The organism is Cloacibacterium caeni (assembly GCF_907163125.1).
GTDB lineage: Bacteria > Bacteroidota > Bacteroidia > Flavobacteriales > Weeksellaceae > Cloacibacterium > Cloacibacterium caeni_B.
The window spans coordinates 1,326,446-1,384,116 of sequence record NZ_OU015319.1 but is presented as its reverse complement, the minus strand read 5'-3'; the positions used below and the strand labels follow the sequence as shown (position 1 = coordinate 1,384,116).

Genomic DNA, 57,671 nt, shown 5'->3' with positions numbered 1-57,671 from the left:
CCCATACAATCTGCGCAAGGCAATGTTGCCGTGTACATTCCTGTAGAAAAATCATTATTTTGCTGTGCCTCTGTTTTTGTCTGTTCTTTATTGCCAGTGTCAACGGTTGATTTACTATCGCTGCAAGAAACAAAAATGGTGGTTATTGCTGCTAAGGTTAAAAATTTAAAAGTGTTCATTATATTTTTTTTATTGAGTTTAATTTAAAATGTTTGATTACTTAATTATTGATTCTAAAATACCGATTAAAACCCTGAGAAGTGCTGAAATAGAGGGATTTGAACTAATTTTTTTTGAAATAAGATTAAAATTTCCATCGAAAAACTGCTATTATCGTTACAGTTGATTTCCCATATTGCAAAAAATAAAAAACTAAACTTTTGGTCGCTTAACTACTCGCACAGCTTTGTAAAGATCAATTAAATAATTTGCAAATCACTTACAAAAAAGAGACCATTCTAGAGGTCTCTTCAGTATTTTTAAAAATTTTTTACAATAAATCCATAATGCACAAAAAGCTCCCGTTCAACAGGAGTTATATTGTCAGTCTTTCCGCACTTCTACGCAGCAATAAGATTTAACCCAAATTCCGCAATAGAAAAAAAAGAGTATTTTAGTATTCTAATATCCAACTGCGTAGCAGTAGAAAAAAATAAGCGATGAAATTCGAGCTATCCTTTACCAATAAAGAGATTACGCCTTGGGGAGGCATGGTGTTTTTAAAGCAAATGTTGGACAAAATCGGCTTTAGAGAGCAAATTGAAAAATGCGAATCTTTACCTGTGTCACTTTCCAATAATTCTTATAAAAAAGAAGTTTTGCTTGAATCTTTTATTACGAGTATTTGGTGTGGCGCCAATCGTTTTTTGCACACAGAAATTACCCGTGCAGATAAGGCTCTTGGGGAAATATTTGACTGGCGAAAGACCCCTGCTCAGGACGCATATAAACGCTATTTTGGCAAGTTTACACAACACATCAACCAGCAAGTTGGGCATTATTTTTTCAGTTGGTTTTTTCAGAATTTGAACCTCAATTATTTTACGTTAGACATTGATTCATCTGTAATTACTCGATACGGAGAGCAAGAAGGAGCAAAAAAAGGCTACAATCCTAAGAAAAAAGGAAGAAACAGCCATCATCCTATCATTGCATTTGTGAACGATGTAAAGATGGTTGCTAATTTTTGGCTCAGGAGCGGTGATGCTTCTTCGGCAAATAATTTTGTAGGATTTTTAGAAGAAACACTCTTAAATTTTGGGGATAAAAAAGTAGGATTAGTTCGTTTGGATAGTGGTTTTTTCCAGAAAGACATTATGGATTATCTTGAATTAAAAACACTCCAATACATCATCGCTGCAAAATTTACTCACCCCATTCAACACTTGATAGACCAGCAAGATTTTTGGATAAAAGTTGATGAGGGCATCGAAATTTGCGACAAATATTATCAAGCAAAAAACTGGGAAAAGCCAAGAAGGATAGTTATTGTAAGGCAAAAAATAGCACAACGGCCGAATGCGGCAGGCCGAATATTAAGCCTGTTTCCGGAAGATGAAATCCATAGAAATTATCGCTATTCAGCCTATATTACCAACCAAGAACAATCGGCAACAGATGTTTGGAGAACGTACCGAAACAGAGGCGATGCAGAGAATCGAATCAAGGAATTAAAGGCAGATTTTGGAGCCGAAAGTTTTAACCTTAAAGGCTTTTTCCCTACAGAAGCTGCACTTATATTTTCGATGATTGCTTATAATCTGATGTCAATTTTCAGACTGTTTGTTCTTCAGGAAAAAACGCAGAAAACATTATCTACACTACGATATAGAACCTTTGCTATTGGAGCTTATTTTGAAAAAGTAGGTGACACACTCAAACTGAAGATTGCACTCACCAAAAAACGCAGAAAATGGTTCGTCGGAATTTGGGATTACCCCATAGACTTATCTCAAAAAATTTCAACTGCGTGATTTGGGTTTAAAGAAAAAACAAGAACTTTTAAAAACTATTCCGGGCATTGCAGAAGTGGGATCGCTTTACCTTCTTTTGGCAACGAAAGGTTTTACACGATTTAAAAACTGGCGAAAATTTGCCTGCTATTGTGGCATTGGTTCATTTGAATACAGTTCCGGAACCAGCATAAAAGGCAGAAATAGGGTAAATCCTTTGGCAGACAAAAAGATGAAATCTTTGCTTCATCTTCTAGCCCTTACTTCCATACGGCACGATCCTGAACTGAAATTATTCTAAGAACGAAAAAAAGAAGAAGGAAAACACAGTTTATTAGCCTTAAACAACGTAAAATGCAAACTGGTAAGCCGCATTTTTGCAGTCATCAAACGAGAAAAGCCCTATGTAAAAACTCATCAATTTGCCAATTGAAAATATTTAAAATTTTTCTTGTTTTTTGACATAGAATATGTTAGCTGCAGGTTTTTTTATTTGAACTTAAATTTTTTTTCTAAGCAATTTATATAAATAACTAAACATTCTATACATTGGTCTTTTTCAAAATCTGAATATGTGAATTGTACAATATAATTATCTGAAAAAAATAATTTAGACAAACCGTATATACCATCCACATGAGTGGAGAGGATTATTGTTCGATTTTTTGAATCAATAACGGGTTTTAAATTATACGAAGATTTTCTATTATCAATCGAAAAATTACCTTCAATATAATCTGTTCCAAATTCTTTTTTCATTTTTTCAAATGAATTTTTATTTGCTTTTCCCGTAGTAATCTTTATTAAGGGCGTATACAATTGAGAGAAATCCTCATTGTTTTTATATGATATTAAGAAATCAAAATCTTTATAAACGATTTTATTTTCTAAGGAAATCTTTTTTTCATTAGTCTTAAAATTTTCGATTAATTTTTGACTTGGAATTCCCCATATCTCACTTGGTAATTCAAATGAAAAGATTTCATTTTCATATTTGATATATTTAATTTCACTTTTTTGCGAAAGAAATAGTTGAAAAAATAAAATCGAAAAAAAAATAAATAATTTATTCATAATAATTTGGTGTTTACTTTACTCTTGACCATGTTTTCGTTTCTCCTTTATATATCTTACTTTGGTCAATATGTAGTAAGTTATAAGCATTTTTACTTTTACCGTCTAACCACATTCTATCAATGTAAGGTGTTTGTTCTTTGGTTTCGGCATCTTCAATTACATAATATAAAGTTAAAACTTCATCTTTGCAGGTTGTACATTCTTTTATAGTTGATTTTTCTATTTTTTCAACAATACATTCAATTTTGTAAATTGTACCAAATTCTTCATATAGTATATTCATACTATCTTTTTCCAAATTTAAGGTAGCATCAATATTCTTTCGTAATTGCATATTAATTTTCCCTTTCCAATTGCCTACATAGTCAGAAGGAATTTCTTTTATTTCAGTAGGTTTTTCACAACCAATGAAAATCAGATTTATTGTAAAAAAAAGTAAAAATATTTTATTCATAATTTTCTTAATGGTATTTTTTTATAAACTTGCAGATAACGTTTTGGGGCTTGGCGCAAGTGGCTGAAATTGAAGGACTTAACTTTTAAATCATCGCCCAAAGTAGCCGAAGCCATTTTTTATTTGCTAATATATCAAAAAAGCAAATAAAAATGGCGTAGGCGGAATAGAATTACTAGAACTTCAACTTAGCACTTCTCCCGCCATTGCGCCAAACCCTTGTAGCTGTTGCACAACTCCTTTTTTTAGAAAATAGTTTTCAAAAACATAAAATTTTGACCTCTTTAGAAGCAATTTTAGAGAGGTTTATTTTTTAATTAAGATTCAAAATCATAAAATTTGGGGTGCTTAAAATTGAGTTATTGATGCTTGGGAAGACTGATTTTATAAAAGCAAAGTTCTTCCCTTGTTTTAGAGATAGAACTTGGGCTAAAACACTCGGTTTTTTGGTGATAAAGCGTAAGTATTTTTTCAAGTTGTAGGTTAAACTTGCCATTAATACGTGTTTGTTTGCGTTTTTGATGCCTCGTGTATTGACTCTCTTCATGTTCGTAAAGTTGACCAACGTTCCTATCACGGGTTCTACTGTTTTACTTCGCACTTTTACCATTTTCTTGGCATATTTCTCGTTTTGGGTGAGTTTTTGGTGCATGCGGTCGTAATGTTCTTTGTGGATGCTGTCGTCTAATTTTTTGAACTTGGTGCTTTTGCCACAGCATTGTTCTCTTAGTGGACAGTTTTTGCAATCTGTTTCGCTACTTCGGTACGTTCGTTTGGTGTAGCCTTTACTATCCCTTTTTTCGCCTTTGAAAAGCAGTTTCGCTTGGTTGCCTTCGGGTTTTGTGCATTGGTAATAATTTTCTTCTTTGTTGAAGGTAAAACCTTCTCGCTCGGGTTTGTATTGTCCGAAGTTTGGGATGTAAGCGTTGATGTTTTTTTCATGTAAATACGCCAATGCTTCACCACTGCTGTAACCACCATCGGCTAAGAGTTCTTCGAGTTCGATTCCGTTTTCTTTTAAGTTTTCTTCGGTAAGTTCTACAATTTGTTCTAAACATTGACTGTCGCGTTTATCAGCAAAATCAGAACACGCTCCTGTAATGACATGGTGCGCATCGTCTACTGCGATTTGTCCAAAATAATTTAATTGTCTCGCTTTGCCAGGTTTTACGCTTACTCTGGCATCTGTATCTGTGGGAGAATAATGGGTGTGATTAGACAAGTATTTGGGACGGATGAGATTGCCGTTTTCGTCGGTTTGATTGCTGTTGCTATTTGCTGGCATTCCTTTATACGCTTCTGCTTTCCAATCGTGGTGGCGTTCTACCAGTTTCTTGCGGGTGGAAGTTACTTTGTATTCGCTGTTTTCTTCTAATTCGTTTACAAAAGCACTGGCATCTTCCAAAACTTCCTTCTCTACCAAACTATCCATACTGGCGTTGGCTTTGATGAAAACGCTGTCCACCGCTTGTCGTTTACCACGAACCATGCCTTTAGAAACGCACATTCTCAAGACTTCTTTAAACAAGTTTAAAAACACTTCTTCGCCATATAAATTGCGAGTTCGGCTAATGGTACTGTGCCAAGGAAGCTGCTCATGTACATCATAACCTAAAAACAATCGTATCGACAAGCTATCACTACAAAAAGCAATTAATTGTCGATCACTATTGATGTTATTCAAATATCCCACCAACAATATCTTAAAGAAAACTACAGGATCTATACTCTCTTGGCCTTCTTTGCCATAATACTTTTGAGTAGCTTTGTAAATGAAATGTAAATTGAGTTCGGTTTGCAATTTTCTGTAAAAATTATCCTCTGGAACCAAATCCAACAAATTAACCGAAACAAATAATTGGGGCGTAAAACTCTTCTTTCCTTGCATATTTAAATTTACGAAATATCCAATTTTTATACAAATTTTTGTATATTTGAGTTGTGCAACAAGCACCCTTGTTGCCTGCTGGTGTTGCTATTTTATTATAATTTCAGCTTCAAATTTGATTCTCATTTTATATTTTTAGGAAAAGTATTGACGTTTTTTATAACAAAAAAATTGAAACATTAGATATTTTAGAAAATAGTTGTGAAATTTTAATTTGAACAAGTTCTAAAAAGTAAGACGATTAAGTTAATGACAACAACCCAAATAACCAATTGAACGATACCGTTTACACAACCATTTGCAGCGGCTTTTGTTACACCTTTAAAATCTCTAATGGTTTGTTTGGCTAATTCTACGGATTGCCTTTTAGCATTAGCCATCCATTTTTCAAGCAAATCATCTTCAACTTTAAAATCTGAATATTCATATTGACGATTAGATTGCTTCTCTTCTTGATGTTTATGCTGACTTTCTGATTTTGCTTTTTCGTTTTCAGTTGTGTTTTTTTGCTGTCTTGCTTGATGTTGTTTGAATTTATTGTATTCGATGTCGTATCGTGTTCTTGCTTCTTTGTCTTTTAGAATTAAATACGCTTCATTGATTTCTTGCATACGCAAAGTAGTGTCAATTCCTTGATTTCTGTCAGGATGCCACTTTATTGCTTGTTCTCTAAATGCTTTTTTAATTTCTTCATCAGTCGCATTTTGAGATATTTCAAGAATTTTATAATAATCTTTAAACATTAAGATTTGTCGAGTTGGTTATTATCGTTGTTTTCTTTTGTTTCTTCGGGTTTATATTTCCATACTGCGAAAATGATACCTAATCCAATTAGATTTGCTACAATAATAGGAACACCCGCTTCTTTAGCAATAACTATGATTACTAAAGCAACGAAAATAACTGCGATTTTAATCGTCCATAAAACTCCTTTACTCATTTTTTTTTATGTTTTTAGTTTAGTGCTTACTCTGGTCGGTTTTCAGCTTTCCCGTTGGTTGCTCTGCAGTGTTTTGGTATACACTTGCAGGCAACGGTTCGGCGGATTTGCGAAGTCCCGAGAAGGAATTTAGTTCCTTTCTTGGGATTTAGCAAATTCACAGATGTGCGAAGTTCGCGTGGCGAAAAAGCACATCATTCAAAGATAACAAAATTTTAAAAAATACATAATAAAATAGGTAGCCATAACTTTTCTATTCTTATAAGGTAGAGTTTTTAATAAAGAATATGAAAAGGGGCTTTATTCTTCTAAATCGAGTTTTTTATAAAAGAAAATCGAAGGGTTTATTCTGAACCTTTTCGGAGGAACTTTTTTAAGAACGATTTCTAATAGTAGCTACATTTTTGTTCATAATATTTCTTACAAACTTTTGAAAAATAAATTTTTTGAAAAAACTCATTTGTTGTTGATGTTTTGCATAAAAATCGTCGGGAGTATCAAAAATTCCAAAGTCCTGATTAATGCCTTTGTCTTGAATGTAAGTATGGTTAAGATTCCACTCTATAGGTGGGTTTTTTAAATCATCTGTATAAGCTCCATAACCGCAAAATGAAGTTGTACAATCTTGATTTTTTTGTTGGAGCTGGGTTAAATAAGCCTTGTCTAGAATAACACCTTCCATAGAGTACCATTTCTCCTCAACAAAGACTTCTACCCAACTGTGCAAAATATTTTTGGGAGAAAGTAAATACCAGACACCAGTGATAGCACCTTTTTGTAGAGCTTTGTCTATGGTGAACCCATGAATGCGATTAGGAATACCCACTGCCCGCAAAAGCGCCATAAGTAAAGTAGCCTTGGTGTTGCATTGTCCATATCCATCTTGTAATACTTGCGTGGCAGAGATGCCATCAGATATATTGTAACCAAACTGTATGTCATCTCTTACAAAGTTATAAATTGTTCTTACCCTTTCTACAGGAGGTAAAGCCAACCAATTTTTACTTTTGATGAATGATTGAATTGAAGGTGAGGAATAATTTAGAATAGAAGTTTCTTTTAAATAAGCGTTCATAATAAGAGGTGTTTAAGAGATTTAATCATTTGAATATTTTCCCATGTAATCATTTACACTGCAAAATTCAGAATCCTCAAAGTCTTAAAATTGTATAAACTGGCTATTTATTAGAAACAAAAAATTTAGGTGAAAAGCCAAAGGTTTCTTTGAAAGTTCTGGTATAATGGGAACTGTCTGTAAAACCAAACGCATGAGCTGTATGGGTGATAGAATGGTGAGTCAAAAATGGTAAAGATTTGATGGTCTTATTCCACAGTTGATATCTTCTAAAATTAAGTTGAGTTTTTTCTTTGAATAAATGTAGAAAACGAGGAGGAGAGAGATGACAAAACGCTGCTGCCGCTTCCAAACTTAGTATTTCATCAAAGTGATGTTCCAGTAAAGAAAGCGTTTTTATGATTCTATCATCTTGAACATGGTTTTCATTTTCGCAAAGACAGGAGTATTCTCGGAGAATATCTGAAATAGATTGTGCTATTTCTTCTTGAGGAAGATCGGTAGTGTACTGTTTTAATAAATTTTGAAAGAGAAGCGTAATGGGATCTGGCAAAATAGAAAATTCTGATGTATCAAGAATCAAAAATAATTGGTGTCCAATACTGCTGAGAGGATTTATCAGTAAAGTTATTTGTAGACCTTCACATTGCAATTGGTGCTCTACTTTTGAATTGATGAGAAAAGCCTGACCCAAAATTTCATCCTTTCCTTTTACTTGTAGTCGCAATGAAGAATGAAAAGAAACACTCACCTGCAATGCATAATGCTTGTGAGTGATATTTTCTTGTAATGAACCAATAAAAAATCCAAAATTTTGACCAAAGTAAAACATAAAGACTTGGAGAAAAAGTTAATATCTCATTCATTAACAGTAAACAAAGCGTTTTTCTTCTTAATGAAATCAAAATTATTGTGAAATAAAATCCAAAGAAACAAAATTTATTCTACATGAAAAAGATAGTGTATCCTTAAGCTTCATTATGCTGTACAATACCATGATGAGGTTATTTTAATTTTTTCCCGAGTTGTTCTATCTTTTCAAGCCATTTTTTTCGAACGTTAAAATCTGAAGTTTTTACAATTCCTAAGTAAGTAACCTTTACTGGAGATATTCCACAGAATTCTAAAGTAGATTTTTTTAATTGATTCACACTGGGTCTACCATAAACCAAACGATAGTACCAACTAGGTTGATCCAAGGTTGTGATAATATGAGCCGTTTTGCCTTTCAGTAATTTGTCCCACTGGATAGAATTTTCTCGATATTGAAAAGCCATACCTGGCAAAAATAGACGGTCTATAAATCCTTTCATAATGGCAGGTAAACCACCCCACCATACTGGATGAACCCAAACCAGATGTTCTGCCCATTGTATGGATTCCCAAGCTGCGATAAGATCTGGTTCTAATGGCGTTCTTTTTTGATAACCAAATTCTAAATTTGGATTAAATTTTAATTCTGAAACTACAAGATGTTTTACCTCAGCCCCAACCGAACGTGCCCCATTTTCATAAGCATTGGCAACTCCGAAATTAAATGAACCTTCATTAGGATGCCCATTAATAATCAATACTTTTTTACCCATTTTTTGCTTGATATAAATTGAAAGGCAAAATTAAGAGTACGGCGATTACTTTTGTAGGACATTTGTCTAAAAAGTAATTTCTTTTCTAATTCTGCTTAAATGTCTTTGGGTAATGCCTAAATATGATGCCAAGTATTGCAATGGAATTTGCTGAATATATTCGGGATGATTGGTAAGTAAATCCATATATTTTTCTTTAGCACTTGTTTTTTGGAGTTGAAAAATTCTTTTTTCAAGTGCGATATATTGCTCTTCTGCAATCGTTTTTAGGAATTTGGTCCAATGATGACTTTGGGCTTCTAATTCCAAAATAAGATTCTTAGGAAAAACCAAAAGTTCTACAGGAGTAATCGCTTGTATGTTTTCTTGAGTTGCTTCTCCAGTAATAAAGGAAGAATAAGCAGTGATAACATGCTGAGGAAAATGAATGCAATACGTAACTTCTTCTCCACTGGGAGTGGTGTAAAAAGAACGCAAGGAACCACTGACGATAAATCCTACTTCTTTACAAATTTCATTTTCTTTCATGAAAAAATCCAATTTGTTTAAACTCCTTTTGACTGAAAGCTCTTCAATTTGGTTAATTTCTTCTTCATTAAATAGATGATATGAATTAAAATAAGTTCGGATCATGAGATTCTGGTTTATAATGGAAAAGCAAAAATATTCTTAAAAAATATTTTACAAAACGAAATGAATAAAAAATTGCTTTCTAAAATTTTTTAATTTTCTAAACATAAAATAAATTTTCATTAATTCTATAAAACAATCCATAACTCATAACTCATAACCCATAACTCATAACCCATAACTCATAACCCATAACTCATAATTCATAACTCATAATTCATAACTCATAACTCATAACTCATAACCCATAACCCATAACTTCATCACCTCCACAAAAAAAAATTGATAAAATCTATCTACTTTAGTTCGTTTAGTTCCGAACTAATTGGTAAATTAGCGCCTCAATTCATTTCTAAATGAAAAATAGTTTACAAATAGAACCACAAGTATATCAAGAATTAGTAGATTTCTATGGTCAACTCTTTGATATGCCACCACTTTCTGCAAAAATTTACGCTTACCTTGCTTTCGACTTTGAAAGAAAGGGTTTATGCTTTGATGAATTGGTAGAAACTTTCTGTGCGAGCAAAAGTTCAATCTCTTCTAGCATTAATTTTTTGCTCAATGCAGAACTCATCAAATCACTCAATAAAATCGATGAAAGAAAGCGGTATTTCCTCATTAATGAAGGATTTATCAACATCAGATTCGAAGAAATTGTAACGCGAATGAAACGAGAGATAAAAATTTTAGACCAATTAAGTGTGTTTAGAAAAACTCGCATAGACAATACCGAGTATGACAAACGTTATATATTGTACAAATCACTGTTAGAAAAAAACATTGCCAATATTCAGGAAACATTAGACAAATTATAAATCATGAAAAAATTGAATCATATGAAAAATATTTTTTTGCTCCTCATCTTATCACTACTGTCAGTCATTTCTTGTAAAAAACAAGAAGAGAAAAAAGACGGACCAAAACCTTATCCCGTAATCAGTGTAGAAACCAGAAACGTAACAGGATATGATGTCTATCCTGCTGCAATAAAAGGAGTAGTAAATAATGATGTTCGTGCAAAAATTCAAGGATATATTACTCAGGTTTTAGTAGATGAAGGCCAATATGTAACCGCTGGTCAACCGCTCTTTAGACTAGAAACCAACATGCTAAGTGAAAATGCAGATGCTGCAAAATCTGGAATTACTGCGGCACAAGCCAATGTTTCTGCGGCGAGAGCAGCTGTAAATGCAGCGCAAGTAGAAGTAAATAAATTAAAACCTCTCGTTGAAAAAAATATCATCAGCAACGTACAATTGCAGACGGCTTTAGCAAATTTAGCAAGAGCACAAGCACAATTGTCACAAGCAATCGCATCACAGCAACAAGCATCTGCCAATTATAAATCAGTACAGGCGAATATCAATTATTCCATCATCAGAGCACCTATTTCAGGAATTGTAGGAAAACTGCCATTGAAAGTTGGAAGTTTAGTTGGCCCTTCGGATGCTACACCATTGACTACCATTTCAGATACCCGTTCTGTATATGCATATTTCTCAATGAATGAAAAAGAATATTTAGATTTCTTAGAAAAATCTTACGGAGCTACTGTTCCTGAGAAAATCAAAAATCTACCCAACGTAGAACTGGAATTAGCTAACGGAAGTCTGTATCCAGAAAAAGGAAGAATAGAAGTGGTAACAGGTCAGATTGACCCAGCTACAGGAACCATTCAGTTCAGAGTAGGGTTTCCTAATCCTTCTAAATTGTTGACCAACGGAAATAGTGGAGCCATCAGATTTCCTAAATTCTATGACAATACTTTAGTGGTTCCAGAAAGTGCTACCTATGAGCAACAAGGTATGGTATACCTATTCAAAGTAGAAAAAGATACCGCTAAAAATACAGTGATTGAAGTGCAAGACAGAATTAATAACATGGTCATCATTAAATCTGGTGTAAACAAAGGTGACAAAGTAGTAGCTGCAGGAATTGGCGGACTAAAACCAGGAACGGCAATTATTCCAAAACCTGCAAAATTTGATAGCATTGTACAATCTATAAAAACGCTTTTCTAATGATAAAGAATTTCATCAACAGACCGGTTTTATCAACCGTAATTTCTATTCTCATCGTTATTTTAGGGGTGCTGGGATTGATGGCTTTACCCGTAACTCAATATCCAGATATCGCACCGCCTACAGTAAGCGTATCGGCAAATTATACAGGAGCCAATGCAGAAACGGTGATGAAAAGTGTAGTAGTGCCGTTAGAAGAACAAATCAACGGGGTAGAAGGAATGAGCTATATCACTTCTTCTGCGGGAAATGATGGTTCGGCGAACATTCAGATATTTTTTAAACAAGGAGTAAACCCAGATATTGCTGCGGTAAACGTGCAGAATAGAGTAGCCAGAGCTACACCGCTTTTACCAAGTGAAGTAACGCGTTCTGGAGTGGTAACACAAAAACAACAAACCAGTGCGCTGATGTACCTCTCTTTTTACTCAGAAAATAAAAAAATAGATGATGTTTATCTTCAAAATTATTTGAATATCAATGTTATTCCAAACATCAAAAGGATTAATGGAGTAGGAGATGCCAACGTAATGGGTGGAAAAAATTATTCCATGAGAATTTGGCTAGACCCCAATAAACTAGCTGCTTATGGACTGAATCCTACAGATGTTACCGCAGCGATAAACGAACAGAGTAGAGAAGCGGCAGCAGGTTCTATCGGTCAAAACAGTGGAAGTTCTTTTGAATACATCATCAAATACGTTGGGAAATACAACAGCAAAGAACAGTATGATAATATCATCATTAAGTCTTTAGGAAACGGACAAAACCTCATGCTGAAAGATGTGGCCAAAGTAGAATTGGCAGCGCAATCTTATACAGGAAGAGGGGAAAACGGAAATTCTCCAGCCATCAGTATGGGGATTTTCCAAACGCCGGGTTCTAATGCACAAGATATCATCAATGACATCAAAGCTTACCTAAAAACAGCCGAAAGCGACTTCCCAGAAGGGATTCATTATACGGTGAATTTTGACACCAATGAATTTCTGGATGCCTCTATCGAAAAAGTAGTCCATACCTTAATTGAAGCGTTTATCTTGGTATTCATCGTAGTATTTATTTTCTTGCAAGATTTCCGTTCTACATTGATTCCGGCAATTGCAGTTCCCGTATCGATTATTGGAGCGTTTTTCTTTTTGAATCTTCTGGGATATTCCTTGAATTTATTGACGCTTTTTGCCTTAGTTTTAGCGATTGGTATTGTGGTAGATGACGCCATCGTAGTAGTAGAAGCAGTACACGCCAAAATGGAACACGGCATCAGCGATGCCAAAAAAGCAACCATAGAAGCCATGCACGAAATTACAGGAGCAATTATCTCGATTACTTTGGTAATGGCTGCCGTTTTCATTCCCGTAACTTTTATTGAAGGACCTACAGGTGTGTTCTATAAACAGTTCGGGATTACCTTAATCGTGGCGATTTTAATCTCAGCAATCAATGCATTAACATTGAGTCCAGTGTTGTGTTCTTTATTTTTGAAACCTCAACATCACGATAAAGAATACGAAGAAAAAACCACCATGGGAAAATTCTTCCACAGATTTAATGCAGGCTTCAAAGCATCTACAGACCGTTATGGAAGAGCTTTTGTATATCTCATCAGACACAAGAAAGTAACCGTTATTATTTTTGCCATTACCATGGGAATTTTATGGTGGGCAAATGCTTCCATGAAAAAAGGTTTCGTTCCGAATGAAGACCGTGGAATCATCTTTACAGATGTTCAACTTCCTGCAGGAGCTTCCATGGAAAGAACGTATAACGCTTTGAAGGCAATTCAACAAAAAGCCTTACAAATTCCGGGAGTGAAAAACGTAACCATTTCTACAGGAAGAGGTTTCTTATCAGGAAACGGTAGTAATAATGGTTTGGCGTTCATCAGACTAAAACCTTTTGAAGAAAGAACCAGTGACGACGAAAAAATAGAAAACATCACCAAAAAACTCTTCGGAATGGCAGCTACCGTTCCAGATGCGAAAGTAGTGTTTTTCCAACCGCCTTCTGTTCCAGGTTTTGGAAGCAGTGCTGGTTTTGAAGCGGTTTTACTGGATAAATCGGGTGGTGATTATGCGGATTTAGACAAAGTAACGCAAGAATTCATCGGAAAATTAATAGAAAGACCTGAAATAGAATTTGCGCAGACTTCTTTTAATACCAAGTATCCTCAATATCAAATGTCGATTAATGTTCCCGTTGCAGAGCAATCTGGCGTTTCGGTAACCGATATTTTAAATACCATGCAAGGCTATATCGGTGGAATTTATGCAGCAGATTTTACCAAATATGGAAAACAGTTTAGAGTGATGGTGCAAGCCTTACCAGATGCGAGAAAATCTCCTGAAAGTTTAAATGCCTTATACGTAAAAACCAAATCTGGAGTAATGGCACCAATTTCTCAGTTTGTAACCTTAGAAAAAACCTATGGTCCACAATCAGTAAGCCGTTACAACTTATTCACTTCCGTGAAAATTACTGGGTCTAATGCACCGGGTTACAGTACCGGAGACGCAATTAGAGCAGTACAGGAAGTAGCAGATGGTGCACTCAACCAAAACTATGAAGTAGAATTTACAGGTTTGTCAAGAGAAGAATTAGCTTCTGGCTCTCAAACACTGTTGATATTCCTCTTGAGTTTGGTATTTGTATATTTCATTTTAGCAGCGCAATATGAAAGTTATATCTTACCGCTAATTGTGATTATTTCCCTTCCATTAGGAGTAATGGGAGCGTTTTTAGGTCAAAAATTAGCAGGCTTAGAAAACAATATTTACTTCCAGATTGCCTTAATCATGTTGGTAGGTTTATTGGCGAAAAATGCCATTCTAATTGTAGAATTTGCAGTGCAAAGACGTCATCACGGTGAAACCTTAGTCATGTCTGCTATCAATGCAGCTAAAGCTAGATTAAGACCGATTTTAATGACTTCTTTTGCGTTTATTTTTGGTTTATTGCCTCTGATTTTCGCAACAGGAATTGGAGCGGTAGGAAACCGTTCGATTGCAACAGGTGCAGCTGTAGGTTTATTGATAGGTACATTTTTAGGATTGGTGGTAATTCCTGTATTATTCGTGATTTTCCAATATTTACAGGAAAAAATCACGCCGCCTAAAAAACTAGAAATTAATCTGTCTGAATAATTTAAAAACTAAGTTTATGAAAGTAACAATCAATAAAATCATTCTTATATTTTTCGTAAGTTTTTTGGTGGTTTCTTGTCACACCAGACAGAATTAACAAAGAGCTAACGATGTGGTAGACGAAAAGCTTTTCAGAACAGATGCCTTGCCAAAAGACAGTTTAAGCATGGCAAATCTCTCTTGGAAAGAAATTTTTACCGATGCTGTTTTGCAAAAAAACATTGCCAAAGCTTTAGAAAATAATTTAGACATCAGAATCGCTTTGCAAAATATTGCGAGTGCAGAAGCCTATCTGAAACAGTCAAAAGCAGCGTATCAACCTACCATTTCTGTGGGACCTGATTATTCTTTTAATACCTCGTCGCTGAACACTCAGTTCGGACAAATTGTAGGAGAAAGAAGATACATCAATCAATTTGATATTACTGCAAATCTTGGTTGGGAACTCGACCTTTGGGGAAAACTAAAAGGGCAAGAAAAAGCGCAATATGCAGCATATCTGAGTTCTGTTGCAGCGCATCAAAATGTAAAAAGCAATTTGGTGGCTTCTATTGCGACAGCGTATTATCAACTCTTAGCTTTTGATGAACAGAAGAAAATTTTCAGCAATACCATAGAAATTCGCAAAAAGAATTTAGAAACCACCAAAGCTTTAAAAGAAGCAGGAATTGTTTCGGAAGTAGCGGTTCAACAAAGCGAAGCATTGGTGTATAACGCCGAAGCTTCTTTAGTGACTTTAGACGTTCAAATTCAGATGTTAGAAAATACCATTTCTTTGTTAATGGGAGAACCTTCTCACGAAATCGAAAGAACATCACTCAGTACACAGAATTTTGCGCTCAATACGGATTTAGGTTATCCTAGTGCGCTTTTGGCGAATCGTCCTGATGTGAAACAGGCAGAATTTAACCTCATCAATGCTTTTGAACTCACCAATGCTGCGAAAGCACAGTTTTATCCTAGTCTTAGAATCACAGGAAGTACAGGAGTACAATCGGTAGATATTGACAAATTATTCAGTGGAAATTCTGTTTTTGCCAATGTTTTGGTAGGTTTGGCTCAGCCGATTTTGAACAAAAGACAAATCAGAACCAATTACGAGGTAAGTCTTGCGAATCAAGAAAGAGCTTATCTGAATTTTAGAAAAACGATTCTGAATGCGGGAAATGAAGTTTCAGATGCGTTAAAAATGTACAATGCGCAAGACCAATTCATCGCTTTTAAGAAAAAAGAATTATCAGCGTATGATAAATCGGTAGAGTTTTCTCAGGAATTGGTGAATTATGGAATGGCGAATTATTTAGAAGTGCTGAATGCCAACGTGAATAAATTGAATGCCGAAATTAACATTGCCAATGCTCAATATACCAAATTACAAGCAGGAGTAGAATTATACCGCGCTTTAGGTGGCGGTTGGAGATAAGAAATTGTTTTGAAATTTTTGTTAAAAAGGCGTTCAATGCTATGTTGAGCGCTTTTTTATGCTGAAAATGAGAGGGTTTAGTCTTTTTTGAATTCTTTAGTAAAGTCATTTAAAATTTTGTAAATTGCAAAAGGTAAAATATTTTTGCGATGAGTTTTATTATAGATCAAGAATTTAGTTTTAACACAAATGCTGAGTTAAAAAAATACAAAAAAGATGAGCTTATCCAAAGCGAAGGAAATTATTCGCAATGTTTTTACTATTTGGTAAAAGGAGAACTTTCTGTCTTTCACTTTACCGAAGAAGGAAAAGAATTTTTGCAACACAAAGTATTTGACCAAAGTTTTTTCGGGGAACCAGCGGTTCTGTTAGGGAGGCCTTTTCCGGGAAATGTAGTGGTGACTTCAGAATGTGCAGAAGTTTACAAAATTAACAAAGATAATTTCCTCAATTATCTCAAACAAAAACCAGATTTACTCATAGAATTTACCAAGTCTATTGCCGAAAAATCCATCAACAAAAGCAATTCTATTAAAAATATTGTGTTTCTAAATCCTGAGAACAGAATTTTCAGCCAACTCTGCGATTATAAAAAGCAAAAAAGCTGTGGCGAAGAAAAAATCCTGATTGACATCACCCGAAAAGAACTTTCGAATATGACGGGTCTCAGAACCGAAACCATCATCAGAACCGTAAAAAAAATGGAAAGAGATGGCAAATTAGAAATCAGAAATGGTAAAATTTATTTCTAGTCGCTGTGATTACAATCATAGAATTAGCGTTTTAATTTCTCTAATTTTAGGGCATGAAAAATCAAGCATTCTTACTTAAGTTTTCTGTTTTCAGTTTTGTAATCGTTGCGATTTTAGGCGTATTGATGCGCTATAAAATTGCCTTTTCTTTGCCTTTTGTAGAACAAAAACATCTGCAAGAAGCCCATTCTCATTTTGCTTTTTATGGCTTCATCACTTCGTGCATTTACATTTTAGTAGCACAATATCTAAGCAAAACGGTAGAAGTAATTCAGATGAAAAAATACCAAATATTGATTGGGGTTAATTTTTTCGCTTCTTACGGAATGCTGTTGAGTTTTCTCTATGCAGGATATTATTGGTTGTCCATCATTTTTTCCACCATCGCTTTGCTGAATAGTTTTGTATACTATTTTTTCTTAATAAAAGACCTTAAAAACCTTCAGGAAACTTCCAAAATTTGGTTTTTAGCAGCTTTTTTCTTTGCCGTATTGTCATCATTAGGCGTTTTTACATTGAGTTATATGATGGCGAGTAAAAACGTGGTACAGGAATTATATTTAGCGTCTACCTATTTTTATCTGCATTTTCAGTACAACGGATTTTTTATTTTTTCATGTCTAGGATTGCTCTTTTATCACCTGAAAGAAAAAGGAATTCTAATCAGTTCAACAGAAAGCAAAATGATATTTTGGTTGTTGTTCATAGGATGTTTCATAGGCTTCGGTTTATCGGTTTTATGGTTGAAACTTCCTGTTTGGATTTATCTAGTCATTGTTTTGGCAACGCTTGTTCAAACTTACGGAGTTTTTCTCTTTTTTAAATGGATAAAAAATCAATGGCCAAAGATAAAAACCACGACCAATCCTTTGCAAAGATTTGTTTTCATCTATGTAGGCTTTGCTTTTGTAGTGAAAATTTTATTGCAATTGGGTTCTGTTATTCCTGCGGTTTCTCAATTTGCGTTCGGTTTTAGAAACGTGGTGATTGCGTATTTACACTTGATTTTACTGATGTGTGTTGCAACTTTTTTGTTGAGTCAAGTGATTCAAAATTTTAAAACAAGCCCAAGATTAAATACTGGATTAAAATATTTTCTGTTAAGCGTTTTTCTGAATGAATTTTTATTGGGATTAATGGGCATTTTCTCGATAAAATATGTAGCGATTCCTTTTGCCAATGAATTTTTATTCGGAATCTCTGTACTCATTTTAATCTCTATTCTAATCATCTTCAACACCTTAAAGGAAAAAAACAATTAAACCCCTTACTTTTTTATAAATCCAAAAAAGGCTTACTGAATTTCAGTAAGCCTTTTTGCTTATTTTTCTATTTGAACATCAACATTTATTGAAGGTTCACCTGTGGAAAATTTTTTCCATTCTCCAAAATAAGTACGATAGTAAGTATCTTTTGAGAAAGCAAATATATTACCGCCAAAGTAGAGTTTACCATTTAAACTTTCATCAACTCGCACAAGTACAAAGAAATCTTCATTTGTCCAAATATTTTTTTCATTTACATCAAATGAAACTTTGTTATTTATAATATCGTTTTTACTTATTGTTAGTTTTAATGTTTCATTTGTCAAGGATTTTTTGTCGTCAGGAAATCCATTTGACGCATTTTGGATATCAAATATTAAAGTTGCAGAATCCTTAACGTCAAAATTTACTATACTTAGATTGATTGACTTTATTTTTAAGTGTTTTTTGTTTTCTACCTTTATTGCATATTCATTAAATAATCTATCTTTTTTTTCTGAATTATAACCACAATAATTGGTTTTGGCATTTGAAGTTCCAAAATTTTTATATTTATATTTCTTTGGGTTAATGTTTACGGGTTCAATGTTTATTATTTTTTCTTTCAAAATAATTTCTCCGTTTGATTTTATAAACTCATTTACTTTGATTTCATATGGTATAAATTCACTAACATAAACCTTTAGCTTGGCATTTTTGTCAATACCTGAAAAGTCAATTTTAAAATTCCCATTTTGATCTGTCAAATCACCAATTCTAGTGTTTTCAATTCCAACTCTTGCACTTTGAATTGGATTTCTGTCTTCTTTTAATATTTTTCCCGAAATTAATTGTGAAAAATTTAGAGTAAAAATCAATAATGTTAGTAAACTTGAAATTTTCTTCATTTTTGAACATTTTTTTTTAACACTAGCTAATACTCAAATAAACGAAATCAAATTACAAAACGCTTCATTTCAATAATTTATAGGTTGGTAAATAATGGTAAGATTTTGTTTAGTTCGTGTTTTGAATTTCAGTTTATTAGTTCCTAACAAATATAAACAAAAAGCAGAAAATAAAATAAAGGAAAACCGTAATTTTTTCCTCGGTGGCTGAGCTTGTCAAAGCTACAGTGTAAAAAACTCCGAAGTTTCAATCTTCGGAGTTTTACATCTTTTTAAAAAATAAAGAAAAGATTGTGAAATAATTATTAATATTGCTTCTATAGCTTTTTACTCTGTTTTATTTAATGTCCAAATAATTGCTTTTTCTTTTGTAGCTCTGAAAATAGTAGTATGTTTTTCTTTTGGTTCATCAGAAAATTTCCATTTTAGATTAGTTTTATTTTCTTTTTTTAAGATGTTTGCTAATTCTTTTGTGAAAGGCGAAATGTCTTTTGCATTTGAAGCAGCAAACCAAACTCGTTTTTCGTTTGATGGAAATTTAGATAAATGTTCTTTTGCTGTTCTTACTAAATAATGATTATTCCACCATAATGAAGGATCAAAAGCAATATAATGGTCAAACATTTGAGGTGTTAAAAAGAAGGTTTCCATTACAAATAAACCTGATGCAGATTCTCCAATGATGCTTTTTTCATTTGTAGTTCTATATCGTTTGTTAATTTCAGGAAAAAGTTCATCATTAATAAATGCTCTAAATTTTTCTGAACCACCAACAACTGCTGCGATTTCTTTGTCTTTTTCAATTTCTGTAAAACCTGTTAAATCCCTTCTTCTTTCAGTATTTTCAATTCCTACTAGAATTAAAGGTTTTATTTTCTTTTCTTTTATAAGTTTGGCCAATGTATTAGCAATGTGAGGAAAGTCTTCTTTTATCCCACCATCTGCCATATACATCACGGCTAATGAATCCTTATCATTCTTGTAGTTTGGAGGTGTCCAAACATTAATTATTCTTTCTTCACCCACTTTTTTGGATTGAATTTTAAAGGTTTCGTATTCTGGAATGGGGTCGGTGGGTTGAGAAACGTTTGAACAACTTGCAAGTGCAATGATGATGAAAAGTAATTGGTTGTAAATGAATTTCATATTTTCAATTTAATCAGTTATTGTTTTTTTCGGTGTCATCTATTCTTATAGAGTAATCTAAAACAAATATAAACAAAACTAAGGAAAACCGTAATTTTTATCTCAATTCGGTGGCTGAGCCTGTCGAAGCCACAATATAAAAATTCAACAATAAAACCTAAAAATAATTTTCCACCTCGGTGGCTGAACCTGTCGAAGCCACGCCACAAATAAATCCGTTCGGAAAAAACAATTTTAAAACACACGCTTCATCAATTCGCTAGCGAATTCCCACTTTGCTTCCTTAAAAACATAAGAATAATAAAAAATCTTTGCGTTTCAAAAATAATTCAGATTCCTAATCGTGAGCAAAAAACATAACCATGTCATTCTGAAGGAAGCGCAGCATAGTGAATAATCTCTTCAAAAAGCAAAATATTTCAACTTCACATCTTCACAATTTCCAATGTTCCTCAGAGCCCTCAAAAACGCCATCATTTTACTACATCTCCGAGAACTTTGTGATAGAAAATATACAATTTCCACAAAGCTTCATAGCGAATGAATTTCGCCAACTTTGCTCCCTTAAAAATATAGGAATAATAAAAAATCTTTGCGTTAAAAAAATTGCAAAAGATGCTATAAAAAAAAGACTTACTAAAAATCAGTAAGCCTTTTGTTGTGAAAAACCTATGTAATAATTATTGTGGTAAAATAACACCATCTACTACGTGTACAATTCCGTTAGATGCAGGAACGGTAGCAATAATATTAACGGTTCCGTTGATGGTTGGTTTGCCATTCACCATTTTAATAGTAATATTTTTACCGTCTACCATGCCTAATGATTGACCGTCAGTCATTTGTTCTGTTTTAATCACTCCTACATAAGTGTGGTGTCCTAAAATATCACCCAATTTACTGTTGTTTTCAGGTTTTAATAAATCATCTACTGTTCCAGCAGGTAATTTATCAAAAGCAGCATTTACAGGCGCAAAAACAGTAAATGGACCTGCATTACTCAGTGAAGTAGTGAGTCCCGCTGCTTCTACTGCGGTAACAAGGGTAGAAAGATCTTTATTTCCTGCCGCTAATTTTACAATGGTAGGTGCAGAATCTTCGTCTACTACAGCTTCTTGACCACCAGCTACAGCTTCTGTAGAGGTTGAGGTTTCAGTGGTAGCCTCGGTTTTGTTGCAAGAGATAAGTCCTAAAGCAACACAAGAAAGGATTAGAAATGTCTTTTTCATATTTTTATAAAATTTTAAATAAAATTACGAGCAAACCCAGTCATGCTTTTATGATTGTAATCATAAAATAAAGGCTTGAAAACGTGAGATTTATCAGAGAATTGAAAAAAGAGCTAAATTGATATTTTAAAAAAAAATCTTCCCAAAGAGGGAAGATCTACAAAAAAAACACAAATGATGAAAAATTATAAATCTTTCTTGTTAAATTTGATATAAGAGAGCAGAAAAGGGACCGCAATCCAAATAAAGAGAATCACCATAGAAATTCCCATTCCGCCACCTGAACCAAAAATATCTTTAAAAACTGCTCCAGAATAGCCGAGCATCGCTGAAATATTGAGTTGCAAGAGCACGAAAATTCGGGCAAGACCAATAGGATTTATCGCTGCCAATGTCGCCATGATTCCTTCAATGGGATAATCCGAAAATTGGAACATGAGAACCAATAAAATGCCGTCATAAATAATAGCGAAAAACAACCATACAAAAATCGAAATGCCTATTCCTTTGGCTCGGTCTCTGCTTCCAATCGAAGACAACATAGCAAATGCCGTGAAAATAACCGAAAGCATTACTCCAATGATAATAAGCGAAAACCCTGTTTCTATAGAAGAATAAAGCAAAATAGGAACGCCACAACCAAGTAAATACGCCAAAATCAATGCGGAGGAAAGTCCGATAAAAATATTCAACCAAATCTTGCCTCTAGCAATGGGTTGACTGAGCAATAATTCTATAAACTGACTGCTGTTATAGACGTAAATCGTAGAAAAAATAATGCTCACAAGTGGAACCACCAATAAAACAATATTGAGCAAACTCAACGTAGCTTTGGTATAATTGCTGTCTAATCCCAATACTGACCATGAAATAACAAAGAGGAGTAGGGTATACAACAAGACGATTTTATTCTTTAAAATGTCGAAAAAGATGAATTTTGCGATATTGTTCATGGCTTCATTTCCTTTAAAATACTGATGATACTTTCTGAGATTTTCTCGGTTTTTCTTTCGGTCATTAATTCTTCTACAGATTGGTGAACAATGACTTTTCCTTCATTCATGAAAACAATTTCACTCACAATATCATCCAATTCGCTCAACAGGTGAGACGTGATAATGATGAGTTTTCCTTTGTTTTTTTCTTTGATGATTTTATTTTTTAAAATTTCAGAAGCAAGTGGGTCCAAACCTGCCGTAGGTTCATCCAAAATTATAATCCCAGGATTGAATAAAAAAGCCAAAACAGCACTTACTTTTTGGGTAGTTCCGCCAGAAAGCGTGCGCATTTTTTTGTCGAAGATACTTTCCAGTTCGAAAGCTTCTAAAAGTTCAGTATCTAATTCGCTTTCAGAGACTTTTCGGGTATCTTTAATCATCTGAATGGTTTGCGCGATGGTCATATTCTCAGGATATCGACCAATTTGAGGCATGTAACCAATATTTTTTCGGTAGAGATAATGTTCTTTTACGCTTTCATTATTGACCAAAATATCGCCATCTTCTACTACATTTAATCCGAGAATACATTTAATAAGGGTAGTTTTTCCGCAACCATTGGGACCAATGAGTGCAACAGAATGCCCATCATTAAAGCGAATATTCACCTGATTAAGCGCAGTGAACTTATTGAATTTTTTGGTTAAATTTTTTATTTCAATCATAACTTTTTATAAAAATAATTTTTAAAATCACAAAACGGAGCATCAATTCACCATTCATCCATCATCCTTCATCCTTCATCCTTCATCCTTCATCCATCATCCATCATCCATCATCCTTCATCCATCATCCTTCATCCATCATCCTTCATCCTTCATCCTTCATCCTTCATCCTTCATCCATCACTCCATCACAACTTCACGACTTCACAACTTTACAACTTTACAACTTTACAACTTCATCACTCCATAACCTCATCACTCCATCACCTCATTCGCTTTCATCTCTGGCTTCTCATCCACAAAATTCTCAGGAGTAAGACTTGGAATTAAGCGTTCGGAACGGTCTAATATCTCCACAAAAAATGCTCGGTACAACAACATAATCATAGGATTTTGTTCAGAAAGCACGGAGTATAAACTCAAGGGATGAAAAGGAACATCGCCAATTTGGTCTTTGTCTAGATCATAACCTTCGTATTTGTCCCAGTGATTATTTTTGAAAATATTCATCACAAGGCTTCCACTCGTGCTCACATCGAAAGTATTGTTCTCGAAATTATTCTTCATGAGACGGTTTTCCATGCAATTGGCATTGAGTTTTATACCCCAACCGTTATTAGAAAACTGATTGTTGTAAAGGTCAACTTTAGATGAACCGTCCATAAAAATGGCAGCCGTGTTGTTATTGAAAATATTGTTTTTGATTTTACTGAAGGTAAGGTCTTTGAGCAAGAGCCCATAAACGCCATCTCCCCAGTTATCGAGGAATTTATTTTTATACATGCCTACATTTCGGCTGTACATTACCGCAACTCCAGCGTCATTATTCTTAAAAATATTTCCAGTGTAGACATTGTTATGCGCGAACATGAAGTGCAACCCATAACGTTTATTTTTTTCGGAAATATTTCTAAAAACAAAGGTGTTGTTGGCTTTTTCTAAGTAAATGCCGTCTTTGTGACCAGAAATGTAATTGTTTTTGATCCAGATTTCTGCACTGGACCAAACGTGAACGCCATCTCCGATTAATTCTTGAGATTTTCCTCTATTGGTGGTGATTTTATTGTTTTGAATCAAACATTGATACCCTCTCTGAATGGTAATCCCGAAATAATTGTTCTCGAAAATATTATTTTTAATGGTTGAAAACTGACTGTCATATAAACGAACAGCACCTATGTTTTTCACTTCGTCTTCCCCAGAATTGATGATTTTAAAACCTTGCAAAAGAATTTTATTGGCTCTTAGAGAAACAATTTCGTACTTCATTTGCCCGTCCAAAACAGGTCTACCGATTCCAATCAGGGCAATAGATTTTTGGATGTTGATATTTCCTTCTCTGTAATGTCCTCTTTGCACCAAAATGGTATCGCCATTTTGAGCTTGAACAAGGGCAGAGTTAATGGTCTTGTAAGCCTGATTTTTACCTACCACAAGCGTTTTCGCTGAATGATACGCAAAATTCAGGAGGAAGAAAAATGATAATATTTTGGATAAATTTTTCAAGATGTTTCAAAAAAATAGGCTTTGCTAAAAATATTAAAAATAATGTTTCTCACAAAGCCTAAAAGCTATAAGTTAAAGTGAAATTTATTGTTCTAGGAAGCTCGCTCCTAATTTTTGAGCTTCTTCTTGGGCTTTGGTTTTGTCGATAAATGCTGCTACATTACCATTCATTGGGCTTTTTATAGCACCACCTGTGATAAGGGTTGCTTTTTCTATTGGGAACAATTCATTGGTAATAAAATCAGGCACATACAATTTGGCTTGACCTACTTGCTCTGCATTTTCGGTGGCATAACTTTGCATACAGTTCAGATCATCGAATTTATAGATTCTGCCTTTTTCTGTAATAAGCTCTGTGGCGAATTTAGGGTCTTCTATTCCCATTTTGCAAAGTTCGCACTGGTCTTTCCCGAAGTTTATTTTTTCTGGACCTTTTGGTGAACAGGAAAAAAATATACCTAAAGAGATGATTCCTAGAATGTTAAATAAATTTTTCATTTTTACATTATTTATTAGAAGATTTGAATTCTAAAACAGATAAAACCAATGAAATAATCCCTACCGCAAACATAATCCATCCTCCAACATCAGGATAAGAGTAAGCTCCAAAATTCAGTAGTTGCTTAAAACCTAATAATGGTGGTTGATAGCTCATTCCTGGTACGATTATAGGAGCATTAGGATTGAGATTGTGTCCGTAATCATATTCCCAAAGCCAAAAATCTACCATAAAAGCGATTCCGAAAAGTAAAAATAGAGCCGTAAAAAAATAAAGTCCCCATTTTTTCTTCAAGAAAGCAAAAAGGAACGCCAAAACGGCAAAAAATCCTAACGCATAAGGTAATACTTTAAATTCCCAAAAATCTTCTTGATGAATGGTTTTCATCCCGATATAATGGTTGAGACCATTGATGATTTCATAATCTCCTGTAATTTTATTGGCGTGCAAGAACATTCCTAAACCTTCGGGATATTGCGGAGCTTCTAAATAAATAGCCCAAATTGGAACAAAAATACTAATAACTAACCCAATTCCTGAAATGGATAAAAGAATGATAGATAGCTTTGATAATGAATTCGTTTTCATTTTTTTTTTTTTTTGAATGTTTAAAATTCAATAATTAGAATTTTTTAAAAGAAAAAGGGCAGTAGAAACTGCCCTTTTAAATTATTTAGTTTCTCCTTGTTTTACAGGACTTTTGGCATTATCTGCTTTGTTATTAAGGCTGTAAGTAAGGGGTGTAGAACTTCCAGCTGGTGAAACTCTTACATAACCTTGCATTTCTTGGTGTAATGCAGAACAGAAGTCTGTACAATACATTGGGTACATTCCTGGTTTTTTAGGAACCCATTTTAGAGTACAAGTTTCACCTGGCATAATCAATAATTCTGCATTTTGATTGCCTTTGATAGCGAAACCATGCGGTACATCCCAGTCTTGTTCTAAGTTGGTCACGTGGAAGTACACTTCATCACCTACTTTGATACCTTCAATATTATCTGGAGCAAAGTGAGAGCGAATGGAAGTCATATAAACGTGAACCTTATTACCTTGGCGCACTACTTTACTGTCTGCTTCACCTTTAGTAACATAAGGATGTTTGTTTTTAGCAATATCATAGAATTTCAACTGATTTTTCGTGAATAATTCTGCAGGAGCAGCTTGTGCGTAGTGAGGTTCACCAAAAGTTGGAAAATCTAATAACAGCTTCATTTTATCTCCGCTAATATCAAATAACTGAGCAGATTGAGTTAATTCTGGACCTGTTGGTAAGAATCTGTCTTTAGTAATTTTATTATAAGCTACTAAATATTTCCCGAAAGGTTTGCTGGTATCACCACCTGCAACCATTAAGTGACCTGTTGAGTAGAAAGTTGGTTGTCTATCTAACACTTTAAGTGTCTTAATATCCCATTTAACAACTTCTGAAGATACAAACATAGATGTATAAGCGTTACCTTTTCCATCAAACTCTGTGTGAAGTGGACCTAAACCTGGTTTTTGAACTTCACCGTGTAGTGTGGCTTCATACTTCAAGATTGGGACACCACCATATTCCCCTGAGAATTGTTTAGTTTCAATAGCTTTTAACATTTTGCTAAAGCTGTGAACAGGAATCATTGCTGCCAATTTACCAGAACCAATAATATATTCACCTGTTGGATCTACGTCGCAACCGTGAGGAGATTTTGGTGTAGGCATGAAATAGCAAATGTCTTTTAATTCAGCCACATCAAGAACTGTTACTTCTTCTTTCATTTCAGAAGTAGCAGTGTGAGTTTCTTCATTCCAAGTATTATGAGCGTATTTTGTTTTTACTTTACGTCCTTTTCCAGCTTTAAGATATTCTTCTGCTTTTTTCCAGTTTACCGCCATGATGAAGTCTTTATCATTTTGAGAAGCATTTACTTCTAATAAAGAATTGGCTTGTTCTGAATTGTAGCAAGAGAAGAAGAACCAACCGTGAGATTTTCCTTTACCAGCGTGAGAAAGGTCAAAGTTTACAGCAGGAGCTTGGAGCTGGAATCTGATGTCCATTTTTCCGGTTTCTTTATCTACACCAATGAAAGAAATCACTCCTTTGAAGTTTTCTTTGAAAGAATTAATAGGAACGTCTCCGTTTTGATCATCTGTAGGAACAGAGAAACGGGTTCCTGCAACTACATATTCAGTATTCTCTGTGATAAATGGTGAAGAGTGGTTACCTGCAGAGTTCGGCAATTCTATAATTTCTACTGTTTTAAATGTTTTAAGATCTAATCTTGCAACACGTGGTGTGTTATTAGCGTTAGCGAATAACCATCTTCCATCTATTTCTCCATTAGTTTGAGACAAATCAAGGTGGTGTTGATCGTCCCAAGGAATAAATCCGTGAGAAGTTTCTAACATCGGTTTAGTTTCTTCACTGTAACCATACCCATTTTCTGGATTTACAGAAAAAACAGGTAATACTTTTAATAATCTACCACTTGGCAATCCATAAACATTTACTTGTCCATTGAACCCACCACTAACGAAATTATACATTTCATCATATTTTCCTGGTGCTACATACACTTTTTCTGCGGCGTCACCACTTACTGCGGTTTCTGTACCTTTGGGTTTACAACTGCCTAAAAATGCTAATGAAGCAAAGGCCGAAATACCAAATAACTGAATAATTTTCATATATTTATTTTTATAGTCTATCTAAATTATTTTGCACCGTCGATTTCTCTCATGTACTCTAGAATTTGTCTTGCTTCAGTTTCATTAAGCCCTTGGTTTGGCATTCTCACTAAACAAATCTCTAATTGTTTTTGTAATTCTGGGTCTACACTAATCATAGGATCTGGATTGCTGATGAAGTTCATAATCCAATGTGGAGTTTGTCTTGTAGTCACACCTTTCCATCCCGGACCTACTAATTTTTCTTCTGTAGGTTTATGACAAGAAGTACATTTTACCTCTGATACTTTCTTCCCTTCAGCAGCCATAGCAGCGTCAAATTTGCTCACATCTACGTTGCTTTCGTCATATTTACCTAAACCTCTTTTCGGATCGTATTGTCCTGATTCAGATGATGCACTAGTTTCCGTAGTAGCAGCAGATGTTTCTGTAGATGAGGTAGGTGCAGAAGCGTCTGCAGGCTTGTCATTACCACAAGAAACCATCGCGAAAGCCATCATAGGAAGAATTAGAAATTTCAAATTTTTCATATATTTTTATTTTAATATTAATTTGATAGCAAATTTAACGTTATTTAACACTTGGGATTTATGACTTGAATCATAAAATAAACATGACATTTATTAGCAAATTTGCACCTGTAAAACAGAAGAGCATTTTTGTGATTATTTTTTAAAATAATGACGGCTCATATAGTGGACTCATTTCTTTTAAAAAAACAGTATTGAATCAATATGAAAAATAATTGGATAATCTTAGCAATGTTCGCTTTCTTGATTTCTTGTAACAAAGAATCATCGACCACAGAAAATTCACCAGTGATAAGTGATAAAAATTCTAAAGAAGTTTCTTTAAAACAAGAGGCAAAAACCTTAACCAATGATAAAGGAGAAACCATAGTGGTAACGTATTTTGCCGAAGGAATAGATTTAGCGATGACTCTTAAAAAGAATGATGAAGAAGAACACAAATTGGTGGCAAAAGGAACCAATCCAAAAGGTGAACCTATTTTTACAGATGGTTTTTATGCTTGGGAACTGTCTGATGATGGATATTCAGGAAGACTCACAGACAAGCAAGGAAATGTAAGTGTTTTCAAATAAATAGCTTTATTACTTTGTTTAAAAAATCCTCAAATTGATTTCAATTTGAGGATTTTGTTTTTGTTATAGAATGTGACATTGACTTCATGTTTTATTTTTTTAATGACTATTTTCTAAAAAAAAAGGAGTGGTGCAACAGTTACCCATGTTAGCTGTTTGTGCTTTTTGTACCAAAAATTTGTCTTTCCAAGTCCTTATATATTTCTGTTTCGTCAGTAATTAAGGGTGCCATCGTGTCTCTAAGAAATGAGATTGTATTATTCCCACATTGTCTTAAACTCAAGATTCTTTTCAGTTCTGTGTAAATTTTACCACTTGCGGATTTAATATCATCAGTAGGATTATGCCTATTCTCAATGCTGTCTTTGATGGCGTCTTGTTTTGCAATTAGACAAGCATCGATTTTATCTTCTTGTCCCTGTGCGATGCAAAGTTTTTTAATGATTTCATCGTCTAACAGATAATTTTCAATGTGTCTTTTATCAAGTGTTTTTATACCCTTAGTTAAAAGTTCTGCTACTTCTGCATTACTTTTATCGTCCCTGTCTACAAACTTTATGATTTTAGATGCCTTTAGAATATTGGAAACTAATTTCACACTTTGGTTTTCGATGTCTTCGATTTCATTGCATGAACCAATAGAAACAAATGTAGTGTCATGGTATTTTTCCTCAAATATTTTCGAATAAATTTGAGCATCAAAATTTTGACATTTTCTACCTTGCTGTGTTCCTTCACAAAAAACAATTTGTCTTGGGGAAATTAACTTTGAAAAATCAGAAAGAGCTAACTCAAAGAATCTGTTCCAAATAGATTTATTAATTTTTGTTGGCGTAATTATCTCTTCTGAATCAAAATCCCGATTATCAAAGTCTAAAAATGTAACGGTTGTAGGATTTTTAGTTTCTAGTTCTTCAGCTTCTTTTAACATTCCAATTGAATGTGTGGAAATCCAAAGCTGAGAATGTTCTGGAATTAGCCTATAAAGTTCAGCTAATAATTTCGATTGAAGTCTGGTGTGCATATGTGCTTCAGGCTCATCAATGCAAAATATTGTGTTAGAGTAAAATTTAGATTTTATAATTAAATCTAATAACAAATCAAAAGCTGATTTTTCTCCTGCGGATAGATTTTTATAATGAAAATCCTTTGAATTACCTTTTTCAAAATAGAAGCTGCCATTTGATAACGGGTCGCCAATAGAACTTAATGTTAAATCGTCAAAGACATTTTTCAGAGATGTTTTTATTTCCCCTATAAGCTCCTCTCTATAATTCTCAACTGTCTTTGAATTATTGGATGTATTAAAAACCCCTGCAAGTGTTTGAGAAATTAATCTTTGATAGTTTTCCGAAACTGTCAAATCGTTTCCGTTCAATGTTTCAAATTTTGAATTTTCTGTCGGATTTCTTTGATTATTTAGAGTGTTAACAGTAAAGTCGGGTTCATTTCTGTAAGCAGTTCTAAAGTAAAATTTATCTTTCAATTCCTGTTTTACAAAAGAGTCATGAAAGTCAATTTTCACTTTGTTTTGGTACCAATTGTCTGATTTTCCTTGACTGTCCTTTTTTACAAAATAATCTTGCTGACCAACAGTACTAAACCCTTCAAGTCTATACCAATGGTTAAATGCTTCAAACAAAGAGGTCTTGCCACTACCATTCGGACCAACTAAAACAACAAGTTTTGCAGAACAAGGTAGTCCTGTTATTTTTAAATTTGTGAATCTTTTGAAGTCTGTAATTTGTATTTCTTTTATTCTCATATGTTGTCTTTGTTGTGTTTAATAGCATGACAGCTAACGGTTCGGCGGATTTGCGAAGTCCCGAGAAGGAAGTTTACTTCCGTTCGTGGTATTCTGCAAATTTATAGTGCAAGTTGCACCACTCAAATTTACAAAAACTTGTATAAATATTATACTTTCAAAGCATCAATAACTCAATTTTAAAAACACATTGCTGCGCAAAGTCTCCAGACTTTGAGTTCCGATGTTCCTCAGAGCACTCAAAAACGCCATCATTTCAACACATCTCCGAGAACTTTGTGATAGAATATATACAATTTCCACCTCGTTTCAGAGCGAATGAATTTCGCCAACTTAGCATACTTAAAAAAGTAATTCAATAATAAAAATTTTGCGTTTAAAAAATAATTCAGATTCCTAATCGTAAGTAAAAAACAGAACTATGTCATTCTGAACGAAGCGTAGAGTAGTGAAGAATCTCTTCATCAAGGAAAAAGTTTTTCTACACTTGCCAACCGAAAATACGTGACCTTTCCAGAACATCTCCGATGTTCCTCAGAGCACTCAAAAACGCTATCATTTCACCACATCTCCGTGAACTTTGTGATAGAATATATACAATTTCCACCTCGTTTCAGAGCGAATGAATTTCGCCAACTTAGCATACTTAAAAAAGTAATGAAAGAATAAAACTTTTGCGTTTAAAAAATAAAACAAAAGAGCATAAAAATAATTTTCATACACGGTGGCTGAGCGTAGTCGAAGCCACAACACAAATAAATACGTTCGAAAAAAACATTTTAAAACACACGCTTCATCAATTCGCTAGCGAATTCCCGCTTTGCTCGCTTAAAAAAGCAATTCAATGATAAAAATCTTTGCGTTTCAAAAATAATTCAGATTCCTAATCGTGAGTAAAAATAGAACCATGTCATTCTGAACGAAGCGTAGCATAGTGAAGAATCTCCGATGTTCCTCAGAGCCCTCAAAAACGCCATCATTTCACCTGCTCTCCGTGAACTTTGTGATAGAAAAAAGTCTGTTTAAATAACAATTCCCATAAAGCTTCATAGCGAATGAATTTCGCCAACTTAGCTCACTTAAAAAGCAATTAAAGAATAAAAACCTTTGCGTTTAAAAAATAAAACAAAAGAGCATAAAAATAATTTTCATACACGGTGGCTGAGCGTAGCCGAAGCCACAACACAAATAAATCCGTTCGGAAACAACATTTTAAAACACACGCTTCATCAATTCGCTAGCGAATTCCCGCTTTGTTCGCTTAAAAAAGCAATTAAAGAATAAAACCTTTGCGTTTCAAAAATAATTCTCCTCCTGAAACAGATTCCTAATCGTGAGTAAAAAACAGAACTATGTCATTCTGAACGAAGCGTAGAGTAATGAAGAATCTCTTCATCAAGGAAAAAGTTTTTCTACACCTGCCAACCGAAAATTCGTGACCTTTCCAGAACATCTCCGATGTTCCTCAGAGCACTCAAAAACGCTATCATTTCACCACATCTCCGTGAACTTTGTGATAGAATATATACAATTTCCACCTCGTTTCATAGCGAATGAATTTCGCCAACTTAGCTCACTTAAAAAGCAATTCAATAATAAAAACCTTTGCGTTTTAAAAAACCTTAATCTCAAAAATCTCTCATGTCTTTCAAACCAAATTCCTCAAATTTTCAGCAGCTTTTAAAATCGTTTCTGGCTTTTTACTGAAGCAGAATCTAATCAACTCGATGTCGCGGATTTGTAATCCGTGACTATTACTATTTTATAATTATCTATGCTCAATGCGGATTTGTAATCCGTGACGACTATTATTTTACTAGATGTTTTGCAATTTGTTACTCTCACTATATTTTGTGATTATCCCAACCCATGAAAACGACTTCTACATCTAAAGCACTATCTAAATCAGCATAATTTCTTGCAGAGCTAAAATAATAATTTTCTGCTTCCGTTACAATCTTTTCTTTTACAGGATTTTCATGTATGTACTTTATTTTTTCCTTTATCCAATGGTTAGAGAAAATTTCTTCTGCATGATAGCCATCTTGCCAAACTTTGTATTGCTGTGGTCGTGATAAATGTTCGCAAGCTTTGCTAAAATACTCTAACAGCCATTCTCTTCTGCTTTCAGGTTCGTCTTGTATGGTTTGAATTATTTTTTTAGAAGTATATTTTTTGAAATCTCGCATAATTTCTGATAATGTTAAATCTCCATCTGCTCTGCAAAATAAATGCAAATGACTGTGCATAAGGCAATATGCAAATACAACAAGTCCTTTATTTTTTTGACAATACTTGAGTGCATCTATGATTAAATGTTTTTGTGGCAATCTTGTGAATACATCTACCCAACCTACTGTGGTAATAGTAATGAAATATGCCTGTGAAATTTCAGTGGCATTGTATTTGGTTGACATTATTAGTTTTGAGTAAAAATATTAAAAAAACAGCAACAAAAAAGTGGCTGTTTTTTTAATGATCAATCATCTATTATTTTTTAGTATAGTCACGGATTACAAATCCGCGACATCGGGATTGTGAAATTAATATCTTTCAGTACATACGGAGATTTTGGACCTTCGTATTGAAATGATACGTTTTTAAATTGTATTTCTGAATTTTGGTTACTATTATCAGTAATTAAAAATGTTTTTTGATGTGAGTTTTGCTCTTCAGTTGGATGGTTTTGAACTTCATTTAACCTTTCTAAACTTAATTTTGCATCTTGTAATGAACGAAAAAAGCCTATTAATTGGTTTACTGGGGAGTTCATTTGACCTATAATGTAGGAAACGGACAATAACATTCCAAGAGTCATTTCATCTTTTACTACAAATGTTGCTGCAATAAATGTTACTAAAATATTTTTTAACTGGTTTAAAAATTCAAAACCTGAAAGTTGTATTTGATCTATTTTTAGTGTTCTTATATTAAGTTTAAATAATTTTTGTTGTATTATTTCCCATTCTTTGATTTTAAAATTTTCAAATTGACTAAGCTTCATTTCAGTAACCCCATTTAAAATTTCATAAATAGATTCTTGATTTTCGCTTTGATATTGGAATCGGAAATAATCTAATATTTTTCTTCTTTTTAACCAATAAAATGACCATGAAATTGAAATAACAGTTAGTACTAAATATACTAATAATATTACAAAGTTGTAATACCACAATACACAAAAAAAAACAGAAAATGTAATTATTGAAAAGAAAGTAATCATTGATTGAGAAGTTAAAAAATCTTCAATCCTATGATTATCTTGTATTCTTTGTTGAAAATCTCCTATTAATTTTGTGTCAAAAAATTTTATAGGCGACATAATCATTTTTTTAAGAAAATCTGAAATAATTGTTATACTCAAATGTGTTCCTACATATAGCATTAACCAATTGCGAAAAACACTTATCGAAATAGAACCTAAAAACAAAGTTAATTGAGCTAATTTATTATCTTGCTCTGTTTTTCTCATCTTCATTACCCGTTGATTTGTTTCTACTAGAGATTTTGTTATTTCCAAAATTGTATATTAACGAAATTCTAAAGGCTCTTTTGTCAAGGTAACTTTTATAGTTTATTTGTATATCGTTAGTATAACTAATAAATTCTTGTTGATAACTGTGAAACAAGTCTGTTCCTGCTAATGTTATTTGTAAATTTTTATCAAAAAATAAAAATTTTAATGATGCATCTAGTTGATTATATGAATTATTTCGGTCTAAATCCCATACTCCTTTAAAAATATTTGAAAATCTAGTATTAAAGATGATAGTTTTGGAATTATTAATAAAATAATCGCAGTTTATTGAAAAATCGCCACCCCATCCAAATAATCTCTGATTGGTAATTTGTAAAGAAGATTTTGAATCACTGTAATATATACTTAGTGAATTATAAATTGAAAGTTTTTTAAAAACATTAATATTAAAACTCTGTGAAAAACCTATTGAATTGGTATTGTAATAATTAAATGGTTTAGTTTCTTGAAAATTGGTGTTATTATTTAATATAGTTATATATTCATAGCCGTCTTTGGTAGATGAGTAATATAATGTAGAGTTCCAATTATTTTTATAATTAAAGTTAAATTCTACATTATCTGTAAATGATGGTTGTAAAAATGGATTGCCTTGCCTATATGACAATTCGCTATTATACCATTTAAAAGGATTTAGTCTTCCATAAGGAGGACGACTTAATCTTTTTGAATAGTTTAAACTAAATGTATAATCATCATTTGGAACATAAGAAATATATGCTGTTGGAAAAAACTTTGAGTAGTTATTAGAATTTATTTGATTTAAAGAGATAGAGTTCCCTTCTGTTTTAGTGTTTTCATATCTAATGCCAAGTTGCGTTTCCCATTTATTTATTTTTTTATTTATAGAAAAATATAATGCTTGAATATTTTCATTGTATTCAAATTCATCACTTTGATTAGGGTCAAAAACAGGAATTCCAGTAGTTGTGTTATATAATTTTACATCATTTGTGGTTTTTATATATGATATTTTACCTCCAAATGATAGATTTACAAACTTTAAAGGTATTTCTGCATCTGTTTTTATTGAAAAATTATTTACTTTTTGACTCCCATTATTTATAGCTGAATAAAGAGAGTTTGAGTTCTGAAGTATTTGATTTGTGGTAAAATTTCTTCTTATCTCATTATTGAAGTTAAAGTAATCTACATCAAAAGATAATTTTTTTCCTAAACTATCTATTTGATAGACGGAATATAAATTTATTGAATGAGAAATGTTTTTAGGTTTTGTTTCTCCTTCAGTTATAATGTTGAAATTCTGATTATTAATATTGTCATAATTGATAGAAGAAACATTATCATCAATTACATTTAAGTCACTTTTGTTTAAAAAATATTGAATACCTGTTGTTATTTTTTTTGATATATTATATTCAAAATTTAATCTACTGCTAATAGTATTATAATTTTCTTTAGTTTCAGAATTATCAATCCATTTTCTGTCAATATAATTATACGTGTTAGTTTTTGTTTTGAGCCAAGAACCATTATTATAATTGATGTCAGATTGTAATAGTATTTTATTTTTTTTAAAACTAAAATTTACGCCATTATTATAAGATGTATATGTAGCTGCACCAAAAGAAGAGCGTAATGTAGCTTTCCAATTATCAGTAGTGATTTTTTTTAGCACAATATTTATCAAACCACTATTACCCTCAGCATCATATTTTGAAGGGGGTGTTGTGATTACCTCAATTTTTTTAATGTCATTACTAGAAATAGTTTTTAAATAATTAATTAATTCTTCATTAGATAATTGTACTAATCTATCATTAATCATTATAGCAAGTTTATTTTTTCCAGGTATAGTTATTACATCATTATTCACTCTTAAATTTGGTGTTATTTTTAATAACTCATAAGCGTCTAAACCAGTAGCTGAAATATTATTTTCCACGTTAAAAACTAATCTGTCAATTTTTCTTTCAAAAAGCTTTTTCTTTGCAGTTACTGTAACCCCCTTAAGTTCAATTGTTTTTATTATACTATCAATTTTAATACTATCTGATTGCGCATAACTAATATTACTTATAAGTAACATTACTGTTATTAAGATTAACTTTTTAATCATATTTCAATTTTTAAATAAGAGTGGTAAACTGCGTTTGACAATAAAAAATCTGTTAAATCGTATTCTAAATTATCTCCCTCATAATCTAAAAAATTGGATTTAGATATGATGTTTATAAAATCACTAATATTTTTTGATTCTCCATCGAGATAATAATATAATAAATTCCAACCAACAAGTTGTTTACATTCAATATACATATCTGACCAATCATCTTCAACAAAAATAAAATAAGGTGAGGGTTTTGTTTGTTTTAGATTTTTATAATCAGTTACTATTTTTTCTAAATCATTTATTAAATCAAAATTTGAATAATCAAAATTTAAAAAAATTAATTCCCCTTTATTTTCATTGATCTTAAACTTTAATTCATTAATATTCATATTATCGTATAATATGGATATATTGTTATAAACTTCTTTTTCATTAATTTTTTTTGAATATTGAGTACTAATTCTATATAAAAAATATTCAATTTGATAAAGATCATATATGAATAGTGAAAAACTTGATTTATCCTTTAAAGTTTCATCAAGGAACTTTTCAATTTTGCTTTTATTCTCTTCAATATTTTTATTTTCTTTATCATCTATTAATAAAGCTGTTAATTTAAAATGATTTAAATTATCTTTAGTAATGAAAGTGTTTTGTGGATTAAAATCCTTATATAAGGAATTTATATGCCTAAATGTTTCTGGAAACTCTTTTTTTAATCTACACTCTAATTGTAAATAATGCAAATATTGTCGTTTAGAAAAACTAATTAAATGTATGTATGAATTATAATAAGGAGTTAAATGAAATTGTGTTAATTCTTTAAAATTTTCACTAATATAAGTGTTTATTAATCTATTTATTTTTAAATTTTTTTTATTAGCAAGCATATAAAAATAGAATTGTTCCATAAGAACATTGTATCTTTCTAAATCTATTGTTTCAGATTTAATTTCATTATTTTCAAAAATATGATTTACAAATAAAAATAATTCCTTAAAAAAAGAGATGTTTTTTCCTCCAATAACTCCAGCATTTATGGCTTTGAAATTAGCTGAATTATATTCATAAATTTCATTAGGTAAACCTTTTAGATTATTACAAACTTGATTTAGAACTTTACCGTAAAATGAATAATTATATTCAAAACTTTGACAAATCAAGTCTGAATTTTTATAATTTATTGGTAATTTATTAAAAATATAGGTATCTCCATCAACATGAAGGAATGGGAGCTCTTGAAGAGAATAAACATATAATTTTGGATATGCATAGTAGATTGGATTGACATCATTTATATTGTCTAAACAAACATTAACTTCATCATAAGGGAGTTGTAATTTATCTATTAGCCACTCCTTGCCTTTTATATCAGTAAAAAGTAAAATTCTACCGTAATGTTTTTTCCAACTTAAACAACTTAATGCCCAACTCATAGCGTGATGCTTTTCTGAAAGAAAACCTCCATTATTTCTGTCGTGTTCAGTTGTTTTGTCTTTATTACTAGGTAAAGACCAAAATGAGTGTATTATATTTTCCATCTTATGTTTTTTTTTATGCTCTTCATTTTTTTAATTCATTTTAACATCTATTTTTATACGTAATGTTGACTTTGTTGCGCAATGGTTTCATACAACGGTTCGGGTATTGCCGAAGGCGGGGATTTTTAGCACAAAAGTTCAATCGAAGAACAAAAATTGAACCTTGCACAAATGTCCAATCGAAGCCGTTCAGCCCCGCTTTTGGCAATAACTTGTTAGCGGTTCGGGCTTTTGTTTCATTGGTCAATTCCACCGTTGTCTTTATATTTTTGTCTATATTCCGTTTGTTTGTCTGTTTGTCCAAGTTCTTCATAAAGTCCCGCTAATTCCCAAAAAGTATATTCAGAAGATGGTCCATTTTCTTCACTTATTTTAAAGGCTTCAATAGCTTCTTCAATTCGTCCTTCGTCACGCAATATGTATCCAAGGTCTTCGGCAACTACATTTTTGTTTGTCGCTATTGTAAGTCCACTTTTTAAAATGTCAATGCCGATTTGTGAATTTTCCTTTGAATAATATAGTTCGTAGTCGCCAAAACACTCAGATGCAATAGATGGAATTATAGACTTTACTTGTTCGTAAATACTTTCAACTTTTGTTTGTCCATTTGAGCCTTGTTTAATTACAATTTCTGCAATTCGTTCTGGTGTCATAATTCCGATGTAGCAGTCTGTTTTTTCGTTTTCGGAAATTTCAAAAGCCTTTACGAAATAATAGTTTTCTTCTTCGGGTATAAGTTCAAAGTCTGTCGATTCAATTGTCCAATTAAGTTCGTTATCATCGTCCTGTTCAGTAACGATAAAAACATTTGTATTTATTTCTTTATAAATGTCTTTCAGTTTCATAAGTGTCGTGTTTTAGCCTGACCGCTAACGTTCGCGCGGATTTGTGAAGTTCCAAATCCGAACTTGTTCGAGATTTGAGAATTTTACAAATCCGCTTGTTGTGCGAAGTCCGCGAAGCGGCGGCACAAGAAGCGGATGTAATCCGCGCGAACGTTGTGGCGAAAGGAGCGGAGCGGATTTCGCCACAACGGTTTTGGTATTGCTGAAGGCGGGGATTTTTAGCACAAAAGTTAAATCGAAGAACAAATGTTGAACCTTGTACAAATGTCCAATCGAAGCTGTTCAGCCCCGCTTTTGGCAATACCTTGTTAGCGGTTGTTTTTCTTCATTCTTTTATTTTTTGATTCATATATTATAATTTTGTCTGAAGAAATACTTTTATTTATTTCTTGTTTATTTTCATTTGGATTTACAATAGTTTTTGTCGAACCGTTTTCAATTACAGTTGAGTGAGTTTCATTTGGATTTACTATGGTTTTTGTCGAACCGTTGTCAATTACAGTCGAATGAGTTCCATTCGGATTTACAATAGTTTTTGTCGAACCGTTGTCAATTACAGTCGAGTGAGTTCCATTTGGATTTACTATGGTTTTTGTCGAACCGTTGTCAATTACAGTCGAATGAGTTCCATTCGGATTTACAATAGTTTTTGTCGAACCGTTGTCAATTACAGTCGAGTGAGTTCCATTCGGATTTACAATAGTTTTTGTCGAACCGTTGTCAATTACAGTCGAGTGAGTTCCATTTGGATTTACTATGGTTTTTGTCGAACCGTTGTCAATTACAATTGAATGAGTTCCATCAGGATTTACAATAACTGTTTGTGCTATTAAATTCTCAACAGTGAAAAATGTAATTAATAATAGAAATAAATTTTTCATAATTTATGTCATTTTGCGTTCAGTTTTAAAATTACCGCTAACGTTCGCGCGGATTTGTGAAGTTCCAAATCCGAACTTGTTCGAGATTTGAGAATTTTACAAATCCGCTTGTTGTGCGAAGTCCGCGAAGCGGCGGCACAAGAAGCGGATGTAATCCGCGCGAACGTTGTGGCGAAAGGAGCGGAGCGGATTTCGCCACAACGGATGGCGGTATGGTTAGTTGCCGATTTCGAAGCACTTTCCTGTCAAGTTACAACTACTTTTGATACGGGCTGTGCCGCTCGAATACGCACTGCACCGGCAATTAACTATACCGCGTGTTGTGCGTTCGGCTTTTATTTATTTCATTTTCTTATTGTAAATTGAAGCAAAGTTACTAATTTTGCATTCAATTATTTAGATTTTTTTCATTATGTATTACAGCAGACCTTGGACGACTATCTAAGTGATAGACAGTCCCAAATAAATTTCCCATAATCTTTTTGGCAAGACAAACAGTCTATGCTTTAGTGTGTCGTCATTTTTAATGAAGGCATTTCTTTGTCATAGTTGCTCTGTCAGGTAATACTGTCTTTCACATCGCTACGATTTGAATTCAAGTATTCACCTGTAAGAAGTCATAATGAATAAAAATAAATTGCCTGTAAGATTTACAGGTCAGCACTTTACAATTGACAAAGTGCTAATTGAAGATGCAATAAAACAATCAAGAATTAATCAAAACGATATGAATAAAAATAAATTGCCTGTAAGATTTACAGGTCAGCACTTTACAATTGACAAAGTGCTAATTGAAGATGCAATAAAACAATCAAGAATTAATCAAAACGATACGGTCTTAGATATTGGTGCAGGAAAAGGATTTCTAACTGTACAACTACTACAAAAGGCTAAATTTGTCATTGCGATTGAGAATGATTTTGAGTTAATAACGCATCTAAAACACAAATTTAAACAAACTCAAAACATTCAAGTTTTTGGATGTGATTTCAGAAATTATAAAATTCCTAATTTTTCGTTTAAGGTTGTTTCTAACATACCATTTGGTATAACATCAGAAATCTTAAAAATATTGATGTTTGAAAATATGGAAAGTTTTCAGGGCGGTTCAATTTTCCTGCAATTAGAACCTGCTAAAAAGTTATTTGTAGACAAAATCTTTAATCCTTACACTATCCTATATCATACATTTTATAGTTTGAAGATAGTTTACGAAATAAATCCTAATAGTTTTATACCTCCTCCAACTGTTAAGTCTGCTTTTCTTAAAATTGAACGAAAACCTTTACATATTGATTTTAATCAGAAAGTCAAATATTTAAAATTTCTATCTTTTCTGTTACAAAAACCTAATTTACCTGTCAGAACGGCTTTAAAATTAATATTCAGAAAAAGTCAGGTTAATGAAATTTCCGAAAAACTTGGAATTAATTTGAACTTAAAAATCGTGAATCTATCTCCAAGTCAATGGAAAGATTGTTTTATTGAAATGCTGAAAGTTGTCCCTGAAAAGTTCCACCCTTCATAAATCAATTCTATCTTGTCAAGGTAGTATTTTCTGCGAGGGGGTGTCTTTAAGCTGACGCACAACGTTCGCGCGGATTTGTGAAGTTCCAAATCCGAACTTGTTCGAGATTTGAGAATTTTACAAATCCGCTTGTTGTGCGAAGTCCGCGAAGCGGCGGCACAAGAAGCGGATGTAATCCGCGCGAACGTTGTGGCGAAAGGAGCGGAGCGGATTTCGCCACAACACTCAAATATACGAAAGTTTTGCGAAAGTGCAAATTTTTTGATAAATTTTGCCTACATGCTATATATTCAGTGTTTTTTGTATATATTTGGTTTCGTATTTCGTATAGAGATTTATAGAATTTATTGCACTCTATTTTTTTAATCTACACAAAATGCGAACCCTCTAAAGATAAATAAATGGATTTTAATTTATACAAATTCAGTATAGGAGAACACTATTCTAAAAAAGTCATTTGGATTACTTTTCCCAAAGATTATACCTTGATTAAGGAACTTAGAGAGCGTTTCTCGTCTGTAAAGTGGAGCAGTACTCATAAAGCATGGTATTTGCCAGATTTACCATCTATACGTACTGCTTTACAAATTAATCCTAGCGAAATAGGAGATGAACTTATAGCAAGTATAGCACCTAATAACCAAGAAGCTTTTTTGCGGTTTAGAAATCAATTAAAACTAAAAGCATATAGTAAGAATACCATTAGAACCTACACTACAGAATTTGCGCATTTGCTTAGAACAATTAAGCATTACTCTGTAAATGAACTCACACAAGAGAGATTGAAAGATTATTTTCTATACTGTATTAAAAAAGAAAATATTAAAGAAAATCATCTCAATAGCAGAATTAATGCAATAAAGTTTTATTTCGAAAAAGTGTTGCACAGGGAAAAAATGTTTTTTGATATTCCACGTCCTAAAACACCAAAACTGCTTCCTAAAATGCTCACAAAATCAGAAATTAAAAAGATTTTCAAGCAAACATCTAATCCTAAACATCTCCTCATGCTCCAGCTTTCTTATGGAATGGGTTTAAGGGTTTCCGAAATTGTAAATCTTAAAATAGAGCATATTAATTCTGAGGATATGCTGGTTTTAATTGCTGGTGCAAAAGGAAAAAAAGATAGGTATACCAATTTGCCGGAGTCTATATTACCTCTATTGAGAACTTATTATAAAGAATACAAGCCAAAAGATTATCTTTTCGAAGGTCAATACGGTGGTGCATATTCGGTGAGAAGTGTACAGATGGTTTTTAAAAATGCACTCAAAAATGCTAAAATCAACAAAACCATTGGTATACACGGTTTGAGACACAGTTACGCCACTCATCTTATAGAAAGTGGGGCGGATATTAGATTTTTGCAGGAACTTTTGGGGCATAATTCTATTAAAACTACCCAAATCTATACCCATGTTACAGATGTTTCTAAATCGAAAATAAAAAGTCCTCTTGATTTTTTATAATTCACCAAAAAATTTCACCATTTTCAGCTCACCCCAAAGGAAAGTCAAAGGAAAGTCAAAGGAAAGTATAAGGAATGTATAAGGAATGTATAACTAAAGGGTAGCCAATCTTCCTTAAAATCTTCTTTTAAAATTATGAAAAGGCGAGTGCCAGTCTTTTTAATTCTATAAACATGACATTTGTCATATTTTTTGTCATTCCGCTCAGTTTTATATAGTTTTACACCAAATTAAAAACAATGGCTCTACAAGACCAAAATACTCCGAAAACTCCTGAAGAACAACAGGAAGAGTACAAAAAAAATCCCATGCGATTGTACGGAATTTATTCTTCCATCGTGTTTCAGATGTTGGTCATCATTGCTTTAGGATTTTGGGGCGGGAAGAAAATTAATGATTATCTAGAATTGCCCAATGATTTATTAACCGTAGCCATCGGTTTAGCAGGATTAGGATTAGCCTTGTACAGTACCTTAAAACAAATAGAAAATATAAACAAATAACACGCATGAAACAGTCTACCTCTTGGTTATACATTGTTCTTTTTATTCTGGTCTTTTTTTTACATTTTGCGATATGGCAACTTTATGTAAATGACTTTCAAGTGATATTTATTCGCTATTATCTTTTCTTAACCATTTTATTTATGATGGTCATCACCATTATGTCTATTGTCAAAAAGATTTATCCCGAGTATATCGGTTTTACTTTTATGGGACTCATGCTCTTTAAGTTGAGTATTATGTTCTTGGTAATGAATAAATTACACTTATCCGAAGTGCCGTATCACAAGTATCATTTTATACCGCCTTACTTGGTTTCTCTGCTGTTAGAAACTTTGTTCGCAATCGGTTTATTGAAAGAACAAAAAAATAACTAATTCATACTTTGTTAATTTGTTTTTTTATCATATTTTTGCAAAACTTTTAAAATAACATAAATCAATGCTGAAAAGAGGAGTTTTATTAATCGGTTTTTTATCTACATTTTCACTTTCTTTAGCGCAACATCACGAAGCTGCGGCAGAAACTAAACCTGCTACAGAAACCAAAGTGGTAAGTGCCGAAGAAGCAGAAAAAGAACAAATAAAGAAAGAAAATAAGGAGTTTATAGACCATCACTTGTTAGATGCTCACAGCTTTGATATTATGGTGGAAAAGAAAGCAGACGGTACAGAACACCACATCGGTTTTCCACTTCCTGTTATTTTCTATGATGAAGCAAACGGTCTTCATGCATTCATGAGTTCAGAATTTCACCACGGTAAAGAAATGAAAGATGCTCATGGCAAAAAATACAACGTAGTAGAAAGCAAAGGTGCAAACTACGCTCTTTACCACGAAAAAATTGTAAAAACAGATGCTTCTGGTGCCATTACTTTAGATGACCACGGTCACGTTACCAATGAAAAAGTTTTAGACTTATCTATCACGAAAAGTGTTTTAATGATTTTATGCGCATCGTTATTGATGATTGTAATTTTCGGTTCTATGGCTAGAAATTATAAGAAATCACCAATTCCTACAGGTGCAGGTAAATTATTCGAACCACTGGTAATCTTCATCAGAGATGAGATTGCAATTCCAAACATCGGACCGAAATATCACAAATATATTTCTTACTTATTGACTATTTTCTTCTTCATTTTATTCCTGAACGTATTTGGTTTATTACCTTTCGGGATTAATGTAACAGGGAATTTAGCCATTACAGCTGCTTTAGCAATTTTTACCTTCATCATTACGCAGTTTACGGCAAACAGAAACTATTGGCAACACATCTTCTGGATGCCAGGTTTACCGTTCTTGATGAAATTGGTAATGATTCCTATCGAATTAATCGGGATGATCATTAAACCGTTTGCATTGTTAATACGTCTCTTTGCGAACATGTCTGCAGGTCACATCGTAATTATGTCATTAATTGCAATGATTTATTACTTCCAAAATGTAATTGCAGGCGTTGCATTCCCATTCTTAACATTTGTATTGTATTTATTAGAGATATTAGTAGCATTTTTACAAGCGTATATCTTCACCATGCTTTCTGCGGTTTACTTCGGTATGGCAAATGAAGAACACCACCACGAAGAAGCTCATCACTAATAAGAGCCAAGTTGAAAGAGCCAAGATAAAAGAGTCAAGATAAAAGAGTCAAGAGCCAAGTAAAAAGTCATCATTTTGAACTCGAAACTCGGATCTCAAAACTCAAAACATAAAAGTAGAAACTAATTTTTAAAATTATATATTATGGAAATTCCAAAACTAGTAGGTGCAGGTTTAGTAGTAATCGGAGCAGGTTTAGGTATCGGTAAAATCGGTGCTGCTGCTTTAGAAGGTATGGCTCGTCAGCCAGAACAAGCTGGTAAATTACAAACTGCAATGCTTATTGCTGCTGCACTAGTTGAAGGTCTTGCATTTGCTGCATTATTTGCTGTAAACTAAGACTCAAAAAAATAGCACTCACCCGTAACGGTTGGTTACGGGAAGTGTTTTTAAAAATTAAATAAAAAAAAATATATAAAAATCTTATGGGATTATTAGAGAATTTTTCGTCAGGTTTGTTCATCATTCAGTCAGTTATTTTCTTGATACTTCTTTTCGTGTTAGGAAAATTTGCATGGAAACCTATCCTTACTGCTTTAAATGAGAGAGAAGTTTCTATTCAAGACGCTATTAACCAAGCTAAATTGGCTAAAGAAGAAGTTGCAAATCTTAAAGCAGACAATGAGAGAATCATCCGCGAAGCTAAAGCTGAACGTGATGCAATCTTAAAAGAAGCAAGAGAGTTAAAAGACAAAATTGTAGGTGAAGCAAAAGACCTTGCAAAATCTGAAGGAGACAAAATGATAGAACAAGCTAAACAATCAATCAATGCTGAGAAAAATGCAGCAATGGCTGATATCAAAAATCAAATTGGTTCTCTTTCTGTAGAAATTGCAGAAACTATTCTAAAACAAAAATTAGATAATGCTGATGCTCACAACGCATTAGTTGAAAAAATCATTAATAAATCTAACTTAAATTAATATGCTAACCTCTAAAGTAGCGAAAAGATATGCACAAGGTTTACTAGACTTTACTCAAGAGTCTGGGAACACGGCTTCTATTTTTTCGGAAATGAAAGATGTAGTAAAGATTTTTAATGAATCTAAAGAATTAAAGAACTTCTTTGCTTCGCCAATCATAGACGCTAAAAAGAAAACCAAAGCAGCCTTAGAAATCTTTGCTCAGTTTTCACAATTAAGTAAGAATCTTATTACTTTGGTGATTAAACAAGGTAGAGAAAGTCATCTTCAAGATATAGCACAAGAGTTTATCAATAAAGTAGAAGACTTACAAGGCGTACAGAGAGTTACCTTAACCGTAGCTTCTGAACTGTCTCAGAAAAATGTAGAAGACATTGTAAAATCTTCATCTTTAGTAGACCATACTAAAAACTACGACCTAAATGTGGTAGTAACCCCTGAAATTATTGGCGGGTATATCTTAAGAGTAGGAGACCAGCAGGTTGATACTTCTGTAAGAACTAAACTAAGCCAAGTGAAAAAAGAATTTCAATTAAATTAAGTTAAAAAACCATAAAATGGCAGAAATAAATCCGGCTGAAGTTTCAGCAATTTTAAAACAACAGTTAGCCAACTTTGATACACAAGCGAGTGTAGAAGAAGTGGGTACAGTATTACAAATTGGAGACGGTATCGCTCTAGTTTACGGTTTAGAAAACGTACAATACGGTGAATTGGTAAAATTCGAATCAGGAATTGAAGGTATTGTATTGAACCTTGCAGAAGACAATGTAGGTGTTGCACTTCTTGGAGAATCTAAAAGAGTAAAAGAAGGAGATACGGTAAGAAGAACCGAAAGAATCTCTTCTATTAAAGTAGGAGAAGGTCTTTTAGGAAGAGTAGTAGATACTCTAGGAAATCCTATCGATGGTAAAGGTCCTGTAACAGGTGACCTTTATGAAATGCCACTAGAAAGAAAAGCTCCAGGAGTAATTTTCCGTCAACCGGTAAATGAACCACTTCAGACAGGTATCGTAGCAATTGACTCTATGATTCCAATCGGAAGAGGACAAAGAGAGTTGATCATCGGAGATAGACAAACTGGTAAAACTACCGTTGCTATCGACACTATTTTGAACCAAAAAGAATTTTATGATGCTGGTGAGCCTGTATTTTGTATTTACGTTGCTGTAGGTCAAAAAGGTTCTACTGTAGCACAAATCGTAAAAACTTTAGAAGATAAAGGAGCTTTAGCTTATACCGTTGTGGTAGCAGCAAACGCTTCAGACCCTTCTCCAATGCAGGTGTATGCGCCAATGGCTGGAGCTGCAATTGGAGAATATTTCAGAGACACTGGTAGACCAGCATTAATTGTTTATGATGACTTATCTAAACAAGCAGTAGCTTACCGTGAGCTTTCTCTATTATTAAGAAGACCACCAGGTCGTGAAGCATATCCTGGAGACGTTTTCTATCTTCACTCAAGATTATTAGAAAGAGCTGCTAAAGTGATTAAAGATGATACCATCGCTTCTCAAATGAATGATTTACCAGAATCATTGAAACCAATGGTAAAAGGAGGAGGTTCATTAACGGCTCTTCCAATCATCGAAACTCAAGCAGGTGACGTTTCAGCATATATTCCTACCAACGTAATTTCTATTACAGACGGACAGATCTTCTTAGAGTCAGATTTATTCAACTCTGGGGTGAGACCAGCGATTAACGTAGGGATTTCTGTATCGAGAGTAGGAGGTAACGCTCAGATTAAGTCTATGAAAAAAGTTTCTGGTACATTGAAACTTGACCAAGCGCAGTACAAAGAATTAGAAGCTTTTGCTAAATTTGGTTCTGACTTAGATGCGGCTACTATGGCAGTAATTGCAAAAGGAGAAAGAAACGTAGAAATTCTTAAACAACCAGTAAACTCTCCACTACCTGTAGAATCACAAGTAGCGATGATTTACGCAGGAACTGAAAACTTATTGAGAAACGTTCCTGTAAGAAAAGTAAGAGAATTCCAAGTAGAATACGTAGACTTCTTAAAAAATAAACACCCAGAAGTAATGGCTGCTCTTAAATCTGGTAAGATTGATGACAGTTTAACAGGTGTTCTTAAGCAAGTAGCTACAGATTTAGCTTCTAAATATAACTAAAATTAGTTGATGGTTTTTGGTTGATAGTTGACGGAATTTTCTAAGACTAGCAACCAACAACCGACAACCAACAACTAAACTAAATATGGCAAATTTAAAAGAAATTAGAGGAAGAATAGCTTCTATTTCATCTACAATGCAGATTACAAGTGCGATGAAAATGGTTTCGGCTGCGAAACTGAAAAAAGCACAAGATGCCATTGTAATGTTAAGACCTTATTCTGAAAAACTTCAAGAAATCATTCAGAATGTAAGCGCAAGCTCTGATTCTGATAACGTTTCTGCTTTTGCACAAAAGAGAGAGGTGAAAAAAGTACTATACATCGCTATTACTTCTAATAGAGGTTTAGCAGGTGCTTTTAACTCATCTATTATCAAAGAATTAAACCACAGAATTTCTAATTCTGCTGTAGAAGTAGAAGTGTTAACCATCGGGAAAAAAGTTTTTGATGCAGTAAAGAAAAACAGAACGGTATATGATAATCAAAGTGCCATCTTTGATCATGTGAGTTTTGAAAAAGTATCAAAAGTGACTTCTGCTGTGATGAAGGATTTCAGCCAAGGAAAATTTGATGAAGTACATCTAATTTATAATAAGTTTTTAAATGCTGCTAATCAAGAAGTAAAAACTGAACAGCTATTACCAATATCAATGCCGGAAACTGATGGTAATGCAAACAGTGATTATATTTTTGAACCCAACAGAAACGAGATTTTGGATAGCCTAATTCCTAAATCTATTAAAACGCAAGTATACAAAGCAGTGCTAGATTCTATCGCATCTGAACATGGAGCGAGAATGACAGCGATGCACAAAGCGACTGATAATGCACAAGCACTTAAAAATGATTTGGTAATTTTCTATAACAAAGCGCGTCAAGCTGCGATTACCAATGAAATTTTAGAAATCGTTTCTGGTGCAGAAGCACTTAAAAATAGCTAAGAAATATTTCTTTTATACGATAAATGAAAGGGCGTCAACTCAGGTTGATGCCCTTTTTTATGATGGTAAAATGATAAGTTCATTTTATGAGTTCACTATAGAAATTTAATTTTGTTTATAATGATTAAATTTACTTAGTTTTTCTTATCTAAAGGAAATTAGTTAAAAAGAATAAAACTAAAAATTAAAATAGTTAATTAAGCGTATTGTATATCATGGGGTTTGGGTGTACTTTTGAACTGTAGATTTAAAGAAAAGGTTACACAAAAGTGTAATTGAAACATAAAATAAATCGTTTTAAATTTGCACCGTAATAACCCAAAACACAAATGATGATAAATTTTCTACTGCAGTAAAATTAAGGTTATTATGTAAACTGCAGTAGAAATTTTTTTTTTTACAACAGGAAGTAGTAATTTTCTTCATATTTCGATTTTTAGACCAAAAAAGGGTGCGTTTACGCACTCTTTTTTATTAAACTTTTATATTAAAAATAATCATATATTTGCATAGATTAATCAATTCACAATTTTTTATAAATGGATTACGATAGTGTCGTCAAACTTCTTATTGCATTATTACTAGTATTACTAAACGGTTTTTTCGTAGCGGCGGAATTCTCCATCGTTAAGGTTCGTTATTCTCAGATTCAAATTAAGGCTGCCGAAGGAAACAAAATGGCGAAACAAGCCGAACACATCATCAAACATTTAGATGCTTATTTATCTGCTACACAATTAGGGATTACCTTAGCTTCATTAGCATTAGGTTGGGTAGGAGAAAGCGCTCTGGAACATGTTTTCCATGGCATATTCTCTTATTTCAATATCAATATTGCACCTGCAATGATTACGACAATTTCTGTAGTAGTCAGTTTTTTAATCATTACCGTAATGCATATTGTTTTTGGGGAATTAGTGCCTAAATCTATTGCTATTAGAAAATCAGAAGCCACTACATTATTCATTTCTGCACCATTAAGATTATTCTACAATATTTTCAAACCATTTATTTGGTTAATGAATTTATTTTCAAATGCTTTTTTGAAATTAATAGGAATCCATCCCGCTTCTGAACACGATATTCACTCTACAGAAGAACTTCAATTATTGGTAAAACAATCTGCTGACAGCGGTGAGATAGAAGAAGAAAACTACGAAATTATTAAAAATGCTTTTGATTTTACAGACCACACTGCAAAACAAGTGATGGTGCCTCGTCAAAACATTATTTCAATTGATATAGAAGATGATAAAGAAGAAATTTTAAAACAAATCATCGATTGTGGATATTCTAGAATCCCAGTGTTTAAAAACTCGATTGATAATATTATCGGACTTTTCTACACCAAGGAAATTATGAGAGAATACATCAAAAACAAAGACCTTGATTTAAAAGAGTTTTTGAGAGAAGCATTCTTCGTGGTAGGAAGCAAAAAGATTTCAGACCTGTTAAATGTTTTCCAACAAAAGAAACAGCATTTAGCCATCGTTATCGATGAATTTGGAGGTACAGAAGGTATTCTTACTTTAGAAGATATTTTAGAAGAATTGGTAGGCGAAATTCAAGATGAAGAGGATGATGAAGATAAAATCGTAGACCAAGTAGGAGAAAACGTTTTCTGGGTAAAAGCAACTCAACCTTTAGAAGAAATAAACGAACATTTACCGAAAGAATTATCAGAAGTTGGTGAATACAATACTTTAGCTGGATTTATCCTGCATCAATTAGAAGATATTCCAGAAGAAAATCAGGAGTTCGATATCGATGATTATCATTTCAAAATTTTGAAAATGAATAATAAGTCGGTGGAATTGGTAGAATTGGTGTACGAACCAAAAGATATTGTAGATGACTTAACCGAAGAAATTAGCGAAATCTAATTAATTTCATCCTTTACCTTTACCTTTACCTTTACCTTTACCTCAAAGTTAACTTCAGTCAAAATGAAATTTTACGATAATCCTCAAAGAGAATATCAAGAAGAAGTAGCGCTTCTAGAACAGGAAGACGAAGTCTATAAATTAGTGCTGCATAATGATGATGTAAACACTTTTGATTTCGTGATAGAGTGTTTAATCGAAATTTGTAAACATACGCTAGAACAAGCCGAACAATGCACCATTTTGGTTCATTATAAAGGCAAATGCACCGTGAAAACAGGTAGCATGGAACTTCTAAAACCCATGCACGAAAAATTAATTTCCAGAGGTCTTACTTCTGAGATTGTATAAATAGAAAAAAACTCGTTCCAAAATTTCGGAACGAGTTTTTTGTTATCAAATTTTCTTTAACCTAAAAACGAAATTAAATAGTTGTTCTATTTGTACAATATTAATATTCTAAATTTACAATCTTATCAATTGCGTAGGGCTTTAGCCCGATGAAAAAGTCAAAAAAATAAATGGCTTTAGCCAAAACCTAGATAAAATTTGGCTAAAGCCAATCTTGTATTGAATTAAAAAAAAACGGGCTAAAGCCCGTTCCAATTGATATATTAAAGTGATGGATTTAATGGTATTTTTGAATTAAGATTAAAACTTCACCTTAAAAACTTTCGTTTCCCCATTTCTAATCACGGTAACTTCTTTTTCGTCTCCAGCATTGAGTTTTGATAAACAATCCATGTAAGAATAGACTTCTGTGATTTTGCAATCTCCAATTTGGGTAAGAATATCTCCAGACTGAATTCCTGCAACTACAGCAGGTCTGTTATCAGTAACTCCGTCAATGTGCAAACCATCTTTAGAATCCGCATAACTTGGCATAATTCCTAGTGTTACTTTGTATTTTGGGACAGATTTGGTAGAAGTGGTTTTGGTCTTCGTAAACGGAATTTCAGATTTTTGAGAAAGTTCGTTCGCAATGCCAAAAACATATTGGGTGATGGTTTTTACGCCATCGAAATTTATTTTATCACTGTCATCACTTGGTTTGTGATAATCTGCATGCGTTCCAGTAAACAAGAATAAAACAGGAATATCTTTCAGATAAAAGCTGGTGTGGTCAGAAGGACCAACTCCAGATTCATCAAGCGTAATATTATAACCTGCAGGTTTCACTTTTTTTACCAAATCTGGGAAAATAGGAGAGGAACCTACACCTCCTATCGTAAGGTTTTTATCTTTGTCTAATCTTCCTACCATATCCATATTAATCATGGTGACTACATTAGGATATTGAGATTTTACATTTTCTGCGAATTTTTTAGAGCCAATCAGTCCGTCTTCTTCCGCTGAGAAAAGTGCAAAAACGTAATTTATTTTTTCCTGAGTCTTATTTTTGGCAAAAATTCTCGCCAATTCCATCACTGCCGAAACGCCAGAAGCATTGTCATCTGCACCATTGTGAATTTGTCCGTCAGAATTCATGAGTGTAGATTGATGATGTTGGTTCAATCCTAAATGGTCATAATGTGCACCAATAACAATCGTTTTAGCGGCTTTATTGTCTAAATATCCTATCACGTTGGTTCCTTTACTTGGAGTAGAAGAATTTTCATCGTGTGGATTCAGTTTAATGGAATATTCAAACGGTTGTAAATGGGTTTTAAGTCCTAATTTTTTAAAATATTTCTGAATATAATTTGCAGCTTTTTGCTCGCCTTCACTTCCTGCTAATCTGCCTTGTAACTCATCACTAGCAAGATAAGTAAGATGATTTTTAAGTTGAGTTTCGTTTACATTTTCTGCTTCGTCTGTGTCTACCCAATCTGCGATGAAAACATTGGTTTCTCTCGGCTTCGACTGATTTCTATTGCTGCTGAAAACCAATTTTTTCCCGTCTTTAGAGAACATCGGGAACGCATTGAATTCACTTTCGTAGGTAATTTGTTTCAGATTTTTTCCTTCTAAATCTATGGTGTACAACTGGAAATCATAACCTCTCGTAGAATGATGATTACTGGAGAAAATAATTTTCTTGTCATTTGGAGTGAAATATGGCGCCCAATTCGCTTTTCCAAGGTGCGTAATTTGTTTTAAATCTGTTCCATCAGCATTGATGGTGTAGATTTCCATATTGGTAGGTGCAACTAGATTTTGAGCCAAATAATCTTTGTATTCTTTGATTTCAGCATCGGTTTTTGGTCTAGAAGCACGAAATACAATTTTTTTAGAATCATGAGAGAAAAACGCGCCACCATCATAACCTAAACCGAAGGTAAGTTGTTTCAGATTTTTCCCATCAATATCCATCGTCCAAAGTTCTAAATCTCCTGTTCTGGTAGAAGTGAAAACAATTTTTTTACCGTCTGGAGAAACCACCGCTTCTGCATCATAACCAGGAACATCTGTTAATTTTTTGACAATTTGCCCGCTCAAATCTGCCATATAAATGTCAAATTCTGGATAAATTGCCCAAAGATATTTTCCATCTTTAGAAACAGGCGGAGCTGGACAAGCACTGTTCGCTTCGTGTGTAGAAGCGTAGAGAATATGTTGGTTATCTGGCATAAAGAAAGAGCAGGTTGTTCTTCCTTTTCCTGTAGAAATTAATTGTAGATTGTCAGATTTTTTAGAATAATCCTTCGATAAATCATAGGCAAAAATCTGGTCACATTCTGCTCCCAAATTTTTATTGGTGACTTGCATTGTCAGGAATTTTCCATTGGGAGAGAAATACGCTTCGGCATTATCTCCACCATCAGTCAGTTGCTGAATATTTCTAAGATTTCTTTCTTGTGAAAATAAGAAAACACTGTTAAGCAGTGCAAGAACGATTACATTTTTCTTCATATTTGTTTTTTTAGAAAGGATAACCAATCGAGAAGTTGAAGGTTGGCTTAAATGGTTTTATTTTGTCAAAAACCCATCTTTCGCCTTTTGGCTGATTTGGGTCGTGTAGTTTGTAGGCTAAATCTATTCTTACCGTAATGTAGGCTACATGCATTCTCAATCCGAAACCAGAACCCAATCCCATTTGAGAAATAAATTTATTGAACTTAAATTCATCGCCAATTCCTGAATCTTTGGTGCTCCAAATGTTTCCAGCATCTGCAAAAACGGCGCCTTCAAACATTTCATTAAATGGATATCTGTATTCTATGTTGGTGGTCAATTTTACGTTATCCATCATATAAGCTCTCACTTTTTGATCGATTTGTGTGTCTGCAGGACCTAATCCACCAAAAGCAATCCAAGCTCTGATGTCATTACTTCCCCCATTGAAATACGAACGGATAAATGGCATATTGCTAGAATTTCCATAAGGAATTCCTACACCAATAAATTGTCTTACAATAAACTGTGATTTGTTTTTGAAAGTGAAATATTTTCTCGCATCAATATCAAATTTCACAAACTGTGAAATCGGAATGCCGAAAATGGTTTTGCTATTCGTTAAAACTCCAGAATCGGTATTGTTTTTACTGAAAATACTCAATAAATTCCCAGCCAATTCTACTTTAGCATCTAAAAAGAATGGGTTTTGATAGCCTTTTTTCCCGATTTCATTATAGATATAATTGTAAGCCAAAGAATTGATGAGAACGTCTTGAGTTAATCGGTCTTTTTTAATGGTAGACTGTCTGAAATTGAGCAATAAATCTAAACCAGTTGGCGAAAGACTATTCGCAAAACCTGTATCATTAAGCAATAATCTAGATTTGGCTTCAGTGTCTAAATTAATAGCACCTGGATTATAGATATCATAGAGATTAAAAATTCCGTCTTTAATATCTCCTTCCGTTTTGAATAAATCATAATATTTATCCTTATTTCGAGTAAATGAAAACTGAGTGTTAAAAACAGATAATCTATGAGAAATCACTTCATTCACCGTGATAAAATAATTCAATCCAGCGTTCACGTTGATTCTGTCCATTCCAATATTATTCTGTACAGAAGCACCTAAATTCACTGTAGAAACAGGCGAATATTTGTTTGGGACGAATTTTTCGGTGTTAAAAGGCAAGAGCAATCTTGGGAAATTCAACCCAAATTGAAGGGAATATTCAGAAGCGTTAAACAACGCATTAGGATTTTTTTCATCGAAAACGGTACCAAAAGTTCCAGAAACACTTCCCGTAAAGTTTTCGGCGCCACCAAAAATATTTCTCGCCGTTAATTCTGCTGATGGCGAAAAGCCAAGATTCAAAATTTGAGAATAATGTAAATCGAGCGCCGTTTTAAAATTGTATTTCGGTAACGGAATGAGTTTGTATTTTACATTGATAATTGTATCATTCGGATTGCTGTATTTGTCTGGAGAAGCTTTATAACTGGCAATGCTGAAATTATTAAGCGCTAGGAAATTTCTTTTGGTAAGGTCTAGATTTTTTTGGTTGTAAATTTCACCTTTTTTAAGCGTAATAGGTCTCCAAAGTGCTTTAACCTTGTATTGGTCATCTATTCTTTTAATGATGGCATTTTCGTATTCTTTTACGTCTACATTGGCTGTGTCAGTAAGTTTTTCTAAATATTGAATTTCTACGTTACCTATAGTATACTGTTTATAAGGTGTTTTTAACGTGTCTTTCAAAATATCCATGGTGAGTGGAACTTGCTTTCTGCTTTGCAAAGTGTCTGCCGTAAAATAAATTTCGCCACCATCTCTATTGAAGCTATAATAACCTTTTTCTTGCATGAGTTCGGTAATTCTTTTTACCTCGTCTTCTAATTTTTCTTGGTCTAAAACATCTCCTGATTTTACTTTAGATTCTGTAATTTTCTGTTCGTAAATATTTCGGATGTTTTCGTAGGGAATATTGTAGTAATATCCGTTGATATAAGTGGGATCTTTATACGTGATTTTGTAATTGGCTTGTGCTTTTTTTGCCGCCGAATCGAGTTTGTGAGAAAAATCGACATGAGCGTCCCAAAATCCTTTATACACCAAGAATTTTTTAATGGAATTGGCACTGGTTTCGGTTTTTCCTTGCTCTAAAATAATAGGAGGTTTCCCTAAAGAATGCCAAACTCTGTTCCAAAACAAACTATTGCCCTTCAATTCTGGATGATTGTATTTCACATAAAGAGAATCTCTTAGTTTTTGATTTCTCATTTGTCTCGGAAACGTTTGATACTCGTTTAGAATGCTGTCATATTTCGCATTCGCCATGTTATAAATCCATAAACGAGTAGGGAACAGATAGAGGTCTTTTTTATTGGGTTTTTGACTGACAAAATTCGGGATTTCTTCATCGAAATCTTTTCGGTCTACATATTCAAAATTATTTTTGGTCAATAAATACTCACCATTCGGAACTTTCTTGGTACTGTTACAAGCGTAAAGAAACCAAACGAGGATTGCAAAAGATAAAAATATGTGGTATTTTTGAAAATATTTAAAAAAATGCTTACTGCTCATAAAATAAAAGTTTTTCAGTCTCTGGATAAAAAGAAGTTCAGACAAAAATACAATTTGTTTTTGGTTGAAGGTAACAAAATAATCCAAGAGTTGAAACATTCTTCTTACAAAATTCAAGAAATTTTTTCTATTCAACCCGAAGATTTATCCTTCCCCGAAACAGAGATTCATCCTATTACAGAACGTGAACTGAAGAAAATTAGTTTTCTGCAAACACCAAAAGATTCTGTAGCGGTAGTAGAATTGCCTTCTTCTGAAATGCTAGAGCAACAGAAAATACAGATTATTTTAGACGGAATTCAAGACCCGGGAAATCTGGGAACCATCATCAGATTGGCAGATTGGTTCGGAATTGAGCAGGTAATTTGCAGTCAAGATACTGTAGATGTGTACAATCCAAAAGTGATTCAGTCTACCAAAGGTTCTTTTGCCAGAATCAATGTAGTGTATACCGATTTAACTGAATATTTGGCTAAAACAGACGCTGTAAACATCGGTACAGATATGGTGGGCGAAAATATTTATCATTTTGATTTTCCAGAGAAATTCAATCTTATTTTGGGTAATGAAGGAAACGGAATGCGACCAGAAGTTGAAAAATTGGTTTCCCAAAACATTACGATTCCTCGATTCGGACAAAAACAATCTACAGAAAGCCTCAATGTTTCGATGGCGACAGGAATTATTCTAGGGCAGATTTTTTCTAAAATTTAAGGATTAGGATTTAGGATTTAGAAATTAGTTTTGAGAAAAATGTTTATCTTTAAAAGCTAATCTAATCTTAACTTTTTTTCATGCCAAAAATCGCTTTTTTCATCAATCCTACGATTAGACATTTCAAGAAAATTGAAATCGATATTCAGCATCATTTTCTCAACCAAGACTATCAGTTTTTTATTTCAGAATATTCTGGGCATTTTTTAACCTTGCCAACAAGAGCGGTGGAAGAAGGTTTTACCCATTTTATTGCAGTAGGTGGAGATGGAACGCTGAATGAGATTGTGAATGGCTTAATAGAAGCTTTCCGCACAGAAAATGGCTATGATTGGGAAAGGATTTCTCAGATAAAAATTGGAATTTTACCATCAGGAAGTGGTAATGATTTTATCAAAAATCTAGGTTATGCAACCATTGACGAATTACAATCGCTTATTGCAAAAGATTCTTCAGCGCTTGTAGATGTGGGTTTTGCAGAATTTCTGAACCGAGAAAAACAAAAAGCTGAGCGTTTTTTCATCAATGTTTCAGATGTAGGAATTGGGGGAGAAGTAGTCATCAGTAAAGAAAGATTGCCTTTGGTTTTTCCGGGCGATGTGAATTATTTCATTGCCATTCTTTCTACTTTTTTAATGTACAAAAAGAAAACCATCAAGGTCACCGCCAAAGATTTTACGTGGCAAGGAAAAGTGCTGAATTATGTAGTTGCCAATGCCAAATATTTTGGAAATTCTATAGGAATTGCGCCTCATGCAGAGATTTCTGATGGCGAATTTGCCATTACCAATGTGGGAGACATCAGTTTGTTAGATTACTTCAAAAATATTGGGACCGCTAAAAAATGCAAAAAAATCAATCATCCACAAGTTTCTTATACTTCGGCTCAAGAAGTTTTCATCGAAAATGCAGATGGTCTGGCTTTAACCATTGATATGGACGGAGAATTCATCGGTTATGCACCGGTAAAATTCACTTGTTTCAAAGAAA

The 57,671-nt window shown here is 33.3% G+C and carries 52 protein-coding genes and 1 pseudogene (2 of these 53 running past the window's edge); 24 read left to right on the top strand and 29 right to left on the bottom strand.

Going from position 1 to position 57,671, the window contains the following annotated elements; translation table 11 throughout:
* Window positions 1-179, bottom strand: partial view of a copper resistance protein NlpE gene (locus KKQ79_RS06355; RefSeq protein ID WP_213189420.1) — the 5' portion only. It extends 598 nt beyond the left edge of the window; the window shows 179 of its 777 coding nt (coding positions 1-179); its start codon is at window positions 177-179; the stop codon falls past the left edge of the window.
* A 480-nt stretch (window positions 180-659) separates the two neighbouring features.
* On the opposite strand from KKQ79_RS06355, the gene KKQ79_RS06350 reads away from it, so the two are divergent.
* Together KKQ79_RS06350 and KKQ79_RS06345 are read left to right on the top strand one after the other, a co-directional pair.
* Complete coding sequence (locus KKQ79_RS06350) at window positions 660-1,973, top strand: IS1380 family transposase (protein ID WP_213189419.1); 1,314 nt, start codon at window positions 660-662, stop codon at window positions 1,971-1,973.
* 1 nt (window position 1,974) lies between these two features.
* A complete protein-coding gene (locus KKQ79_RS06345; RefSeq protein ID WP_213189418.1) occupies window positions 1,975-2,253 on the top strand; it encodes a transposase in 279 nt (92 codons plus the stop codon).
* A gap of 188 nt (window positions 2,254-2,441) precedes the next feature.
* Here KKQ79_RS06345 and KKQ79_RS06340 read toward each other — a convergent pair whose 3' ends face one another.
* The 9 genes from KKQ79_RS06340 to KKQ79_RS06300 form a co-directional block, all read right to left on the bottom strand.
* Window positions 2,442-3,026, bottom strand: a complete 585-nt coding sequence (locus KKQ79_RS06340) for a hypothetical protein (RefSeq protein ID WP_213189417.1) — start codon at window positions 3,024-3,026, stop codon at window positions 2,442-2,444.
* A gap of 13 nt (window positions 3,027-3,039) precedes the next feature.
* Window positions 3,040-3,483: a hypothetical protein gene (locus tag KKQ79_RS06335; protein ID WP_213189416.1), complete on the bottom strand. Its 444-nt coding sequence runs from the start codon at window positions 3,481-3,483 to the stop codon at window positions 3,040-3,042.
* Window positions 3,484-3,796: 313 nt separating this feature from the next.
* A complete protein-coding gene (locus KKQ79_RS06330; protein WP_213189007.1) occupies window positions 3,797-5,371 on the bottom strand; it encodes an IS1182 family transposase in 1,575 nt (524 codons plus the stop codon).
* A 209-nt stretch (window positions 5,372-5,580) separates the two neighbouring features.
* Window positions 5,581-6,114, bottom strand: coding sequence for a J domain-containing protein (locus KKQ79_RS06325; protein ID WP_213189415.1), 534 nt, complete (start codon window positions 6,112-6,114; stop codon window positions 5,581-5,583).
* Complete coding sequence (locus KKQ79_RS06320) at window positions 6,114-6,311, bottom strand: hypothetical protein (protein WP_213189414.1); 198 nt, start codon at window positions 6,309-6,311, stop codon at window positions 6,114-6,116. Before KKQ79_RS06320 ends, KKQ79_RS06325 begins: the two co-directional genes overlap by 1 nt.
* Before the next feature lie 373 nt (window positions 6,312-6,684).
* Window positions 6,685-7,386, bottom strand: coding sequence for a transglutaminase-like domain-containing protein (locus KKQ79_RS06315; protein ID WP_213189413.1), 702 nt, complete (start codon window positions 7,384-7,386; stop codon window positions 6,685-6,687).
* Window positions 7,387-7,489: 103 nt separating this feature from the next.
* Window positions 7,490-8,218, bottom strand: a complete 729-nt coding sequence (locus KKQ79_RS06310; RefSeq protein ID WP_213189412.1) for an AraC family transcriptional regulator — start codon at window positions 8,216-8,218, stop codon at window positions 7,490-7,492.
* A 172-nt stretch (window positions 8,219-8,390) separates the two neighbouring features.
* Complete coding sequence (locus KKQ79_RS06305; protein WP_213189411.1) at window positions 8,391-8,972, bottom strand: NAD(P)H-dependent oxidoreductase; 582 nt, start codon at window positions 8,970-8,972, stop codon at window positions 8,391-8,393.
* Between the two features lie 66 nt (window positions 8,973-9,038).
* A complete protein-coding gene (locus KKQ79_RS06300) occupies window positions 9,039-9,605 on the bottom strand; it encodes a Crp/Fnr family transcriptional regulator (RefSeq protein ID WP_104793560.1) in 567 nt (188 codons plus the stop codon).
* A 353-nt stretch (window positions 9,606-9,958) separates the two neighbouring features.
* Here KKQ79_RS06300 and KKQ79_RS06295 point away from each other — a divergent pair, with 353 nt between their 5' ends.
* From KKQ79_RS06295 to KKQ79_RS06270, 6 genes are all read left to right on the top strand, one after another.
* Complete coding sequence (locus tag KKQ79_RS06295) at window positions 9,959-10,420, top strand: transcriptional regulator (RefSeq protein ID WP_213189410.1); 462 nt, start codon at window positions 9,959-9,961, stop codon at window positions 10,418-10,420.
* Window positions 10,421-10,441: 21 nt separating this feature from the next.
* Window positions 10,442-11,626 carry an efflux RND transporter periplasmic adaptor subunit gene (locus KKQ79_RS06290; RefSeq protein WP_213189409.1) on the top strand — a complete coding sequence of 395 codons (1,185 nt, stop codon included), beginning with the start codon at window positions 10,442-10,444 and terminating at the stop codon, window positions 11,624-11,626.
* Window positions 11,626-14,769, top strand: coding sequence for an efflux RND transporter permease subunit (locus KKQ79_RS06285; protein WP_213189408.1), 3,144 nt, complete (start codon window positions 11,626-11,628; stop codon window positions 14,767-14,769). Before KKQ79_RS06290 ends, KKQ79_RS06285 begins: the two co-directional genes overlap by 1 nt.
* A gap of 112 nt (window positions 14,770-14,881) precedes the next feature.
* A complete protein-coding gene (locus KKQ79_RS06280) occupies window positions 14,882-16,192 on the top strand; it encodes a TolC family protein (protein WP_250131203.1) in 1,311 nt (436 codons plus the stop codon).
* A gap of 149 nt (window positions 16,193-16,341) precedes the next feature.
* A complete protein-coding gene (locus KKQ79_RS06275; protein ID WP_213189407.1) occupies window positions 16,342-16,944 on the top strand; it encodes a Crp/Fnr family transcriptional regulator in 603 nt (200 codons plus the stop codon).
* A 53-nt stretch (window positions 16,945-16,997) separates the two neighbouring features.
* Window positions 16,998-18,206, top strand: coding sequence for a hypothetical protein (locus KKQ79_RS06270; RefSeq protein ID WP_213189406.1), 1,209 nt, complete (start codon window positions 16,998-17,000; stop codon window positions 18,204-18,206).
* Window positions 18,207-18,265: 59 nt separating this feature from the next.
* Here the strand turns inward: KKQ79_RS06270 and KKQ79_RS06265 are convergent, their stop codons facing one another.
* From KKQ79_RS06265 to KKQ79_RS06220, 10 genes are all read right to left on the bottom strand, one after another.
* The gene (locus KKQ79_RS06265) at window positions 18,266-19,096 is read right to left on the bottom strand and encodes a carboxypeptidase-like regulatory domain-containing protein (protein WP_213189405.1); all 831 of its coding nucleotides are present in this window, start codon (window positions 19,094-19,096) and stop codon (window positions 18,266-18,268) included.
* 327 nt (window positions 19,097-19,423) lie between these two features.
* Window positions 19,424-20,242 carry an alpha/beta hydrolase gene (locus tag KKQ79_RS06260; protein WP_213189404.1) on the bottom strand — a complete coding sequence of 273 codons (819 nt, stop codon included), beginning with the start codon at window positions 20,240-20,242 and terminating at the stop codon, window positions 19,424-19,426.
* Between the two features lie 680 nt (window positions 20,243-20,922).
* The gene (locus KKQ79_RS06255) at window positions 20,923-21,471 is read right to left on the bottom strand and encodes a fasciclin domain-containing protein (protein ID WP_104793566.1); all 549 of its coding nucleotides are present in this window, start codon (window positions 21,469-21,471) and stop codon (window positions 20,923-20,925) included.
* A 185-nt stretch (window positions 21,472-21,656) separates the two neighbouring features.
* A complete protein-coding gene (locus KKQ79_RS06250) occupies window positions 21,657-22,424 on the bottom strand; it encodes an ABC transporter permease subunit (RefSeq protein ID WP_069796454.1) in 768 nt (255 codons plus the stop codon).
* Entirely contained in the window at window positions 22,421-23,134 is a 714-nt protein-coding gene (locus KKQ79_RS06245) for an ABC transporter ATP-binding protein (RefSeq protein WP_213189403.1), read from the bottom strand. The genes KKQ79_RS06250 and KKQ79_RS06245 overlap by 4 nt, the downstream gene beginning before the upstream one ends.
* 255 nt (window positions 23,135-23,389) lie before the next feature.
* On the bottom strand, window positions 23,390-24,640 hold the full coding sequence (gene nosD, locus KKQ79_RS06240) for a nitrous oxide reductase family maturation protein NosD (protein ID WP_213189402.1): 1,251 nt from the start codon (window positions 24,638-24,640) through the stop codon (window positions 23,390-23,392).
* An 84-nt stretch (window positions 24,641-24,724) separates the two neighbouring features.
* Window positions 24,725-25,138 (bottom strand): nitrous oxide reductase accessory protein NosL, encoded by a 414-nt coding sequence (locus KKQ79_RS06235; RefSeq protein WP_213189401.1) that lies wholly within the window; start codon window positions 25,136-25,138, stop codon window positions 24,725-24,727.
* A 7-nt stretch (window positions 25,139-25,145) separates the two neighbouring features.
* Window positions 25,146-25,727, bottom strand: a complete 582-nt coding sequence (locus tag KKQ79_RS06230; protein ID WP_213189400.1) for a hypothetical protein — start codon at window positions 25,725-25,727, stop codon at window positions 25,146-25,148.
* An 81-nt stretch (window positions 25,728-25,808) separates the two neighbouring features.
* Window positions 25,809-27,809, bottom strand: coding sequence for a Sec-dependent nitrous-oxide reductase (gene nosZ / locus KKQ79_RS06225; protein WP_213189399.1), 2,001 nt, complete (start codon window positions 27,807-27,809; stop codon window positions 25,809-25,811).
* A gap of 26 nt (window positions 27,810-27,835) precedes the next feature.
* Complete coding sequence (locus tag KKQ79_RS06220; protein WP_213189398.1) at window positions 27,836-28,339, bottom strand: c-type cytochrome; 504 nt, start codon at window positions 28,337-28,339, stop codon at window positions 27,836-27,838.
* A gap of 204 nt (window positions 28,340-28,543) precedes the next feature.
* Here KKQ79_RS06220 and KKQ79_RS06215 point away from each other — a divergent pair, with 204 nt between their 5' ends.
* Window positions 28,544-28,912, top strand: coding sequence for a hypothetical protein (locus KKQ79_RS06215; protein WP_213189397.1), 369 nt, complete (start codon window positions 28,544-28,546; stop codon window positions 28,910-28,912).
* Between the two features lie 148 nt (window positions 28,913-29,060).
* Here KKQ79_RS06215 and KKQ79_RS06210 read toward each other — a convergent pair whose 3' ends face one another.
* The 7 genes and pseudogenes from KKQ79_RS06210 to KKQ79_RS06180 form a co-directional block, all read right to left on the bottom strand.
* Window positions 29,061-30,677 (bottom strand): AAA family ATPase, encoded by a 1,617-nt coding sequence (locus KKQ79_RS06210; RefSeq protein WP_213189396.1) that lies wholly within the window; start codon window positions 30,675-30,677, stop codon window positions 29,061-29,063.
* A gap of 1,844 nt (window positions 30,678-32,521) precedes the next feature.
* Window positions 32,522-33,094, bottom strand: coding sequence for an REP-associated tyrosine transposase (locus KKQ79_RS06205; RefSeq protein WP_213189395.1), 573 nt, complete (start codon window positions 33,092-33,094; stop codon window positions 32,522-32,524).
* A gap of 101 nt (window positions 33,095-33,195) precedes the next feature.
* Window positions 33,196-34,122, bottom strand: a pseudogene (locus KKQ79_RS06200) (ABC transporter transmembrane domain-containing protein); the annotation flags it as partial.
* Window positions 34,123-34,126: 4 nt separating this feature from the next.
* A complete protein-coding gene (locus KKQ79_RS06195) occupies window positions 34,127-36,295 on the bottom strand; it encodes an outer membrane beta-barrel family protein (protein WP_213189393.1) in 2,169 nt (722 codons plus the stop codon).
* Window positions 36,292-37,830, bottom strand: a complete 1,539-nt coding sequence (locus KKQ79_RS06190) for a DUF6734 family protein (protein ID WP_213189392.1) — start codon at window positions 37,828-37,830, stop codon at window positions 36,292-36,294. Before KKQ79_RS06190 ends, KKQ79_RS06195 begins: the two co-directional genes overlap by 4 nt.
* Before the next feature lie 236 nt (window positions 37,831-38,066).
* Window positions 38,067-38,675: a tetratricopeptide repeat protein gene (locus KKQ79_RS06185; RefSeq protein ID WP_213189391.1), complete on the bottom strand. Its 609-nt coding sequence runs from the start codon at window positions 38,673-38,675 to the stop codon at window positions 38,067-38,069.
* 308 nt (window positions 38,676-38,983) lie between these two features.
* Window positions 38,984-39,556: a hypothetical protein gene (locus tag KKQ79_RS06180; protein ID WP_213189390.1), complete on the bottom strand. Its 573-nt coding sequence runs from the start codon at window positions 39,554-39,556 to the stop codon at window positions 38,984-38,986.
* A gap of 87 nt (window positions 39,557-39,643) precedes the next feature.
* Between KKQ79_RS06180 and KKQ79_RS06175 the strand changes: the two genes are divergently transcribed.
* The 13 genes from KKQ79_RS06175 to KKQ79_RS06115 all read left to right on the top strand — a co-directional run bounded on the left by KKQ79_RS06175 (window position 39,644) and on the right by KKQ79_RS06115 (window position 50,893).
* Entirely contained in the window at window positions 39,644-39,922 is a 279-nt protein-coding gene (locus KKQ79_RS06175; RefSeq protein ID WP_213189389.1) for a hypothetical protein, read from the top strand.
* Window positions 39,923-40,283: 361 nt separating this feature from the next.
* Window positions 40,284-41,084 carry a 23S ribosomal RNA methyltransferase Erm gene (erm, locus tag KKQ79_RS06170; RefSeq protein WP_075349414.1) on the top strand — a complete coding sequence of 267 codons (801 nt, stop codon included), beginning with the start codon at window positions 40,284-40,286 and terminating at the stop codon, window positions 41,082-41,084.
* 401 nt (window positions 41,085-41,485) lie between these two features.
* Window positions 41,486-42,553 (top strand): tyrosine-type recombinase/integrase, encoded by a 1,068-nt coding sequence (locus KKQ79_RS06165; RefSeq protein WP_213189388.1) that lies wholly within the window; start codon window positions 41,486-41,488, stop codon window positions 42,551-42,553.
* Between the two features lie 239 nt (window positions 42,554-42,792).
* Window positions 42,793-43,056, top strand: coding sequence for an AtpZ/AtpI family protein (locus tag KKQ79_RS06160; RefSeq protein WP_213189387.1), 264 nt, complete (start codon window positions 42,793-42,795; stop codon window positions 43,054-43,056).
* A gap of 5 nt (window positions 43,057-43,061) precedes the next feature.
* Window positions 43,062-43,433, top strand: coding sequence for a hypothetical protein (locus KKQ79_RS06155; protein ID WP_213189386.1), 372 nt, complete (start codon window positions 43,062-43,064; stop codon window positions 43,431-43,433).
* Between the two features lie 64 nt (window positions 43,434-43,497).
* The gene (atpB, locus tag KKQ79_RS06150; protein ID WP_213189385.1) at window positions 43,498-44,658 is read left to right on the top strand and encodes a F0F1 ATP synthase subunit A; all 1,161 of its coding nucleotides are present in this window, start codon (window positions 43,498-43,500) and stop codon (window positions 44,656-44,658) included.
* A gap of 144 nt (window positions 44,659-44,802) precedes the next feature.
* On the top strand, window positions 44,803-44,997 hold the full coding sequence (gene atpE / locus KKQ79_RS06145) for an ATP synthase F0 subunit C (protein WP_012782425.1): 195 nt from the start codon (window positions 44,803-44,805) through the stop codon (window positions 44,995-44,997).
* 86 nt (window positions 44,998-45,083) lie between these two features.
* Entirely contained in the window at window positions 45,084-45,581 is a 498-nt protein-coding gene (locus KKQ79_RS06140; protein ID WP_069796933.1) for a F0F1 ATP synthase subunit B, read from the top strand.
* A gap of 1 nt (window position 45,582) precedes the next feature.
* Entirely contained in the window at window positions 45,583-46,122 is a 540-nt protein-coding gene (gene atpH / locus KKQ79_RS06135; protein WP_213189384.1) for an ATP synthase F1 subunit delta, read from the top strand.
* 16 nt (window positions 46,123-46,138) lie between these two features.
* Window positions 46,139-47,716, top strand: coding sequence for a F0F1 ATP synthase subunit alpha (atpA, locus tag KKQ79_RS06130; protein ID WP_213189383.1), 1,578 nt, complete (start codon window positions 46,139-46,141; stop codon window positions 47,714-47,716).
* 85 nt (window positions 47,717-47,801) lie between these two features.
* Window positions 47,802-48,659, top strand: coding sequence for an ATP synthase F1 subunit gamma (gene atpG, locus KKQ79_RS06125; protein ID WP_213189382.1), 858 nt, complete (start codon window positions 47,802-47,804; stop codon window positions 48,657-48,659).
* A gap of 539 nt (window positions 48,660-49,198) precedes the next feature.
* Complete coding sequence (locus tag KKQ79_RS06120; RefSeq protein WP_213189381.1) at window positions 49,199-50,542, top strand: hemolysin family protein; 1,344 nt, start codon at window positions 49,199-49,201, stop codon at window positions 50,540-50,542.
* 63 nt (window positions 50,543-50,605) lie between these two features.
* Complete coding sequence (locus KKQ79_RS06115) at window positions 50,606-50,893, top strand: ATP-dependent Clp protease adaptor ClpS (RefSeq protein ID WP_069796922.1); 288 nt, start codon at window positions 50,606-50,608, stop codon at window positions 50,891-50,893.
* A 300-nt stretch (window positions 50,894-51,193) separates the two neighbouring features.
* Here KKQ79_RS06115 and KKQ79_RS06110 read toward each other — a convergent pair whose 3' ends face one another.
* Window positions 51,194-53,395: a M20/M25/M40 family metallo-hydrolase gene (locus KKQ79_RS06110; RefSeq protein ID WP_213189380.1), complete on the bottom strand. Its 2,202-nt coding sequence runs from the start codon at window positions 53,393-53,395 to the stop codon at window positions 51,194-51,196.
* 10 nt (window positions 53,396-53,405) lie between these two features.
* Window positions 53,406-55,967 (bottom strand): translocation and assembly module lipoprotein TamL, encoded by a 2,562-nt coding sequence (tamL, locus tag KKQ79_RS06105; RefSeq protein WP_213189379.1) that lies wholly within the window; start codon window positions 55,965-55,967, stop codon window positions 53,406-53,408.
* Here tamL and KKQ79_RS06100 point away from each other — a divergent pair.
* Window positions 55,953-56,681 carry a TrmH family RNA methyltransferase gene (locus KKQ79_RS06100; RefSeq protein WP_213189378.1) on the top strand — a complete coding sequence of 243 codons (729 nt, stop codon included), beginning with the start codon at window positions 55,953-55,955 and terminating at the stop codon, window positions 56,679-56,681. The genes tamL and KKQ79_RS06100 overlap by 15 nt on opposite strands.
* An 80-nt stretch (window positions 56,682-56,761) precedes the next feature.
* On the top strand, window positions 56,762-57,671 hold the 5' portion of the coding sequence (locus KKQ79_RS06095; RefSeq protein WP_213189377.1) for a diacylglycerol/lipid kinase family protein. Its footprint extends 20 nt past the window's final position; only the first 910 of its 930 coding nucleotides appear in the window; the start codon lies at window positions 56,762-56,764; its stop codon lies off the right edge, out of view.

Excerpts from the sequence above, each read along its gene's own strand:
- KKQ79_RS06350 (WP_213189419.1), top strand. The coding sequence starts at position 660 with ATGAAATTCGAGCTATCCTTTACCAATAAAGAGATTACGCCTTGGGGA.
- KKQ79_RS06340 (WP_213189417.1), bottom strand. The coding sequence starts at position 3,026 with ATGAATAAATTATTTATTTTTTTTTCGATTTTATTTTTTCAACTATTT.
- KKQ79_RS06335 (WP_213189416.1), bottom strand. The coding sequence starts at position 3,483 with ATGAATAAAATATTTTTACTTTTTTTTACAATAAATCTGATTTTCATT.
- KKQ79_RS06330 (WP_213189007.1), bottom strand. The coding sequence starts at position 5,371 with ATGCAAGGAAAGAAGAGTTTTACGCCCCAATTATTTGTTTCGGTTAAT.
- KKQ79_RS06325 (WP_213189415.1), bottom strand. The coding sequence starts at position 6,114 with ATGTTTAAAGATTATTATAAAATTCTTGAAATATCTCAAAATGCGACT.
- KKQ79_RS06320 (WP_213189414.1), bottom strand. The coding sequence starts at position 6,311 with ATGAGTAAAGGAGTTTTATGGACGATTAAAATCGCAGTTATTTTCGTT.
- KKQ79_RS06315 (WP_213189413.1), bottom strand. The coding sequence starts at position 7,386 with ATGAACGCTTATTTAAAAGAAACTTCTATTCTAAATTATTCCTCACCT.
- KKQ79_RS06310 (WP_213189412.1), bottom strand. The coding sequence starts at position 8,218 with ATGTTTTACTTTGGTCAAAATTTTGGATTTTTTATTGGTTCATTACAA.
- KKQ79_RS06305 (WP_213189411.1), bottom strand. The coding sequence starts at position 8,972 with ATGGGTAAAAAAGTATTGATTATTAATGGGCATCCTAATGAAGGTTCA.
- KKQ79_RS06300 (WP_104793560.1), bottom strand. The coding sequence starts at position 9,605 with ATGATCCGAACTTATTTTAATTCATATCATCTATTTAATGAAGAAGAA.
- KKQ79_RS06295 (WP_213189410.1), top strand. The coding sequence starts at position 9,959 with ATGAAAAATAGTTTACAAATAGAACCACAAGTATATCAAGAATTAGTA.
- KKQ79_RS06290 (WP_213189409.1), top strand. The coding sequence starts at position 10,442 with ATGAAAAATATTTTTTTGCTCCTCATCTTATCACTACTGTCAGTCATT.
- KKQ79_RS06285 (WP_213189408.1), top strand. The coding sequence starts at position 11,626 with ATGATAAAGAATTTCATCAACAGACCGGTTTTATCAACCGTAATTTCT.
- KKQ79_RS06275 (WP_213189407.1), top strand. The coding sequence starts at position 16,342 with ATGAGTTTTATTATAGATCAAGAATTTAGTTTTAACACAAATGCTGAG.
- KKQ79_RS06270 (WP_213189406.1), top strand. The coding sequence starts at position 16,998 with ATGAAAAATCAAGCATTCTTACTTAAGTTTTCTGTTTTCAGTTTTGTA.
- KKQ79_RS06265 (WP_213189405.1), bottom strand. The coding sequence starts at position 19,096 with ATGAAGAAAATTTCAAGTTTACTAACATTATTGATTTTTACTCTAAAT.
- KKQ79_RS06260 (WP_213189404.1), bottom strand. The coding sequence starts at position 20,242 with ATGAAATTCATTTACAACCAATTACTTTTCATCATCATTGCACTTGCA.
- KKQ79_RS06255 (WP_104793566.1), bottom strand. The coding sequence starts at position 21,471 with ATGAAAAAGACATTTCTAATCCTTTCTTGTGTTGCTTTAGGACTTATC.
- KKQ79_RS06250 (WP_069796454.1), bottom strand. The coding sequence starts at position 22,424 with ATGAACAATATCGCAAAATTCATCTTTTTCGACATTTTAAAGAATAAA.
- KKQ79_RS06245 (WP_213189403.1), bottom strand. The coding sequence starts at position 23,134 with ATGATTGAAATAAAAAATTTAACCAAAAAATTCAATAAGTTCACTGCG.
- KKQ79_RS06235 (WP_213189401.1), bottom strand. The coding sequence starts at position 25,138 with ATGAAAAATTTATTTAACATTCTAGGAATCATCTCTTTAGGTATATTT.
- KKQ79_RS06230 (WP_213189400.1), bottom strand. The coding sequence starts at position 25,727 with ATGAAAACGAATTCATTATCAAAGCTATCTATCATTCTTTTATCCATT.
- nosZ (WP_213189399.1), bottom strand. The coding sequence starts at position 27,809 with ATGAAAATTATTCAGTTATTTGGTATTTCGGCCTTTGCTTCATTAGCA.
- KKQ79_RS06220 (WP_213189398.1), bottom strand. The coding sequence starts at position 28,339 with ATGAAAAATTTGAAATTTCTAATTCTTCCTATGATGGCTTTCGCGATG.
- KKQ79_RS06215 (WP_213189397.1), top strand. The coding sequence starts at position 28,544 with ATGAAAAATAATTGGATAATCTTAGCAATGTTCGCTTTCTTGATTTCT.
- KKQ79_RS06210 (WP_213189396.1), bottom strand. The coding sequence starts at position 30,677 with ATGAGAATAAAAGAAATACAAATTACAGACTTCAAAAGATTCACAAAT.
- KKQ79_RS06205 (WP_213189395.1), bottom strand. The coding sequence starts at position 33,094 with ATGTCAACCAAATACAATGCCACTGAAATTTCACAGGCATATTTCATT.
- KKQ79_RS06195 (WP_213189393.1), bottom strand. The coding sequence starts at position 36,295 with ATGATTAAAAAGTTAATCTTAATAACAGTAATGTTACTTATAAGTAAT.
- KKQ79_RS06190 (WP_213189392.1), bottom strand. The coding sequence starts at position 37,830 with ATGGAAAATATAATACACTCATTTTGGTCTTTACCTAGTAATAAAGAC.
- KKQ79_RS06185 (WP_213189391.1), bottom strand. The coding sequence starts at position 38,675 with ATGAAACTGAAAGACATTTATAAAGAAATAAATACAAATGTTTTTATC.
- KKQ79_RS06180 (WP_213189390.1), bottom strand. The coding sequence starts at position 39,556 with ATGAAAAATTTATTTCTATTATTAATTACATTTTTCACTGTTGAGAAT.
- erm (WP_075349414.1), top strand. The coding sequence starts at position 40,284 with ATGAATAAAAATAAATTGCCTGTAAGATTTACAGGTCAGCACTTTACA.
- KKQ79_RS06165 (WP_213189388.1), top strand. The coding sequence starts at position 41,486 with ATGGATTTTAATTTATACAAATTCAGTATAGGAGAACACTATTCTAAA.
- KKQ79_RS06160 (WP_213189387.1), top strand. The coding sequence starts at position 42,793 with ATGGCTCTACAAGACCAAAATACTCCGAAAACTCCTGAAGAACAACAG.
- KKQ79_RS06155 (WP_213189386.1), top strand. The coding sequence starts at position 43,062 with ATGAAACAGTCTACCTCTTGGTTATACATTGTTCTTTTTATTCTGGTC.
- atpB (WP_213189385.1), top strand. The coding sequence starts at position 43,498 with ATGCTGAAAAGAGGAGTTTTATTAATCGGTTTTTTATCTACATTTTCA.
- atpE (WP_012782425.1), top strand. The coding sequence starts at position 44,803 with ATGGAAATTCCAAAACTAGTAGGTGCAGGTTTAGTAGTAATCGGAGCA.
- KKQ79_RS06140 (WP_069796933.1), top strand. The coding sequence starts at position 45,084 with ATGGGATTATTAGAGAATTTTTCGTCAGGTTTGTTCATCATTCAGTCA.
- atpH (WP_213189384.1), top strand. The coding sequence starts at position 45,583 with ATGCTAACCTCTAAAGTAGCGAAAAGATATGCACAAGGTTTACTAGAC.
- atpA (WP_213189383.1), top strand. The coding sequence starts at position 46,139 with ATGGCAGAAATAAATCCGGCTGAAGTTTCAGCAATTTTAAAACAACAG.
- atpG (WP_213189382.1), top strand. The coding sequence starts at position 47,802 with ATGGCAAATTTAAAAGAAATTAGAGGAAGAATAGCTTCTATTTCATCT.
- KKQ79_RS06120 (WP_213189381.1), top strand. The coding sequence starts at position 49,199 with ATGGATTACGATAGTGTCGTCAAACTTCTTATTGCATTATTACTAGTA.
- KKQ79_RS06115 (WP_069796922.1), top strand. The coding sequence starts at position 50,606 with ATGAAATTTTACGATAATCCTCAAAGAGAATATCAAGAAGAAGTAGCG.
- KKQ79_RS06110 (WP_213189380.1), bottom strand. The coding sequence starts at position 53,395 with ATGAAGAAAAATGTAATCGTTCTTGCACTGCTTAACAGTGTTTTCTTA.
- KKQ79_RS06100 (WP_213189378.1), top strand. The coding sequence starts at position 55,953 with ATGCTTACTGCTCATAAAATAAAAGTTTTTCAGTCTCTGGATAAAAAG.
- tamL (WP_213189379.1), bottom strand. The coding sequence starts at position 55,967 with ATGAGCAGTAAGCATTTTTTTAAATATTTTCAAAAATACCACATATTT.